We start from the raw sequence: 46,235 nt of genomic DNA on the forward strand, positions 1-46,235 counted from the left end.
TGCATGAAGCTCGGACTCAGCATGAACATCGTGCAGCTGCCAGGCATGGGCGGCGTGTTCCGCATCGCGCCGCCGCTGACCGTGAGCGAGCAGGAGATCGATCTCGGCGTGAAACTGCTGGGGCAGGCAATCGAACGTTCGCTCTGAGGTTCCGGGTCATCGCGGCTAGGTCTTGCCGCGCGACCCGGCCGGGACCGCCTGAGGGCGCGTGAGCGCACGCGCGGCGAGCGGCGTGGACATGACGATGGACGTGCGCGTTTCGCCGTAAAGGTTGATCCGCTGGATCAGGCGCTCCAGATCGGCCACGCTCGTTGCGACGAGGCGAATGACGTAAGAGTCCGCGCCCGTGACGTGATGGCATTCGAGCACCTCGGCAATCGTGCCGAGCAGCTTGAGAAACTTCGCCTTCGCGGACTGGGGCACCGTAATGCCGATCAGGGCGCAGATCGGATAGCCGGCCGCAGCCGGATTCACGCGTGCCGTATAGCCCTCGATCACGCCGGCATCTTCGAGACGTCTCACTCGCTCCGTGACCGCCGGCACCGAGAGATGCACGCGGCGCGCAAGCTCGGTATAGGTCACGCGGCCGCTCTCCTGCAGCAGCGCCAGAATATTCCAGTCCAGATCGTCCATCATGGCGAAATGTTTAAGGTGAAATGGCAATTCTCCCTTAAATCTGCGCTTCTGCGCATCATCTTCGCGGTCTACGATAGTCACTCAGGGAACATTCATCGCGGGGGAGAGGGGACATGCTGTTCGTCAAAGCGGTGACGATAGGATTTTGCATCGCCGCACCCGTCGGGGCCATCGGCATGCTGTGCATCCAGCGCAGCCTGAGCCGCGGCTTCTGCTCCGGGTTCGCAACCGGCATGGGCGCCGCGTGCGCGGATGCGTTTTACGGCTTGCTCGGCGCGCTCGGGGTGGCGGGTATCGTCGCGGCCCTGCCTATGCTGACGGTGGTGTTGAAGGCGGCGGGCGGGGCGTTTCTGGTGTGGATGGCGTGGACCATCGCGCGCGAGTCGCCGCGCGCGCCGGCCGCCGTGCAGGAAAACTTGCGCGCGCCTGTCACGCGTGACTTCCTCACGACCTTTGCACTGACGCTCTCGAACCCCCTGACCATTTTTTCGTTCATCGCCGCTTTTGCGGCGCTCGGGCCCCTGCCTGCCATGCCAGGCGAACAGGGCGCGCCGGGATGGCCTGCGGCGGCGCCGATGGTGACCATGGTGACGGGCGTGTTCGCGGGTTCGGCCGTGTGGTGGTTGTTCCTGAGCGGCGTGACCTCCTCGTTGCGTACCAGGCTGCCGCTCGCGTTCACGCGCGGCATCTCCATTTTTTCCGCAGTAGCGATTGCCGCGTTTGGCGTCGTTCAGATGGTGACGGGTCTCGCGCGACTCGCTTAATACGTCGTTTCGAAACGTTCGAGGGCTTGCGCCACTTCCTCGATGTAGGCGTCGGTCATCGCGCAGTCGGCAAGCGCCTGTCTGAGCTGGAACACATATTCCGCGTTGCTGCCGAGCGGCCCATGAGCCTGGGCAATTGCGCGCGCGACAGTCGCAGGGCTCGAATCGGCCTCGTATTGTCGCGGGCAGGTGCTCGCCACGAACGCGAGCGCGTGCCGCGTCTCTCCCGTGGTGAGCGTGACGGCGGTCCAGGCCGGCGTATAAGCGCCCGTGAGCATCTCGCGGGTCCAGAGAATGTGAAGCTCTTCGTCGAGCGTGGCGGCATCGAGCCGCAGCACCACGCCTTGCGTATGGCCGCCGCGCTCCAGCGCGAGCATGCGCCCGGGGCGCTGCGGCGTGCCGCGCCCGCCGAACAGGCGAATGCAAAAGCTCCGGCGCCAGCCATGCAGCGTGGCGCTCGCGCGCCGGTCGAAGTGTGAGAGCGGATTCCACATGAGCGACCCGTAGCCGAATACCCAGACTTCCTCGCCGGCGGGGCGCTTCGCCATCGTTTCGGCGAGCGACTGGTCGATTTGGGTCTGCGTCCAGAGAATTTCCGGAGGGAGATGGCTGAAACTCTCGAGAAACGCGCCGGAGCGAATGGCGTCTCTGTTTAGCATGGCGTTGACGGGCGGTGGGGCTACGTCACGAAGTATGCGGTCGGCGAGGGCGTGGATAAAGTGGCTGGAACGCGATGCTGCGTTCGACTGGGGACGACAATCGGGTTGCACTTGCCCCGCAGGGATGCCGCAGCCATCAATCGGTCAGTGGTGCGTAGCCGAGTTCGCGCTGGTGTCGAATCGAGAGCACGATCGCGCGCGTTTCGGAGTGGGCATACAGGATCACGTGCGATCGCAGCACATATTCGCGGAAATCGGGAACATCAGCTTCGATTGCCAGACGCTTTAGCCTGTCGAGCCGCGTCTGTCCCTCAATGGTCTGCGCCGCAAGGAACTCGGCGGGGCGGCCGAGTTGCGGATGAATCATCACGAGATCGCGGAAGCGAAAAATTTGCTCCCAAAGGTCATCCATCCGCTGCGGCGCTGACGACGAGTCCTGCTCCAACACGAATTCGCTGATCGTTTCGAGGCGCTTTTCGAACGTTTCTGCAAAATCGACCCGGATCATTTGTGCGACTCAGAACGACGTCGCATCGACTCCCGAATGTCCTCCAGGGACTTTGTACGTCCGGCGAGCGCATCTTTTAGGCCCTTCTCAGCGTCTTCGATCATGATCAGCCGCCCGTACTCGGCTTCGAGGGCGTGATAGAAGTCGAGCTTTCTCGCATCGACGAGTGCAACAAAGGCTGCGCCATTTTTCGTCAGCACCTTTTCGGCACCGGCGACTACGTCGTCCGCCAGTTCGGTGAGTCGCGCGCGTGCTTCGCTAATCGGGACGACGTCTTGGGACCGAATAGACATAAACCTCTTCCCTGTACAAAATTCGTTAACGAAAACATACACATGGGACGGCGCATGGTCAAGTCCTGCTCCGGACTTCTCCCATGGACCCGTCATCGCCGTTGTGAACACTTGGAGCGAGATCAACTCGTGCGAGGCCCGGCGAGGATCACGCCAGCCCAGGCTGCCGCTGCTGCCGCATGAATCCAGCACTCAATGACCCAGACCGCTCGCCGCGATCTGCTGCTCGACATACTGCGCGAACAGCGTATGCGTGTGCGTGGTCGGGTGGAGGTCGTCGGCGAACATATAGGTCTGGTCGGCATTGGCCGAGACGTAGGTGGCTGGCGAGCAGAGCAGCGAGGTGTTATCCGGCGTTTTCGACGGGGCGCACGCCTGGGCTGTGTTGGACACGGTAAATCCGCTCGCCTGGAAGTTTGCGACGAGCTGGGTGATCCAGGTGTAGGAATCGACTTCGATTACCTTGCCCTGCAGGCCGTTCGCCTGCAGGGCGCCGTTCAATGTCGAGTCGAAGAGCTGCGAGAGCTGGGTCAGGTTCGCGCCGCCGTCGGGCGAGGTGATGCCCTTGGGCGAGAGACCGACGTTTGGCACGTTGATCACCACGACATGTGTGGCACCGGCCTGCACGATCTGCCCGACGATTTGTGCGAGCGTCGTGGCGGCAGTCTGCACGACCGTGTTGGCACCAGGCGGGTTGCCGGCGCGCAGCACGTCGTTCGCGCCTGCCCACACCAGGACGAGCTGGCCGGAGTTGAAGCTGCCGTGCGCGGAGAGATAGCTCGAAACCTGCTGATTGACCGGCATTTCGATGTTGCCGATCACGTCCGAGAGGAAGTCGTACTGGTCGGCCGGTGTGGCGACCGTGGCCCCGCCTTCTGCGTAGCCGAAGCCGCCTTGCGCGCTCAGCTTGTGATCGAGACCGACCGTGTACGCGGCGTTCAGGGTGTCCCCATAATACTGCGCGACATCCTGGGACCAGACCTGACCGGGGTTGGTCGTGAACCGGCCGCCGCCCACGGCGCTCGCAAGCGGCGCGTAGGTGCCGACGTCGGAAAGGCTGTCGCCGAACGAGACGACCTGCAGCTTGACGCCGCCCGCCGGCGTCGTGCCGCTGCTCGAGCCACCGCCGCTTCCGCCACCACCACCGCCGCCGCCGCAAGCCGCAAGCAGGAAAATCATTCCAGCGGAAATTGCCGCACGAATCCGGGAATCGATCGTTGCCATTGTGCCCCCTTACCCGCTTGACGCGATTGCACCCGCGACCGGATAGGGCGGGCTCAAGAAGGCAAGCAAAAAGAATGCGCGCAGCCTACAAATAGCTGACACGAGTGCCAGACGTGGCGTGAGGCGCTAGAGAACCAGCATTTCGAGCCGGTTGCCGCCCAGCGCTTTCGCGCTGTAGAGCGCGGCGTCGGCGGCGGCCAGCAGGTCGGAGAGCGTGGACGCTTCGTGACCATGCTGCGCGAGGCCGATGCTCACCGTGGCGCGTATGGCGACGCCATCGACCTTGTTCATGGCAGTTTGAGCGAAATGCCTTGCGATCGCCTCGCCCGCCGCTTTGGCGCGCAGGCGGTCATGGCCCGGCAGCAGGGCGGCAAATTCTTCACCGCCTATGCGCGCGAGGATCGCCTCGGCTCCCATGGCGCTGCGGGCAATCTCCGCGAACGTCTTGAGGACCTCGTCGCCGGTCTTGTGGCCGTAGCGATCGTTGATGGTCTTGAAGTGGTCGAGATCGAAGGCAAGCAGCGAAACCGGCTGCCGCGTGCCGATCTCGCGCATCACGCGCTCGCCTTCTTCGAAGAACCAGCGGCGGTTGCCAAGGCGGGTCAGGTAGTCCGTCTGGGACTCGCGCAACAACTGCCCATACGTTTCCTCGCGTATCAGCCTGATCAGGGCCATGGGCAGAATGACCGAATACAGTACGCCCTCATACATCGTGATCTTGCTGACGAGCGCGACGAAGCCGTCCCCGTAGCGGCTGCCCAGCCACGGAAGGACAAATGTCCTGAAGACGTAGAAGAGTGCGTGGAATCCCGTGACGAACGTCGCGGCGTGGCGCGACTGCATCCCTTTCATGCCGTCGCCGCGCAGCAGCTCGCGCGACGTCATGGCGCTCACCAGCGCAATGGGAAACGCGCTCGCGTAGTACCACATGGCCTGCGGATGCCGTGCGCCCCATGTGGCCCATGTCAGCGCAATCAAGGCGAGCAGGGCGATCGAAGCCGCCCGGTATTGCCGCCCGTTCAGCGTCGCGACGCCATGCAGAACCAGCAGATAGCCGGCCATCATGATGAGGTTGCTCAGGGCTGAGCCCCAAACGCCGGGCAGATCGGTGCGGACGAGCACCGCGGCGCAGCCGGTTGCGAGGGTGGCGTAGCCCCCGGCCAGTATCCGCAATGCCTTGCTGCGCGCGGGATGCGTACGATGCTCCCAGAGCGTTATCAGGGAACTGGCGAGCAGGGTCCCGATCAGGAGGAGGTAGATGGTAAGTAGATCGACGTGCATCGCTGGCGTGGGGCTTCTACGCCGGTACATCGCGGCGAACGCGCATTTTACGCCGAAACTTGATGCCGCGAGGCACGTTCCCTGATTGTCCGCCGCGTGCCTGCGGCGTCATGCGTCGCGCCACGCCTCTACGCATTCTGTATCGAGCCCGAACGGGTCGGGCGCGCGGCTCACGAATGTTCGATGCGCTGGGTCAGATGCGCCGGTGTGGGCGGGAGATCAGTAGTGCGATGGAATTGCCGGAGTTTGGTGTTCGGGACGCTTTCGCTCTTCCCTGATTTCAGGAAAAGGCAAAAACGAAAAGGCAAAAGCGCCGGCCTAAGGATAATCCTGCATGGCAAGCCAGTGCCTTACCATCCGCGCCTGATCTGCATCGAGCGACTTGAGCACCTGCTCAGCGGGCTCCCTGCGCAGCGCCTCGACCACGGCGGCATCACAAAGATGCCAGATGCCAAGCGGCTGGTCCGGGCTCGCGACCACATCCGCTTCGGCAATCATGCCGCCATCGATCACGGGCGCGCGTCCCACGTTCAGCTCGTTGAAATCGGCGCTCACGTGAGCGGGGCGGTCGTCTGGCCATGCACCACGCGTTTGCCAGAATGGCTGCGTCGTCCAGCGCTGTTCGAGCGCATAGACATCGCGTCCGGTGCGCGCGAAGCGCATGAACAACTGCTCGATGCGCTGCTGGTGAAAGCGCAGCGCGAGCGGTGCGCGCTCGGGCCGGGCCAGCAGCGTGTGGATCACCGCGGGCGCCTGCAACGCAGAGGTGAGCGACTGGAACACGCCATTGCCCGCGAGCGGATCGACGGCCATGGCGGCATCGCCCACGCGCAGCCAGTTGTGACCGCCGGTACGGCCGCATAGCGTTGCGGTGCTGCTGCGCGCATAGAGGCGTGCGTCGTTCGCGGCGTCGCCCGCGAAGAAGTCGCTCGCAAGCGGCGCGTGGCGCATGCGCTCGCAAAACGCGAGCAGTTCATCGCGCTGCGGCAGTTCGGGATTCGTGACGTCCAGCGTCAATTGCCAGTAGCAGCGGCCGTCGCCCAGACGCGCCATCCATGCCCACCCGGCAGGCAGGCTTTCCACCGCAGTGGCTGCTGCGCCCGCGCGGCCCTTCCATACGTTCAGCAGGCTCACAGTTTGCGGGCCGCGCGTGGCATCGCGCAACAGCGGCGCGAGGCGCCCGCGCGCTTCGACCAGAAAGTCCGCGCGCAGCGTGAGCGGTCCGTCGGCGGTTTCGATCATGAGATCGTGACCCGCGCAAGACGAATGCAGCGAGCGCAAGTTCGCCTCGATCACGTCCACGTCCGCGCTACACAGATCGTCGCGCAGGGCCGCATCGAATACCCGCCGGTCCACGAGGAATTCCGCGTTGAGCGTTTGCAGCGCGCCGTTCCAGAGTGTGGTGCGCACGCATGGCCCTTCGCCGCAACTGGCTGCGCGATGCAGGCCCGCACGGCGCAGCGCTTCAATCGCGCGTGCCGATAAGGCTTCGGCCGCGTCGAAGCGGCGCCAGTCGCTCACCACCCGCACGCGATATTCGAGTCCCGCCAGCGCGCGCGCAACGGCCGCGCCCGCCGGCCCCGCGCCGAGCACGACGATGCTGGCGGCATTCATGACGCGTACGCTCGCGAATGCGCCCACCCGTGCACGCTTGCGAACATGATGTGCGTGACGGCATGAAGGGGAGGGAAGTAACCGTGCATGCTGTCCCCCGTGGAATCATGGCGCATCGCTTCGCGACCCCGGCGCTGCGCTTGAATGGTGAAACCTAATCTGGCATAGATGCCGCGATAAAGCTATCCGGTCAAAGGAGAATTTCAGTAGCGGAAATCCCGTACTTCGATGCGCAATGCGTATGAACGATCGTGCGCGGTAGTTGCTTTGCGAATTGGCGATGCGTGACGGGTAACGGCGCGCGTCGATCGTCTGTATTCCTCACAAGGATGGTTCGATGCAACGAGGCAAAGCGGCAAAGCGGCAAAGCGGGGACAGGGCTAGCGAGGCGACGCCGCAGAGGCATCTGCAGGAATGCCATGCTGCCATTCGCTCCAATGCGTGACGATGGTCTGCACGAGCGGGTGGCCCGCGCGAAAAAGGTTTTCCAACGCAGGTGCGAAGCCGCCCTGGCTCGCATAGTTCAGCAGATTCGCCGCGTTCGATTCTCCCGCATACGGACGATCGAAGTCCGAGCCCGCGCGCAGGACGGCCACGCGATCGAGGTCCACGCGCTGCGCGCGCGCCGCGCGGCTGAGTGCTTCGAACGTGGCGTTGTCCTCCTGCTGCGTCATGCAGTACACGCCTTGTCCGCCCGTCAGCTGGCGCGTGAACTCGCTCGCCCTCGTGCCGAGCGCCGTGCCCGACCACCAGGTATCGTCGGCGACCGAGTCGCATCGGATCACCTTGGGCGGCCGGTTGGCGGGAGCGTAAGCATATTTCGCGCGCGCGGCCTGGGCCTGCGCGTTATCCGCGAGCGTCACGTCGCGCGAGATTGCCCAGGCGGCCGAGGTGAGCCTCGGATTGAGGCGGAACACTTCGGTGCGGTAGTCGAGCGCGGGCTTGTCGCCAGGCCCTTTCGTATTGATGCCGAGATAGCCGGTGTGCCAGCCGCGCGGGCGGCCATCGCCGTCGATCTCCCACTGCAGGCCGAAATCGACGAGCCAGTCCGACCAGGCCGCCGAGCCGGTCGTGCCCCGCTCGGGGTTCACACCCGCAATGCCCGCGATGAGAAAGTAGGTCTTGCTCAGGTCGAACTGCGGCGCGAAGGCGAGGGCCATCGTCGAAGCGGCGGCATTCGCATGGCCCATGCCGGTCGTCATCACGCAGACGTCGTCGGCATTGCATTGCACATCCGGATAGTCAGGAGAGAGGCCCGCGATTGTCACGGACTCCCAGGGACCGAGGCGATCGAGCCATGTTTTGGCTTCGGGCGCGAACATCGTCACGATCATGACTTTCACCGGACGTCCGTGAGCGGCGGCGCCCGCTTGCGCGAAGGCCGCGGGTCGGGCAGAAAGCGTTGCGATGTCCTGTTGCGCTGAACGGGGCTGCGTCGCGCAGGCAGCGAGCGCCAGCGCGGCGCTGAGAAACGTGAGGCGGGTTCGCATTGTGCAACTCCTTTTCTTTATACGCCTGACACGCGGCCCGATTGATCGGGAGAATATTCAGGAAAATACGCTCGACTATGACAGTTTTGCGAACGCACGGCAGCTGACGCCGCGCTGTTGCTATCGCCGCCGGGTGTCACGCGAAGCGCATTTTCGCGCCAAGTTCCTATACTTCGACTAGTGCGCCCGACGAGGCAGCCTCGCCAATACGAAGCGACAAGGCCGCGCGGCCCCCGGTCCGCATGCGGCAGCACAAGGAGGGAGACATGGGACAATCCGCATCCGCGGCGCCCGCGCACGGACGCCTTGGCGACTCCGGCCCGCATCGCCCGGCGCTTCCCGCGCTCGCGCTGGCCGCCCTCGGCGTGGTCTACGGTGACATCGGCACGAGCCCGCTCTACACGCTCGCCACCGTGTTCGATCCCAGCAACGGCCTTGCGGTCAATGCTTTCAATATCGTCGGCATCGTCTCGCTGATCTTCTGGTCGCTCATGATCGTCGTCTCGCTCAAGTACGTCGCACTCATCCTGCGCGCGAACAATCACGGCGAGGGCGGCATCATGGCGTTGCTCGCGCTCGCGGCTTCTTCGGTTGCGGCGCGGCCGCACCTGCGTACCGCGCTGCTCGTGACCGGGGTGATGGGCGCGGCGCTCTTCTTCGGCGACAGCGTGATCACGCCGGCCATCTCGGTGCTGAGCGCAGTGGAAGGCCTCGAGGTGGCCGAGCCTGCCCTCAAGACCTATGTGATTCCGGTGACGCTCACAGCGCTCATCGTGCTGTTCGTGACGCAAAAGCACGGCACGGGCGGCATCGGCGCCGTGTTCGGTCCGGTGATGGTGCTGTGGTTCGTCGTGATCGCCGTGGCGGGAGTGGCCAACATCGCCTCTGCGCCGGCCGTGCTGTTCGCGCTCGATCCGCGCGAGGGCATCGCGTTTTGCCTGCATCACCGCTGGCTCGCCTTCGTCGCGCTGGGCGCGGTCGTGCTCTCGCTCACGGGCGCCGAAGCGCTCTATGCCGACATGGGCCATTTCGGCAAGCAGCCGATTCGCCTGACGTGGTTCGGCATGGTATTTCCCGCGCTCGCGCTCAATTACCTCGGGCAGGGCGCACTGCTGCTGGCCAACCCCGGCGCCGTGCAAAACCCGTTCTATCGGCTCTTTCCGCAATGGACCATCGTGCCGATGATCGTGCTTGCGACCGTCGCGACCGTCATCGCATCGCAGGCCGTGATTTCGGGCACCTACTCCATGGCGATGCAGGCCATGCAACTCTCCTTCTTGCCGCGCATGAATATCGTGCACACCTCGGAGCGCGAAATCGGGCAGATCTACGTGCCCGGCATCAACTGGATCCTGCTTGTCGCCGTGGTCGCTGCGGTGGTGGGCTTCCGTTCGTCGACGGCGCTCGGCTCCGCTTATGGCATCGCCGTGACCGGCACGATGCTCATCACGACGTTCCTCACGTTCTTTGTCGTGCGTTACGCGTGGCACTACAACTGGCTGCTGTGCGTGTTCGCCACGGCGTTCTTCTTCGTGATCGACGCCATGTTCTTCTCGGCCAACCTGCTCAAGATCGTGGACGGCGGCTGGTTCCCGCTCGTGATCGGCGCACTGATGTTCACGGTCATGGCGACCTGGGGCAAGGGCTGGGAAATGATGGCGGCCGAGGCACGCGTGCGCGCCGGCAAGAAGCCCCTGAAGCCCTATCTCGCGACGCTGCTCGAGAGTTCGCCGGTGCGCGTGGGCGGCACGGCGATTTTCCTCACGCCGAACGCCGACGCCGTACCGCACGCGCTCGTGAACAACTTGCGGCACAACCGGGTGTTGCACGAACGCGTAGTATTCCTGAGCGTGAAGACGAAGGACGTGCCATGGGTGGCCGAGCGCGAGCGCGTGATGGTCGAACTGCTATGCCCGGGCTGCTACTGCGTCGTCGTCAACTACGGATTCAAGGACGAGGTGGACTTGCCGCGCACGCTCGCCGCCTACAAGTCCGCGGACTTGACATTCGATCTCGACGAGACGTCGTGGTTCCTCAGCCGCGCCGTGGTGGTGCCGACGCGCGGCCACGGCATGTCGCTCTGGCGCGAGCGTCTTTTCGCGGTGATGCTGCACAACGTCGGGAATATCGCCGCGTTCTTCAAGCTGCCGGCCAATCGCGTGATCGAGGTCGGAGCGCGCGTCGAGATCTAGCCGGCTCGACGCTCGCGGGCTGTGGCATACGCCCGGGCTGTCGCGCTGTCGGGAACTCAGGCGTAGGATGATCGGAATCGCATCGTCGTCATGTGACAGCGAGCCGGTTGCAGGCGGCTCGCCGCATGACCGAAGGAGGGCCATCATGAGACGCCTCTATTTCCTCGCTCCCGACACCACCACGGCGCAGGCGATCGTCGACGATCTGCTGCGCGCGCGCATCACGTGGCGTCATATTCACGTGCTCGCCAATCACAGCGTGGGGCTAGAACGCTTGCCCGAGGCGTCGCTGCTGCAGCGCAGCGACGTCGTGCACGCGCTGGAGCGCGGCGTGATGTTCGGCGCCGCGACCGGCGCAATCGCCGGTCTCGTGGCGCTGATGTTTCCGCCCGCGAACTTCGATATCACGGGCGGGGTGGTGGTCGCGCTGACCCTCGCGGGCGCGATATTCGGCGCCTGGGTGGCCGGCATGATCGGCGTGGACGAACCGAACACGCGGCTCTCGCGCTTTAACGGGCCGATCGAGCACGGCCAGTTGCTGGTCATGGCCGATGTGCCCGGCTCGCGTGAAGCGGAAATCGAGGCGAACATCGCGCAGCATGTTCCGCGCGCCGACGTGGAAGGCGCGGAAGCGACGACCCCCATCTTTCCCTGAAAGGGCCGGGGCTTCAAAGCGAATCGCGGCGGCGGCGCGGGCCTGAGCGTATGCGCATGCCGCCAGTCGCGCCCCCATTTCATCTACCTCGGCCTCATCGCGTCTTTTCAGGGCCGCAGCGTTGAACCGGGAACAGCCGAAGTTTTGCGCGCTGCCCCACGCGTCTTGCCCGGCGCCCCGCCCGCCGTCAAGGCTCCGCGCCCCCGCCGGGTACGCCATTCCCCCCGCCGGATCCGCATTTTGACCGGCTTGCGCCCGCGACAAGGCAAAATACGGGTTTTGAGCCCGTGCCGGGCTCGAGTTTCCCCTGCCGGCCGCCTCCCTCCAGGCATCGATCGGGCCTCGTTGCGAGCCCGGCAGGTCGGCTCGCCTTGCCTGCGAGCCCTCAAGCGCTATTGGAGTCGTCTACATGCCCGAATCGAATCTGTCTTTCTTCGGCCGCCTTTCGGTCGCACTGGGATCGTTCTTCGCGATCCTCGGCGACGGCGAGCTTGCCGCCAACGTGCGCCGTCTGCGTGAAGGCGGGTTTGCACCCGCCGCCGCTGCGCCGGCGCCCGCCGCGGCTCCGGCCGCGAAGGCGGCACCGGCGCCCACGCCCGCGGTCGTCAAGGAAGCCACGCCCGACGCCGCGCTCCAGCTGCTCGGCCTGCTCCAGCGCAACGCGCGCTTCGTCGATTTCGTCGAGGAAGACATTGCCGGCTATGCCGATGCGGACATCGGCGCCGCCGCCCGCATCGTTCACGAAGGCTGCCGCGCCACGCTGCGCGACCACTTCGCGATCCGCCCGGTGCGCAGCGAGTCCGAAGGTTCGCGCGTGACGCTGCCGGCCGGCTTCGACGCCGCCGCGGTGCGCGTGACCGGCAACGTGGTAGGCGAGGCGCCGTTCAGCGGCAGCCTCACGCATCGCGGCTGGCGCGTCGAGGAGGTGAAGCTGCCGCAACTCGTCAAGACGCACGACGCGCGCATCATCGCGCCGGCGGAGGTGGAGCTGTGAGCGATCCGCGTTATTCGATTGGCGTCGATCTGGGCACGACGCACTGCGCGCTGTCCTACGTCGACCTCGGCGCCAGCGATGGCGAAAAGACCCAGCAGGGCGTGCTGAACGTGACCCAGCTGACGGCGCCGGGCACGCTGGAATCGCCCGATCTGCTGCCTTCGTTCCTGTACTTGCCGCATGCGGGCGAGCTGACGCCGGGCGACCTCACGCTGCCGTGGACCACCACGCGCGAGTACGCCGTGGGCGAGCTTGCGCGCAGCCGCGGCGCGGGCACGCCGATCCGTCTCGTGTCGAGCGCGAAGAGCTGGCTGTGCCACCCCGGCGTGGATCGCCGCGCGGCCATTCTGCCCAACGACGCGCCGCCCGAAGTCGCGCGCGTGTCGCCGCTCGAAAGCTCGGTGCGCTATCTCACGCACCTGCGCGAGGCCTGGGACCACGCGCATCCCGAGGCGCCGTTCGGCGAGCAGGAGATCACCGTCACGATTCCGGCCTCGTTCGACCCTGCCGCGCGCGAGCTGACTGCCGAGGCCGCGCAGGCGGCGGGCTACGCCAACATGACGCTGCTGGAAGAGCCGCAGGCGGCGCTCTACAGCTGGATTCAGAAAAGCGGCGGCGCGTGGCGCAAGGAAGTGAGAGTCGGCGACATCATCCTCGTCGTGGACGTGGGCGGCGGCACGACCGACCTTTCGCTGATCGCCGTGGTCGAGCGCGAAGGCAATCTCGAACTGCATCGCGTGGCCGTGGGCGAGCACATTCTGCTCGGCGGCGACAACATGGACCTCGCGCTGGCGCACGTGGTGGCGCGCAAGCTCGCGGCCCAGGGCACGCAGGCCGATCCGTGGCAGCTGCGCGCGTTGACCTATGCGTGCCGCTCGGCCAAGGAAACGCTGCTGAGCGACGCCGCGGTCGATACGGTGCCGATCGTCGTGCCGAGCCGCGGCTCGAAGCTGATCGGCGGTTCGATCCGCACGGAACTCACGCGCGCCGAACTCACGCAGATCATTCTCGAAGGTTTCTTCCCGCAGGTGGATGCCGCCGCGCGCCCCGCCGTGCGCACGCGCGTGGGTCTCACGCAGCTTGGCCTGCCGTATGCACAGGACGCGGGCGTCACGCGCCATCTCGCTGCCTTCCTCGGCCGCCAGGTGCAGGCGCTCGCGGAGCTCGAAGGCTTTGGCGCGCAGAATCCTGGCGCGGCTGGCGCAAGCTTCCTGCATCCCACCGCGGTCCTCTTCAACGGCGGCGTGTTCAAGTCGGCGCTGCTCTCGCAACGCGTGCTCGACATCCTCAACGGCTGGCTCGCCGCCGAGGGTGCCGCGAGCGCGCGTCTGCTCGGCGGCGCGGATCTCGACCTCGCCGTGGCGCGCGGCGCGGCCTATTACGGCTACGTGAAGCGCGGCAAGGGCGTGCGCATTCGCGGCGGCACGGCGCGCGCGTATTACGTGGCCGTCGAATCGGCCATGCCGGCGGTGCCGGGGCTCGAGCCGCCCGTGTCGGCGCTGTGCGTCGCGCCGTTCGGCATGGAAGAGGGCACTCAGGCGGCGCTGCCGCCGCAGGAGTTCGGCCTCGTCGTGGGCGAGCCGGTGCACTTCCGCTTCTTCGGCTCCTCGGTGCGGCGCCAGGATCAGGTCGGCGCGATGCTCGACTACTGGTCGCCCGAAGAGTTGCAGGAGCTGGAGGCAATCCAGGCCACGCTGCCGACCGAAGGCCGCACGCCCGGCGAAGTGGTGCCCGTGAAGCTGCATGCGCGCGTGACGGAGGCGGGCACGCTGGAGCTTGAAGCCATGCCGAGCGGGACGAACGAGCGCTGGAAGGTCGAGTTCGACGTGCGCGGTGGAGCAGGCGACTGAAGCCAATGAAGCAATACGTCGTCGGCATCGACCTGGGGACGAGCAATACCGTCGTGGCTTACGTGGAGGCAGGCGGCGACGCCATTCGCGTGTTCGACGTCGAGCAGCTCACCGGCCTCGGGGAGGTGGGCGCGGAGAAAATGCTGCCTTCCGCGCGTTATCACCCGGCGGCAGGCGAGCTTGCGGCGGGCGATCTGCGTTTGCCGTGGAGCCGGCCTTCACCGGGCGACGACGCCGTCGTCGGCCGCCTCGCGCGCACGCTCGGCGCGCAGGTGCCCGGCCGCCTCGTGGCAAGCGCGAAAAGCTGGCTCTCGCACGCCGCGGTGGACCGCCTCGCGCCGATCCTGCCGTGGGGCGCGCCCGACGACGTCGCCAAGGTCTCGCCGGTGACCGCGAGCGCGAGTTATCTCGCGCACGTGCGCGCCGCATGGAACCATCGTTTCCCGCATGCGCCGCTCGAAGATCAGGACGTGGTGCTCACCGTGCCCGCCTCGTTCGACGACGGCGCGCGCGCACTCACGCTCGAAGCGGCGCGGCAGGCATTGCTGCCCGCGCTGCGCCTGCTCGAAGAACCGCAGGCCGCGTTCTATGACTGGCTGTATCACCATCGCGCGACGCTCGATGCGCAGCTGGGCGCTTCGCGCCTCGTGCTCGTGTGCGACGTGGGCGGCGGCACGACCGACCTCACGCTCATCAAGGTGCAGTTCGAGGGCGGCGAGCCGCGGCTCACGCGCATTGGCGTGGGCAATCATCTGATGCTCGGCGGCGACAACATGGATCTCGCGCTCGCGCATCTGGCCGAAAGCCGGCTCGCGAACGCGCAAACGCGCTTGAGCGCGGCGAGCCTTTCGCAGCTTGTCGAGCGCTGCCGCGTCGCGAAGGAGCAGTTGCTCGACGCGAGCGCGCCCGAGTCCGTGCCGATCACGCTGCTCGGCGCGGGCGCGCGTCTCGTGGGCGGCGCGCGCACCACGCAGCTCGGCCGCGAGGAAGTCGCGCAGATCGTGGTGGACGGCTTCTTCCCCATGGGCGCTGCCAGCGACCTGCCGCGCCGCTCACGCGCGGCGATCGTCGAGTTCGGCTTGCCCTATGCCGCCGATCCGGCCATCACGCGCCATATCGCGGCGTTCCTGCAGCGCTTCGCCGCGCAGTCTCGCGAGGCGCTGGGTGCTTCCGGCACGGCCGGTGAAGCGCAAACCGCGCTGCCCATGCCCGACGCGCTGCTGCTCAACGGCGGCGTGTTCCGCGCTCGCTCGCTCGCGCAGCGTCTGGCCGACACGCTCGGCACGTGGCGCGGCGAGCCGCTCAACGTGCTGCAGAACGATCAGCCCGACGTGGCCGTCGCGCGCGGCGCGGTCGCCTATGCGCTCGCGCGCTCGGGCCACGCGCCGCGTATCGGCGGCGGCTCGCCGCGCAGCTACTTTCTCGTGCTCGATGAAGGCGCGGGGGCCGATGCCCTACCGCGTGGCGTGTGCGTTCTGCCGCGCGGCACGGAGGAGGGCCGCGAACTGCATCTGGACGACCGCACGTTCGCATTGCAACTGGGCCAGCCGGTGCAGTTCCACCTCGCCTCGACGGTGGCCGACACCGCGTGGCAACCGGGTGAGCTGGCCGACCTCGCGGCGGGCGACTTCGTGCGCCTGCCGCCGCTCGCGACCGTGGTGCCCGCAGGCGGCGATGCAAATGCGGCGCGCGAGCGCCCCGTCAAGCTCACGACTGCGCTCACGGAAGTCGGCACGCTGGAGATGCACTGCATCGCCACCGACGACGCCTCGCAGCGCTGGCTGCTCGAATTCGCGCTGCGCCGCGCGGAGCACGAGGGTGGTGCGGGTGCGGCGAACAGCGGGTCGCGCCATGCGGGCCTCGACGAAGCCATCGAGGCGATCGAGCGCGTGTTCGGCGCGCGCTCCGCCAAGGTCGACGCGAAGGAAGTGAAGCGCTTGCGCGCGCATCTCGAAGAGCGGCTCGGGCCGCGCCAGAACTGGGACGGCCCGCTCCTGCGCGAGTTGTTCGGCGCGCTCTGGGAGCGCGCGGGCAAGCGCCGGCGCTCCGCCGATCACGAACGCCTGTGGCTGAACCTCGCCGGCTTCTGCCTGCGTCCGGGCTTCGGCTATCCGCTCGACGAATGGCGCGTCGAGCAGCTCTGGACGCTCTTCGACGACGGCATCCAGTTCGTGGGCGAAGGCCAGGTGTGGTCGGAGTGGTGGACGCTCTGGCGCCGCGCGGCGGGCGGTCTGAACGAGGCGCAGCAGAACGAGGTGCTCGAGGCGATGACCTACCTCGAAGAGGCGGCGGGCTCGAAGCGCCACAAGCTGCCCTTCGACCCCGCGAAGCTGGGCGTGCCGGACATGATCCGGCTCTATGCGTCGCTCGAACAGATTGCGGCCGAGCGCAAGATCGAGATCGGCGAGCGGCTGTTGCAACGGCTCCGGAAGCCTGCCGAGAATCATCAGACGTGGTGGGCCGTGGGCCGCATCGGCGCGCGCCAGCCGTTCTACGGCAGCGCGCATGGCGTGGTGCCGCGGCAAACTGCCGCGCTTTGGCTCGACGCGATTCTCGCGCTCGACTGGAAGAAGGTCGAGCCGGCGATGTTCGCTGCCGCGCAAATCGCGCGCATGACGGGAGACCGTTCGCGCGACCTGCCCCCCGAGGTGCGCGAGACCGTGGTGCGCCGCATGGAGTCGGCGAACGCGCCGCCCACGTGGGTGACGATGGTGCGCGAAGTCGTCGCGCTCGATACGGCGGACACAGGCCGGGTATTCGGCGAGGCGCTGCCGGCGGGGTTGAAGCTGATCGCGGGCTGATCGCAGTCCGACCGGCACCCGACTTCTGCAGGAGGCCCGGCGCGCGTATGATCGAACGCCTGATTCCAACCGAACCACAGCGGACTGATCTGCCCATGAATTCTCCTGCCGATGCTTCCTCGCCGCGTGCCTTGCGCGCGCTCTCGCCGATCGAGGCGCGTATCGTCGGCGTGCTGGTCGAAAAGCAGCACACGGTGCCCGACACCTATCCGCTCTCGCTCAACGCGCTTACGCTCGGCTGCAACCAGAAGACCGCGCGAACCCCGGTCATGAACGTGAGCGAAGCGGACGTTCTGGCCGCCGTCGAAGATCTCAAGCTGCTGAGTCTCGTGTTCGAAGGCAGCAGCAGCCGCGTGCCGCGCTTCGAGCACAACCTGAACCGCGTGCTCGGCGTGCCGAGCCAGGCCGTGGCGCTGCTGACCGTGCTGCTGCTGCGCGGCGCGCAGACGGCAGCGGAATTGCGCCTGAACTCGTCGCGCCTGCACGGGTTCGCCGATGTCTCGTCGGTCGAAGGCTTCCTCGAAGAGCTGGCCGAACGCGAGCCGCCGCTCGTCGTGAAGCTGCCGCGCGCGCCGGGCGAGCGCGAAAGCCGCTGGATGCATCTGCTGTGCGGCGAGGTCAACACGGCGAGTTTCGTTGCTGCGGGAACCATCGCGCCCGGGGCTCGCGAGGATGCCGGCGAAAGCGTTTCGCTCGCGGACTTCGAGGCGGTGCGCGCCGAGCAGCAACGGCTCGCGGAAGAAGTCGCGCGTCTGCAAACGCTCGTCGCGCGCATGGCCGCCGAACTGGGCATGCCGCTCGACTGAGCGCCGTCACTGCGCTGTCGCGCCATGGACGCCGCGCCCGTCCTGTGTCCAGCGCCTGCGCCAGGTGCGCGGCTTGGCGCTCATCGGCAATCTGCATCAGCTGAACGCGCCCAAGCTGCATCGCGTGCTCCAACAGTGGGCGCAGGAGCCTGGTGCGCCGTATCGTTTCCAGCGCGCGCCTGAATGGCTTAAAGACGAGCTTGCCGAGTGCGGGCTACGAGTCTGCCGCGATCCACACCGACGATTCCTGGATAAGAGCCGGATCTCGCAGATCGAATCGGATCAAATTGGGAGCATCGACCGAAAACGGCCGAGTCCCGAACCAGTCGTCGCGTCTTCTGCTGCATGACCATTGCATGTGATCCGACGTACTCGACAGGTCGCCCCGGAGATCCGCCGGCATGGCCGAATAAGGCTGGAAACAAGGACGGGCCGAGCGGACCCGCGGCACGCACCGTTCGCTTTTCCGTGCTTGACAAGTTAAATTTGGCTTGAGACGGTATACAAAATACTATCGACCAAGACAAACCATGTCCGATTCTTTTGCCGTCGTCCGCCCCACCGGCATGGCTCCACAAGCGCAGCCTGCCGCGCAGCCGTGGCGCTACGAGACGATTGCCGCGGCGGCGGCCGCGTTGCGCCGGCGGGAGGTCAGTTCGAGCGAGCTCGTCGCCGCCTGCGAGGCAGCGTGGCGAGCGGACAACGGGACGATCAACGCTGTCGTGGTGAGCGATTTCGCTCGCGCGTACACCGTGGCCCGCGAGCGCGACGCCGAACTGGCGGCCGGCCGCGAACGCGGCCCGCTGCATGGCGTGCCGTTTACGATCAAGGAGTCGTTCGACGTGGCGGGCTGGCCCACCACGGTGGGCGACCCGGGGTATCGCGGCAATCTCGCCGTGCGCCATGCGGGCGTGGTGCAGCGCCTGTGCGACGCCGGCGCGGTGCTGCTCGGCAAGACCAACGTGCCGTTGTGGCTGCGCGACTGGCAAAGCTATAACGACATCTATGGTACGACGCGCAACCCTCACGATCCGGCGCGCACGCCGGGCGGTTCCTCGGGCGGCAGCGCCGCGGCCGTCTGCACGGGCATGGCCTTCTTCGACGTGGGCTCCGATATCGGGTCATCGATCCGCAATCCTGCGCACTATTGCGGCATCTTTTCGCACAAGAGCACGCACGGTCTCGTTTCGCTCGAAGGACACGGCTTGCCTGGCGGCGTCGCGCTTCCGGACATCAACGTGGCGGGGCCGCTCGCGCGCAGCGCCGCCGATCTCGAGCGGGTGCTGGCGGCGATCATCGGCCCGAATGAGGAGTCCGTCTGCGCCTTGCGCTATGAATTGCCCCGCTGCGAGCTTTCCGGGCTGAGCCATATTCGCTTCGGCATACTTGGCAATCACCCGGTGGCCGAAGTCGATGCCGACGTCGAGCGCTGTATCGTCGACCTGGGGCGCGCACTCGAGCGCCATGGCGCCAAGGTAGTGTGGGACGCGCGCCCGCAACTCGACGCAGCGGAACTCCTGCGCACCTACACGCTGCTGTTGCGCGCCTCCACATGCGGCTATCTCGGCGACGACGCTTTCGCAGCCGCCTTGCGTGCAGCCGACGCCGCGGCCCCCGGCGACGACAGTTATGCGTCGCTCCAGTACGTGGGCGCTGCGTTGCGCCATCGCGACTGGCTCAAACTGCAGCCGCTGCGCGAGCGCTATGCCGCCGCATGGCGCATGCTGTTCGAGCGCGTGGACGTGCTGCTGTGCCCGGTTGCCGCCACGGCGGCGTTCCCGCTCGACGAGGCGGGTGCGCCGTGGCAGCGCACACTGAACGTCAATGGCAAGCCACAGCCGCTCACCACCCAGCTCTTCTGGGCGGGTCATTCGGGCCTGTGCGGATTGCCTTCCACGGTTGCTCCAGCAGGACGCACGGCGCAGGGCCTGCCCGTGGGTGTGCAGATCGTCGCGCCTCGCTACCACGACCTGCGTTCGATTCGCGTGGCGAGCCTGCTGGAAGCGGCCGGTTACGCCTACGCGCCGCCCACGCGCTGACCCAGGGCGTTCTTTCATTCCCCGATAGTTTAAGGAGCACGCGCTCATGTCCTGGTTCACATCGCTGTCGAAGAACGAAAAGCGTGCCTTTGCCGGCGCGTTCGTCGGCCATGCCGTCGACGTCTACGACTTCATGATCTATTCGTTCCTCATTCCCGTGCTGCTACAGACCTGGAACATGAGTAAGGCGACCGCAGGCAGCATCGTCACGTGGACGCTGATCGCCTCGCTCGTCGGCGCGATCGGCGCAGGGCTGCTGGCGGACCGCTACGGCCGCGTGCGGATTCTGCGCTGGACCATCGCGCTGTTTGCGCTCTCGTGCTTCGCCAGCGGCTTCGCGAACTCACCCGCGCAACTCGCGGTACTGCGTGCCGTACAGGGGCTGGGTTTTGGCGGCGAGTCTTCGCTGTGCATGGTGCTCGTGACGGAGATGATTCGTAATCCAGCGCATCGAGGCAAATTCTCCGCCTTCACGGCCAGCAGCTATTCGTTTGGCTGGGCAGCAGCGGCGCTCGCCTATAGCGCGATTTTCAACTGGCTGCCCGCCGAATGGGCGTGGCGGGTCTGCCTGTTCGTGGGCGTGCTGCCGGCGCTGCTGGTGGTCTGGCTGCGCCGCAATCTCCAGGAGCCGGAGTCGTTTGCACGCACGCTTGCCGCGCGCCGCACGGCAAGCGCGGGCGGCGCGTTGCGCGCCGTGTTCAGCGGGCGCCTGGGCGCGCGCACGCTCTGGTGCAGCCTGCTTTCGGGCGGCATGCTCGGTGCGTACTACGCGATCGCTACTTGGATGCCGATGTGGCTCAAGACCGAGCGCGGGCTTTCGGTCACGGGCACGGGCGTCTGGCTGGCAGTGACAATCGGTGGGTCGCTCGTGGGCTACGCGCTGGGCGCGTGGTCCACGGACCGAATCGGCCGCCGCCCGACCTACATCCTGTTCGCCGCGGGCGCTTTCGCCATGAGCAGCACATACATGATGGTGGACGCGTCCGCGCCGGTTATGCTTGTGCTGGGTTTCCTGCTGGGCGTGCTGATGCAGGGCACGTTCTCTGGCGTGGCGGCTACCATTTCGGAAACGTATCCGCACGCCATTCGCGCCACGGGCTATGGCGTGGCTTACAACGTGGGACGCGTGATCGGCTCGATATTCCCGTTCACGGCAGGGTGGCTAGCGAGCGGACACTTCACGCTGACGCTCGCCATACCGCTCGTCGCGGGCGTGGGCTATTGCTTCGTCGTGTTCGCAGCATGCATGCTGCCGGAAACGAATGGCATCGCGCTCGACGACGTCGATGCGGACAATCTCGATTCGCTTGGGCAAGCGGCCTCTGTGTCGGTTGGTCAAGCCGTTCCGGATAGCCCGCGCTAGTTCTTCCGCCGAAGAGCCGCGAAGGGTGCCGTCTGCACGCTCGTGCGCGGCTTCTCCGATCCGGTTTCCCTGGGACTGCGAATCACAAAATCTTTCTGCCGGACTGTGTCTTGTATTTTTGTATACAGCATACTTAAGTAAAAGGAAGCGCTGAGGAGACAGATACGGCGCTCCATCTCGTTACCGCTGGTCTTTCAACAAAAAGAGGAATCCCCGCATGAAAAGGACTTTCTGGAGTAGAGCAGGGCTTGCGTGTCTTTCGGCGAGCTCGCTGAGTTCGGTCGCGGCGCACGCGCAGAGTAGCGTCACGCTTTATGGCCTGATTGACGTGTCGACCATCTATACGACCAATCAGGGCGGCGGCAGCTCGGTCGCCATGGCGAGCGGCACCACGCGGGGCAGCCGCTTCGGCCTGCTGGGCTCGGAGGACCTGGGCGGCGGCTCGCGCGCGATCTTCCGGCTCGAAAACGGCTTCGACGTGACGGATGGCTCGCTCGGCCAGGGCGGCCTGTTGTTCGGACGCCAGGCCTACGTGGGCCTCGAGAACGACCGGCTCGGGCGTCTCACGTTCGGCCGTCAGTACGAGTCGATGGTTGACTACGTGGCACAACTCACCGCTGCCGACTGGTCGGTCTACATGGAGCACCCGGGCGACATGGACCTGACGAACCGCGGCGTGCGCGTGAACAATGCCGTGCGCTATGGCAACAGCTACGGCGGCTTCACGGGCAGCGCGATGTACAGCTTCGGCGGGGTGGCCGGCAGCTTTGGCAGCAACAGCATGTGGAGCCTTGGCGGCAGCTACGCCGACGGGCCCCTCTACGTGGGCTTCGGCATGACCTACGCGCGCCAGCCAGGCAACCTTTCGCCGGGCACGTTCTGGAAGGACACGAACTCCGCCGTGGGCGAGTACGCGCTCGCGGCCCATTCGTTCTTCACGGTGGGCGGCGGCGCGTCGTACCTGTTCGGCAAGGCGAGGCTGAGCGCCGATGTCACGCACGTCGAGTACAAGCAGGGCTTCGAAGGGCAGGACGTGAACTTCATGAATTACGAAGTCAACGGCATGTACTTCTTCACGCCAGCGCTTTCGGCGGGACTCGGCGTGACCTACACCGACGGCTCGGTGGACGCCAGCGACGCCGATCCGCGCTACCTCCAGTACAACGCCGTGCTCAACTACGCGCTCTCCAAGCGCACGCAGCTCTATGCGTTTGCCACCATGCAGCGCGCCCTGGGCGACGCCCAGATCGCGCAGGTCACGCAGTTCATCCCGGCCTCGAGCAGCAACAAGCAGTCGTCAGTGGGCATCGGTCTGCGTCACGCGTTCTAGGGGAAACCAGGCATTTCTTGAATTGGCAATTTCTAGTGTATTGTATACAGTGTACACTAACTAAAGAGATAACCCGATCCGCTGGAGGCTTGCAGCGGATCCCCATCCTGAACGAAGGAGTTACACATGGCAGAGCTGATGGACCGCGAGACATTCCGCGCGGCACTCGAAGAGGCAATCAAGGGCAAGAGCGCGAACAAGGCGCCGTTCAGCATCGCGTGGGCAAGCGGCAAGCTCACGCGTGCGCATCTCGCCCGCTGGGCCGAGAACCACTACCACTACGTCGGGCCGTTTGCCGACTACCTCGGCTACCTGTACGCGCGAACGCCCGACCACATGACCGAGGCGAAAGACTTCCTGCTCGCGAACATGTACGAGGAAGAGATTGGCGGCGACCGTCATACCGACCTGCTGATCCGCTTCGCGGAGGCTTGCGGCACGACGCGCGAGCGCGTGATCGATCCGGACAACATGTCGCCGACCACGCGCGGCCTGCAGGGCTGGTGTTATGCGGTGGCGATGCGCGAAGACCCGGTCGTGGCCGTGGCGGCACTCGTGGTGGGCCTCGAATCGCAGGTGCCTTCCATCTACCGCAAGCAGACGCCGACGCTGCGCGACCTCTACAAGTTCACAGACGAGGAAGTCGAATTCTTCGATCTCCATATCGTTTCCGACGAGATTCACGGTGAACGTGGCTACCAGATCGTGCTCGAGCATGCGAACACGCCGGAGTTGCAGCAGCGCTGCCTGAAGATCTGCGAAGTGGGGGCGCAAATGCGCCTGCTGTACACCACGGCGCTCTATTACGACTACGTCGAAAAGGAAATTCCGCTGCCGGAACTGGGCCTCGCCGCCTGAGCACCACGCGTGCGCCGGGCCTGCGGTGCGCCGCGCCATTGGGGCGTGCGCGCTGGAGGCCCACGCACCGTCAAGCCCCCTCTTTTCAGGACCGTTGCACATTCATGACTAACGTTCCCACGTATCTGAACTACATCGACGGCGAATGGTGTGCGAGCCTCGCGGGCACCACCTTCGACAACGTCAATCCGGCCGACACGCGCGACGTCGTGGGGCGCTTCCAGGCCAGCACCGAAGCCGATGCACGCGCCGCCGTGCGCGCGGCATCGTCGTCTTTCACCGCCTGGAAGCGCCTCGCCCCGGCCGCGCGCGCCAGCATCCTGCTCGCCGCCGCTGCGTACCTCGAACGTCATGCCGAGCGCTTCGGCGACGAACTTACGCGGGAGGAGGGCAAGCAAAAGGCGCTCGCCAGGGACGAATTCATGCGCGCGGCGCAGACGCTGCGCTTCTATGCGGTGGAGGCGCAGTCGTACGGGGGCGAAACCTTCCCGAGCGACGACGCCGGCATGATGGTCTACACCGTGCGCGAGCCGCTCGGCGTCGTGACTGTGATTTCGCCGTGGAATTTTCCAGTGTCGATTCCTGCGCGCAAGATCGCCCCCGCGCTCGTCTGCGGCAATACGGTGGTATTCAAGCCCGCATCCGACGCGCCCTTGAGCGGACTGCGCCTGACCGAGGCGTTCGTCGAAGCCGGCATCCCGAAGGGCGTACTGAATTTCGTCACGGGCAGTGCGGGCGCAGTCGGCCCGGCGCTCGTGAGCGCACGCGAAGTCCGGGCGATATCGTTCACCGGCTCGACCGCGGCCGGCGAACAGATTCACCGCGCCGCGTCGCTCTCCACACGCACGCAAATGGAATTGGGCGGCAAGAATCCGCTCATCGTGCTCGATGCGGCCGAAATCGACCGTGCCGTCGATCTCACGATCAAAGGCGGCTTCTCGCTTTCGGGGCAAGCCTGCACGGGGACGAGCCGCGTGCTCGTGGCACGCGCCATCCGTGCGCAATTCGTCGAGCGTCTTGCCGCAAGAACGGCCGCCCTCGTGGTGGGCAACGGCATGACGCCGGGCGTGGACGTCGGCCCGCTCGCCACGGCTGGCCAATTGCGCACGGTGCTCGACTACATCGCGGTGGGCAAGCAGGAAGCCACCCTCGTGTGCGGCGGCGATCAGCTTACGGAAGGCGAGTTCGCGCACGGCTATTTCGTCATGCCGACGATCTTCGCAGACGTGCCCCGCGACGCCCGCATTGCGCGCGAGGAGATTTTCGGGCCGGTGATCGCCGTGATCGATGTGGACGATTACGAAGATGCCATCGCCGTGGCGAACGACAGCGAGTACGGCCTTGCCGCGGCGCTCGTCACGCGCGACGCGCAACTCATGCATCGCTTCGCGAACGACATCGAGGCGGGCACCGTGAAGATCAACCGCACCACCACGGGCAATCTCGTCAACGCGCCGTTTGGCGGCCTCAAGCGTTCCAGCACGGCCACGTTCCGCGAGTCGGGGCGTGACGGGCTCGAGTTCTATCTGCAGACCAAGACCGTCTATCGCGGCGCGTAACGGTATTTCTCATCGACATCTCCAATCAGCCATGAAAGCATTTTTCAAACTCGAGTTGGCCGAAGCGCGCCACATGATTGCCGCGGCCGTCGCGCGCTCGCAGCAGATCGGTGTGCTCGAATCGATCTGCGTGGTCGACGAAGGCGGTTTCCCGCTCGCGCTCGAACGCATGGACGGCGGCCGCATTACCGGCCCGCAGATCGCATGGAACAAGGCCTTCACGGCCGCGGGTCACAAGCGCTCCACGCACCTGTTCACCACGCCGCCCAACGGTCCGGCGCTGCCTGGTAACGAGGCGTTCGGCATTCAGTGGAGCTTCGAGGGGCGCTTCGCGGCGTTCGTGGGTGGCTTCCCCATCGTCGTCGATCAGCAGGTGGTGGGCGGCGTGGGACTGTCGGGCGGCAACGGCGAACAGGACACGCAGGCCGGGCTGGCGGCACTCGGCGCATTGCGCGATCTGTTGCGCGAAAGCGGCCGCGAAGTGCTCGTGCAAGCCGACATCAAGCTCTGACAAGCGAGGCACGGCATGAACTCCACGAGCTTTCGCATCACCTGGATCGAGGCGCAGCGCAGCTTCGTTGCAGACGCAGCGGAAACGGTGCTCGAAGCCGCGCGGCGAGCGGGCGTCACGCTGCCCGCCGAATGCGAATTCGGCGGCTGCGGCACGTGCCGGGTGAAGCTGGTCGAAGGGCGCGTGCACTACGACGAGCCGCCGCTCGCGCTCGCTCCCGAAGAGGAGGCGTTGGGCTACGCGCTCATGTGCCAGGCGCACGCGCAAGCCGATCTCGCGATCAGCACCGGGCGCTTGCTCGATGCCCCCGCGCCCGCACAGCGCCGCCGCGCCAAGGTGGTCCGCAGCGAGCGCCTGTGCGGCGGCGTCACGCGGCTCGTGCTCGCCTTCGAAGACGGTGCGCCGTTCGTGTTCCGGCCCGGCCAGTACCTCGACGTGCTGCTCGGCGAGGCTGGCTCGCGCAGCTTTTCGATGGCCTCGCGGCCCGGTGAGGCCGAGGTCGAGCTGCAGATCCGCGAGATCGAGGGCGGCTACTTCACGCAGACGCAACTCGCAGCGCTGCGTGCCGGCGATCCGCTCGATGTCGAAGCGCCGCTAGGCGCCTTCGGCTATCACGAGGAGGACTATCGGCCAATCGTGATGGTGGCCACGGGAACGGGCGTGGCGCCTCTTGCCAGCATGCTCGCCACGATGCTCGAGACCGGCGATGCGCCGCCCGTCGAGTTGTATTGGGGCGCGCGCACCCAGGAGGACCTCTACCTGCACGAGCATTTCGTGCAACTGGCCGCGCGCCACGACGATTTCCGGTACGTGCCCGTGCTTTCGCGCGCGGACGATGCCTGGGCAGGCGCGCGCGGCTACGTGCAGGACGCCGTACTCGCCGGGCATGACGATCTTTCGGAGTACGCGCTTTACCTGTGCGGCTCGCCGGCCATGATCGCCGACGCGCGCCGTGCCTTCCTCGCACGCGGCGCGAGCGTGCGTTACCTGTACGCGGACAGCTTCACGTTCCAGCACGCGCAGCCCGCCGCTGCAGGAGTTTGAAGAACGCTGCAAAGCCTCAAACGGACGGTGTACCGCACGCCGATGCGCCGTCCGTGCAATGAAGTCCGCATGACTTTTTCCGGCTGCTTTTTCGGCCACAACGCGATGCACCTGGTATGAAACCACGCTCCATCGTCCCCGATACCATTACGAGCTGAGGCCTCCCATGCACTCCATCGCAGTTCTGACGCCAGCCCACTTCTGTTATCTGGCCGGCGTCGTCGCGATCATCGCGACGATGATCTTTCGTGCCAACGTCGTCGTGCCCGCGATACTCGCGACCTTCGCGGTGGCGTTCGCGTGGTCCGGCAAGCTGCTGACCGGGTTTCAGGCGATCTTCATGGGCAGCCTCACCGCGGCCCACGAGCTGTTCAACATCTTTCTCGTGATCGCGCTGATGACGGCCCTGCTCAACGGCCTGCACGAACTGGGCGCCGATGTGCGCATGGTGCGCCCGTTCAAGCGCATCATGGCCAACGGCCACGTGGCGTTTTTCATTCTCGCGCTCATCACGTACCTCATCTCGCTGTTCTTCTGGCCCACGCCGGCCGTGCCGCTCGTTGGCGCGATCCTGATTCCTGCCGCCGTGTATGCGGGCCTTCCGCCGCTGGGCGCCGCGGCCGCCATTGCGATTGCGGGGCAGGGCATGGCGCTTTCGTCCGACTATGTGATCAAGGTTGCGCCGGGCATCAGCGCGAAGGCGGCGGGCACCGACATGCTCGCGGTGGCCAACACGGCGTTCGGCCTCTCGCTCGTGGTGGGCGCGGTGGCGCTCGCGCTCACGTGGTTCTTCGTGGTGCGCGGCAAGGTGAAGGCGCCTTCGGCCGCCAATCTCGCTGCGTGGGAAGCGGCAGAGGGCGGGCTCGACCAGGCGGCGCAGGAGCATCAGGGCAGCTTCGCGAAGGCGGAACTGGCGCGCGGTACGAGCGGCGGTTTCGGCGACGATCACGGGACGCACAACAAGCGTGGCGAGCACGACGAGCGTGACGGCAGCCTTGCGCAACGCGGTGAGGCAGAACCGGCGCTGGCCTCCATGTCGCTCCCGCCGCATGCGCTCGGCGGCGCGGCGCTGCATATGACGCCCGTAGCCGCCGGGGTGCTGATCGATCGTCGCGAGCTGTGGTCGAAGGTATTCGCGCTCGTCACGCCGCTCGCGTTTCTCGCGGTGGTGGTCGTGATGATGCGTCCGGGCATGATCGGCTCGGGCGCGATTCGCGGCGGCGACGCTGCGGCGCTGATCGGCGGCATGGCCGCGGTGCTGATGATGCTCGCCACGCTCTCGCACGGACGCAAGGGCTTTCTCGATCGCACGGCCGAGCACATCATCGACGGCTTCGTGTTCGCCTTCAAGGCCATGGGCGCGGTACTGCCGATCGCGGGGTTCTTCTTCGTGGGCGACGCGAGTACGGCGGGCCCGATTCTCGGCGTGGCGGCGGGTGCGCATGTGCCCTCGTTCCTGTTCGAACTGGTGCAGGCGTGCAGCCAGATGATTCCGCAGAACCCGCTGTTCGTATCGTTCGGTATCCTGCTGATGGGCATGATCACCGGTATCGACGGCTCCGGTTTTGCGGGGCTGCCGCTTACGGGTTCGCTCTCGGGCGCCCTGGCGCCAATGGTGCACCTGCCCTCCGCGACGCTCGCCGCCATCGGCCAGATGGGCGCCGTGTGGACGGGCGGCGGCACGCTCGTGGCCTGGTCGTCGCTGATCGCGGTCACCGGCTTCGCGCGCGTGCCCGTGCTCGACGCCGTGCGTGCGCTGTTCCTGCCCGTCGTTTGCGGGCTCGTGGTCGCAACGCTCGCGGCTGTGGCGTTCGCGTGAAGGCAGGTGCCGAGGCTATGGCTGCACTCTGGCAGAACCTTCCAGCGGACTTCTGGCATCATGCGCTCGCCGTGCTGCAAATCGTCTTCATCAACCTGCTGCTCGGCGGCGACAACGCCATCGCCATTGCGATGACGTGCCGCTCGCTGCCGCCGCAGCAGCGGCGCGCGGGCGTGTGGCTCGGCACGGGGCTTGGCGTTGTGTTGCGTTTCGCGATGGTCTATGCAATCGGCTTTCTGCTCGCGATTCCGTATATGCACATCGCGGCAGGCTTGTTGCTCGCGTGGATCGGCATGCAACTGCTGCGCGAGACGCACGAGGCCGGTGCGCAGGACGACGGCGCGCCGGGCGCGAAGGCGCTCTGGCGCGCCGTCATGCTGATCCTGTTCGCCGATTTCGCCATGAGCCTGGATAACGGCCTCGCGACCGCGGCCGTGGCGCAGACGCTGCCGGAAGGCTCACGCACGGCGATCGTGTTTGCGGGCCTCGCCGTGGGCGCCCCCGTCATCGTTCTGGGCAGCACAATCATGCTGCGCGTGCTGGAGCGCTTTGCGCTGGCGGTCTGGCTGGGCGCGGCATTGCTCGGCTGGATCGCGGCCGGGATGCTGCTCGCCGATCCCCACGTGGCCGGCGTATTGCGTGCGGCGCTCGAGGTGCTCGGCGAAGGCGCGGCGAACGAGCGTCTCGCGCGCGTGCTGCTGTGCGCCGCGGTGATGGCGCTCGTGCTCGTTGTGCCGTTCGCGGAGCGTGTGGGACTGCGTCGCTCGCGGGCCGGATGAAAACGCGTCCGCACGTGGGCTGGATGCGTTGAGCCGCGTCGAGTACGCAGCGACTGCGGAGGGCCGGTGCAGCGCGCCGGCCCTCCGCTATTTCCCTTTTACTGCGCATGCGCGATGTACGCGCGCCACGCGAGTGCCGCGAGCGCGGCGTCCTGAAGCCCGATCCCGACCGCCTTGTAGACGATGATCTCGTCGTCGCGTTTGCGGCTCAGCGCATCGTCTTCCAGCGCATCGCCGAGTTCGACCAGCTTCGCTTCGTCCACCACGCCGGGCGCGGCGAGCACGAGATCGCCGGCTTCCTCCAGCGCCTGATCGCGCAACTCCACCACGATGCGGCTGGCGCGCGCGAGCGTCGCGTCGTCGATCTCGCGCGCGTGCGGCAGACTCGATCCAATGGCGGCGACGAGTGCGCCCGGCTTCAGCGCGCGGCCGTCAAAAAGCGGCGTGGTGGCGCGCGTGGCGGTGACGATGACGTCGGCGCCGTCTATCGCCTCGAGCGCGCCGGATGCGCCCAGTGCCGTGGCTTGCACACCGCGCGCGCCGTAGGCCTCGTTGAGCGTGCAAGCCAGTTCGGCGTCGCCTTCCATGCCGACTATGCGCAGGGTCTTCAAGTTTGTGAAGCGCGCGAGTGCGTGCGCGTGGGCGCGTCCCTGCACGCCGGTGCCGAAGATCGCAGCGGTTTGCGCGCCGGCGCGGGCGAGTCGCTGCACCGCGAGCGTCGTGGTGGCAGCGGTGCGCAGGCGCGTGATGGCATTGGCGTCGAGCGTGGCGAGGCATTGGCCGTCGGAGGCGCGGAACAGCACGATCACGAAGTTGAACTGGCCGCGGATCGTCGTGTAGACCTTCGCGGCGGCCACGTCGGCCTCGGTCAGCACGGCACCGAGTGTCGAGAGTTTGGTGCCGCCCGCTTCGGTACGCACGCGTCGTTGCACGGCCGCCTTGCCGCGCGCCAATTGGCGAAATGCGCTCGAGAGGGCGGGGATGGCCTGCTCAATGTCGATGAGTTCGTCGATCTGCTGATCGGTGAGATGAATCATGGGCAAATCCTTGAGATGAATGAGTAGGAAACAAAAATAAGTATACGGTATACCCAAACTAGGATGATGAACAGGGCGCCGCGCTCGAAATGCTACTGTTAGCGCTTGATGACGCCTGTGATCGGTGAAAGCAAGGGCAGCTTTTTGAAAACGGTATACAATGTTCAAAATGAGTTACACTGCACCCGTGCCTGTTCGCGAGCGTGCGAGCAGGCACGGGGCTCAGGTCACAGGAGGATGCATGCCAGTCGTCGTGTTTCGCAGGAACGGGGAAAGCTACCGGGGGGAAGTGAAAGAGAACACAAATCTGGTCGTTCGCGCGGGCATCAGGCAGTTTCCGTTTCCGCATTTGCGCTACGAGTGCGGCATGGGCAAATGTGCGAGCTGCGCGTGCCGCGTCGTAGCGGGAGGCGAGCAGTTGCCGCCGCCCAACTGGAAGGAGAAGAAGCAGCTCGGCGAGCGGCTGGACGCCGGCTTCCGGCTTGCGTGCCAGCTCTGGATCGAGCACGACATCGAACTCGAACAGGACGAACTGCCCGCAGCCGGGTCCTGAACGCGGGCGGGCACGGTCGGGCGCGCAGAACGTAGCGGTGAGCGTGCCCGAGTAGGGCGAGAAATGAGCAGGAGAACGTATGTATATCGTACTCACGAGCCGGCCCGGGCAGTATCGCAGCGAGCCGACCGAGGGCATCACGCCGGTCGAGACGCACGACTACTTCTACGGCGTGAGCCATGTGGCGGCGTTCGTGGTCGCGCGGCTCGAAGGCGAGGCGCGCGTGCGTATTGTCGAGGACGCAGTGGCCGGCGGCAAGCAAGCCGTCAACCTCGTCCCGACCAAATTCTTCGAGAAGTTCGCGACCTTGCGCGAGGCGCTGGCTTCTATCGAGGACCTGACCGGGCGTGGCCATGACGAGGCCAGGCTGGTTCGACGCGAAAACTAAGGATTGCGCAATTAGAAATGGTTCAGATCACTTTCTTGAGCAATGGTGGCAAGACGGTCGAAGCGCCGTCGAACAGCAACCTGCTGCGCGTCTCGCTGCGCGTGCAGGGCGGCATTCCCTTCAAATGCGGCGGCGGCCTGTGTGGCACCTGCAAGTGCAAGGTTGAGGCGGGCCGCGAGCATACGGACGAGGTCAAGCAGAAAGAGCGGCGTCACCTGAGCGAGGACGAACTGGCGAGCGGCTACCGCATGGCTTGCCAGACTTTCATCAACGGCAACGTGAGCGTGTCATGGTGAGCATGGTGAGAGAAGACGAGATCGCACAGGAGCCGTTCGGCGCGCTGGAACCGGAGCAGCGCCGGCGGATGCTCGAACTGGGGCCGCGCTGGAACGACGACATCGTCGGGCATCGCAAGGCGGTGATCGACTGCTATACGCCGGTGGTGGCCGCCGCGCCGAAGCACGGCATCCGCGTGGAGCGCGAGATTGCCTATGGGCCGCACGCGCGCCAGGTTCTGGACGTGTTCGATCCCGCGCCGGTGTGCGGCGAGGGCGCGCCGCGCGAGGCCGTGCTGTTCGTGCATGGGGGCGCGTTCGTGCGCGGCAGCAAGAGTGTGAACGGCGAGATTTACGACAATGTCTGCCACTGGTTCGCGCGCCAGGGCTTCATCGCCGTGAACGTGGAATATCGACTCGCCGACGAGGCGCCCTGGCCCGGCGGTGCCGAAGACGTTGCGCTCGCGCTTGCCTGGGTGCGCGAGCATGCCGCGCGCTGGCGCATCGACGCCTCGCGGGTTTTCCTGATCGGCCATTCGGCAGGCGGCGCGCATGCGGCCAGTTGCCTGTTCGATCCCGCGCTCGCGGGCGCCGTGGCGCCGGGCAGCGTGGCAGGCCTCGTGCTCATCAGCGCGCGTCTGTTCGCCGACGTCGATCCGCGCAATCCAAACGCGGGCCCCGTGCGCCAGTATTTCGGCGATGACGAATCGCGGTACGCCGAGCGCTCGCCGCTCACGCACGCGGCGTGCGCCGAGGTGCCGGTCATGATCGCTGTGGCGGAATACGAAAACCGCTTTCTCGACGGCTACGGCGCGGCATTCTTCCTGGCCGTGCTGCGCCATCGTGGCGTGCCGCCACGCTTCGTGCAGATGCGCGGCCACAACCATACATCGATCGTGGCGCACTTCAATTCCGGGGAGGAGGTCCTTGGGCGGGAAATACTCGCGTTCATGGCCACGGTGCCGCGCGGGACGTAGAGAGCGGAAGGGCGCAAATTTGACGTCGCGCACGGCGCGCGCGTTTCGTATCATGTGTACAGTCTACGAAAACCCGGGCACTGCTAGAATTGTGCCAGCCGCTTTGGGCGCTTGGGTGCAACAGTCAGATCGTGGGGACATGAACATGGTACGGGGAGCCGTCGGGGCAAACGGTGCAGGTGGGGCGGGCGGCCGCGAGCCGATCATGCACAAACAGCTTTCGGAACTGGTGATCGCCCGGCTGCGCGAGTTGATCACGGCGGGCGAATACAAGCCGGGCGACCGGCTCGTGGAAGGCCGCATTGCCGATGAGCTGGACGTTTCGCGCGTGCCGGTGCGCGAGGCGCTGCGCGCGCTTGCGGCCGAAGGGCTCGTCGAAGTGCGGCCGCGCCATGGTGCCGTGGTCGCGTCGCTCGACCCTTCCGCGGCGCGTGAAATGGTGCAGATCCGCGCTACGCTCGAAGGGCTCAATGCGCGCCTCGCGGCCGAGCATTGCACGCCGGAACTGGTCCGCCAGATCGAGGAAGTGTTGCAGGCCGGCAACGCCAAGGTGGCGGCTGGCGAAACGGCGGGCCTGCTGGAACTGAACGCCCGCTTTCACGACCTGCTCTATGCGGCGGGTGCCAATTCCATGCTGTCCGACCTCATGCGCTCGCTGCGCGACCGCACACGCATGCTGTTCGTGAACGCTACCGACGAAGAAGTGCGCCTCACCTGGGGCGAGCACGCGGCCATCCTGCGCGCCGTGCAGTCCGGCGATTCTGCGCTCGCGGCCATGCTCGCCGAGCGACACGTCACACGCGCGGCTCAGTATTACCTCGACCACCTGGCGCGCTGAAGCAGCGCGCCAGGCAATCAGCCGTAATCTGCTCAATGAGATTGCGCGTTGCTTTGCGATTCGAAGCCGCTACCCGGTTCGCAAGGACGGCGAGAACCGTTCCAGGTACTTTGCGAACGATTTGCCGCGGGCCTTTACTGCTCGCCGGCCGGACCATTCATCGACCTTCGGCCCTGCCACTACCCTCCCCGCATCGATGGCGTAAAGGTGATGCCGACCAGCAGTCCTTCCGGTCCGATGAAGCGACTGACGGTCTGGCCCCACGGCTCATGCCGGTTCCTGACCAGCATCCGGTACCCGCGTGATTCAAGTTCTGCCGTAGCGGCTTTGACGTCGTCGACATCAAACTCGATCCAGGCTTGCGGGACGGGTATGTCACTGCGCCACGAATCCGTGCCAAAGCACGACTGAGCGGCCTGAGAGAGCGGCCACAAGGCGAACGTGTTTGCCCCTTTCAGACTCTCCGTATGGAGGTAGCCGTCCTTTTCTTCCGAGAAGGGGATGCCGAAAGCTCGGCTGTAGAGTTCACGGCTTGCCTGGGCTTCAATCGCAATCGGGCCGAAGCCAGCGATGAACAAGGCTGTGGATTGTAAGCGCTTTTCCATGGCTTCTCCTTTGCCGCGAATGGGCGGCACTGAGGAACGAACATGTCCGCCCGCGGCCCGTCGCGCTGATGTGACGGCCACATGATGCAGGTAGCGCGGGCACGGACGAGTGTAGGCCTGTTTCAGGTGGCTGGCAGGCATGTTCTCCCCGCAGCAAACGGTAGAGGGAACCCGGCGGTTTCACGATTATCCTTTTTCCCCGATTCCGTGCGCTGTAATGCCAGTACCGGAATTCTGATCTATTCTCGAATATCCGGTTGCCCGCATGTGTCGTGCGCGATTCGCGTTTCATGGTGTTCATCAGGTGTCCAGATGATGAATCGAGATGGCGAACCGCTGGTCATCGCATGCCCAACATTTGCGGGTCGAAGAAGGAGGAAATCGTTAGCAAACGGGCTGTATCAATCGGCGGTTTCGGCATGAAGAATGCTGACGCGATGAGCCATGCTCTGTGGAGGGGCGCGCCGTGTATGGAGCGGCTGCAACGAGCCATGCCGACCAGTCAGTCTCAGAACACGATCAACGTTGCCGGGTGTAGTCTTCGGAAGGCTGCGGGACAACTTTCATGGAGGGTGTGATGGCATTCAAATCGCATTGGAGAATGCTGTTTTCTCTGAGTCTCCTGCTACTGCCAATGATGGGCAATGTTGTGCACGCCCAGAGCATTCCCATTGTCACGGGGCAGCAGTGGGCCGCGTCTTCGGAAGCGGAAAAGAAAGCGTATCTCGTCGGTATCGCCAATCTGGTCGAGATCGAGCGCGCCTATGCCGGCAATAACGCGAGCAGTAATGATATCTCGCTGCGTTTTGGCAAAGGCATGCAAGGGCAGACGCTCGACAGCGTGCGCCAGGGGCTGGACAACTATTACGCCTCGAATCCTGCAATGATCCAGCACCCGGTAATTGAAACCCTGTGGTTTCAAATGGTTTTGCCCGGTCTGCAGAAGAATCAGTGAGGAGACCGATCATGAAACGATATGGATGGTTCGTCAGTGTGGGTACCCTCGTCGCCGTCATGGGCTGCACGGATATGACCCCTCGTCAGCAGGGGACGGTGAGCGGCGCGGCAATCGGGGCGGCCGGGGGCGCGGGCATTGCCGCGATCGCAGGTGGCGACGCGTGGACCGGTGCGATTATCGGCGGTGTCGCGGGAGGCGTGGCCGGTAATATACACGGTGGCCATCAGTAGACGTGCCGACCGGGCCTGTTCGACTCAAGTGGGGAGATATGGCTGAGAGCAGCTGATTCGCGAGCACGAGATCGAAGGCCGCGGATCGAAGCTGTCGCCACCCCGCTCGAGGCAGCGGCCGTGCCTCCTCGTGCGTTGGATCGGTGATCGCTTCGAGGAGGTCGGCATATCCTGGCACGCCACCGACGTCCTCCGGTGGACACGCATTCTGCCCGTCCAGCAGCTTCGCCGGCGTGGCCCGTGCTTCATTGAGCATGGGCGGATCGCTATGGAGTCCGAAGTCATCCGGCTAACCATAGTTGGTTTCGCCGAAGACGAACTCGTGCAGGCGCCCGGCAAACAGGCGTCTTCGGCAACGAGTTCGAACGAGACAGGCTGGCCGTCGATCTTGACGCCCTGGGCCCTGGCGTCGTCGGGAGTCGTCTTGACGCCGTTCTCCAGGTCCTTGCCGTAACTGGGTTAGGTCCGCTGGGCAGCGCGGCAAAGCCGATCTTGACGTCGGTATCCGCGCGGGCGAGCCTTGCGTCCGGCGACCACGCCCGCTGGGTCGATTCCGCCCGGATCTGGAAAAGTGCATTACGAAAATGGCACTTAGTCGCAAATTTTCGATGTTTGAAACTCCCCTCCTGCAATGCAACACGCTTATCGGCTTCCGGTTCGACCGGCTGGGCGCATAAGCGGAACGGGGGCGGCGAATGCCGCGATTTTGCATCGACGGGAGAACAGAATTGAACGCAAAGCTGGGGGGATGCCTGCTCGTGACACTGATCGGCAGCAGTGCGGCCTACGCGCAGAGCAGCGTCACGCTCTATGGGAAGATCGAAGACGGGCTCAACTTCACGAGCAACGCGCGGGGTAACTCGGCGTGGCAACTGGAGAGCGGCTACGACTACGGGAGCCGTTGGGGCTTGAAGGGTACGGAAGATCTCGGCGGCGGCGTGCGCGCGCAGTTTCAGCTGGAAAACGGCTTCGACGTGAACACGGGCCATAACGGGCAGGGTGGCCGCCAGTTCGGCCGCCAGGCCTGGGTCGGCCTTTCGTCCGATCGATTCGGCGCGCTGACGCTTGGCCGCCAGTACGATCCGAGCGTGGACATGTTCTCGCCGATGACGGCCAACGGCAACTGGACCGGCTACATCTTTGCGCACCCGTACGACAACGACAACACCGACTACTCGTTCCGGGTCAACAACTCGGTCAAGTACGTGTCGCCCACGTATCGCGGCTTCACGGGCGAAGCGATGTATGGTTTCAGCAACGAGGCTGGCGGATTTTCGAATAACCGCCTTTATGGCTTCGGCGCGCAATACGTCAACGGCGGTCTTACGCTCGCCGCTTCGTACCTGAAGATGAACAATGCGACCAGCGCGACGACCGCGGACGCGAATTCGTCGGGCGCCGTCACGAGCGACAACACGTTCAACGCGAGATCGCAGCAGAATATCGGCGTGGGCGTGAACTACACGTTCTCCAACTGGCTGCTCGGCTTTGCGTATTCGCACGTGGATGTCTACGATCCCACCGCCAACGCGTACTTCACCTCCGATGGCGGCAACACGCAGCCGGCCGGCGGCGTATGGCACGCGTGGAAGTTCGACAACTTCGAAGTGAGCGCGCTGTATCACTTCACGCACGCGCTCTACCTCGGTGGCGCTTACACGTACACGCAGGCTCATTTGACAGCGAGCACCGGCAGCTACAATCCGAAGTGGCATCAACTGAGCCTGAAGCTCAATTACGACCTGTCGGCGCGTACGTCCGTGTATCTCGAAGGCGCGTACCAGCGGGCCGTGTCCGCGAACACGGGCACGCAGTTCGACTATGCGAACATTCCCGGCTCGGCCGACGTCTCTTCGGGGCAGAACCAGATGGTGTATCGCATCGCGCTGATTCACGGCTTCTAAAGCGCGGCGCTCTCCTTCTCGCACGGTTCTCGACGCGGGGCCGTGCGAGTCAAATCGCCTCCATTGCTTTCGATCTGAAAAAAGCCTGGTTCCCGCTTGCCTGTCGTTCCGATTGGTTGCGTGTTTCGCCAGCGCCCGCCGTGGACCCTTCCCGCATTTCCTTGCCTGATTCACGGGGGAATACACCGTCACCATCGCGATAGCCCGCGCGATTTTTGTCGATCGCGGTATCGACATAATTTTGATCGGCTATTATCCGGGAAAACCCGCATCGTGTGCCGGGCGTCACACCCTCGACGCCGCTTGCGCGCGGCCGGGAAGCACGCCTCGCCGCGCGCACGCCAGGCCGGAGATCCCGGCACGAGTGCGCCTGGGGCGTTCACTCAACGCCGGGCTGTCGCGCCCGGACATCGGCACGCGGCCACAAGCCGGCTTGCCGACATGCACGGATATCGTCGACCATGATCGCCGCCGCCTGCTCACGCGCGTTCAATCGCGCCCTGGTCCAGGACCCCGAATTTGCGCGCCTGCGCGCCGCCGCGCGCTCCACGCTCGCTTGCCTGCTGACGGCGGGTCTTGGCGTGGCGTGGGCGCTCCAGCATCACGACACGCCGACGCTTGCCGTCCCCGGCGCGTTGTTCGCGATGATCGCGCCGCTGTTTCTGCGCGAAGCGCGTGTGTCGGGCTGGCTCGTTTCGCTGCTCATTCTCTACTTCTGCGCCTTCGCATCGTTTGCGGGCGCCGCCGAAGTGGCCTCGCAACCCGTGCTGCGCGTAACCGGTTCGCTGCTGGTCGTGTTCGTGGGCATGCTGTGCCAGACGCTCGGTGCGCGGGCCGTGGGCGCGGCGCTGATCACGCTGGTTTGCTTTTACCTCGGCCTCTATCTGCATCCTTCCCACGCGCGGATCATGGAAATGCTGGTCGGGATGACGATTGCGCCGCTCATCGTCGTGTTCGTCGGGCGCGTCGTCATTGCCGTGGAGCGCAGCGGCGCGCCGTCGCCGTCGTTCATGCAGGCCTTGCCCCACAGCGTTGCGGCGGCGAAGGCATGGACCGGCGCGGCCACACGTTATCTCGCCGACCTGATCGTGAGCGGTCGGCCGACCGGGCGGCCACTCGCGACCACGCTCGCGCACCGGCTTCACCGGCTCGCGTGGCGGCCCGCGCTGGTGGCCACGCTCGCCGCGCTGCTCGCCATGCTGGCGGGCGGCGAGTTGTCGGAAGACCGGTCGATGTGGGCCGTCATCACCACATTCGTCGTTTTTCTCGGGACTACTTCGCATCAGGGCACGCGCACGCGCGTCCTGAAGCGGATTGCCGGCACGTTGACCGGCGCGGCGGCCAGCGTGCTGGTCGTGACCGTATGCGGGCAGGAGCCCTGGGTGCTCGTGGCCGCGATGGCCTTGTCGGTTTTCGGCTGGGCCTATTACATTCTTCACGCGTATGCGCGCGGCGTGTTCTTTATCACGATGCTCGTGGGCCTCGTTTATGGGCAGCTCGGTTTCGCCATCCTGCCGCTCGCGAAACTGCGTATCGAGGAGGTCTTTGCCGGATGCCTGATTTCGCTCGCCGTGGCCGTGTTGCTGATGCCGTCCGCGACCGCCCGCGCAGTGGCCGTGCTGGAACGCGAGTGACATGCGGCGCTTCCTGAATACATCCGGCATGGATGCAAGGCCGGCCGCACGTCCGTTCGCCGGAATGCGCAGGGAAGGGCGAGGCGCTGGTCTCGCTGATCGGCGAATCCGCCAATACCGTGTTCGATCTGGCGCGGCGGCACCGCATGGAATGCGGCGCGGTACAGGCCGGCTGGATGCAGCCCGCCCACCCACCGGGCAAGCCGTCCTGGCCTTGCGCACTCGCGTGTCGAGCAATGGCGGCGCGGCGTCTAGGTGGAACCGCTCGACCATGACCGCACCGCCGAACTGACCGGCTCGTCGTTCTGGTACGGCGGCTGGCAGAACATGACCGGCGGCCACCTGAACCCGCTTGCATTCGTACGGGGGCTCGCGCGCGCAGCACAGGATGCGGGTGCCTGCGTCGTGCGCCAGGGGCGCGTCAAGCTGTGCGGGGACGAACGGCACGGCTGCGAAAAAGGCCCAGACCGTCGCGGTCTGGGCAAGACCGGAGCACGGGGCGCGCGCTCCGGCCGGAGGTTCCGCCAGGAACCGGCGCTTCACGCGCGCTCGACCTGGGCTCGCGGCTCGCCCGAGACTCGCAGGCCGCGCGGCAATTACTGGCCGAAGTAAACCGGCTTCATGCCGTCGTCCGAGGGGCGCACGACGGCGGGCGCACCCGACGCCGACGAACCCGCCGGGGCGCCGCCCACGGCGCTGTTCTGCGCCGCGACCTTGGCTTCGGCGGCCTGGATCGCTTCCGGATAGTGTGCGTTGTCGCCGTCGCCGGGGTGATAGCCGGCGTTTTCGAGCTGGATGAGTTCGGCGCGCACCTGGGCGCGGGTCAGCGGCGCGTTCGACTGGGCGAACGAAGCAACCGGGACGATAAGGGCAGTGGCTACGGCAACAGCCTGAATAAGCGACTTCATGATTACGACCTCCAGTTTGGTTGGTATTGGGCGCGGTATTTGCTGCAACCCATGACCAGAAGTGTAGAAGTCGTATGACCCGGGGTTAACCCCTGATTTCCAAAGGCACTGTTCCGGCTGGCGGAAGGATCGGCGCGGCCCATTTTTCGCACGTTCGCGCGAAAACATCCCGATGCCGTGTGGGTCACCACGGAACGGTTCGCCCGAGATAGTCGACGTAATGCAAGCCCGCGCGGCCCTCATGAGCGTCGATCGTGTTCACCAGGTTCGGAATGCTGTCCTCGATGCCGAGCCTCGCGTGCGGACCGCCCATGTCGGTTCGCACCCAGCCGGGCGCCATGAGCAGCAGGGTTCGCGGGTCGCTTGCGCGGCGAGCCGCGAAGCTGCGCATGAACATGTTGAGCGCCGCCTTGCTGCCTCTGTACACCTCGTAATTCCCGTTTATGTTGTTCGTTATGCTGCCTTGCCCCGAGGACATCACGCCAATCGTTCCGCCGGGTCGAACGAGATCCTCGAATGCCTCGACCACGCGCATCGGGCTCAGCGAGTTCGTCACCATTACGCGCACGAATTCTTCCGTCGAGACATCCGCGATCGTTTCGCCGTCATCGTTCTTGACGCCGGCATTGACGAAAAGGAGATCCAGTCGCCGGGTTGCGAGACGTTCGTGCAAGGCGGCGACCTGGTCCGCCACCGTGATGTCGACCGTTTCGACTTCCAGCGCGCCCGCCGCGCTTTGCGCGCGCTGGCGCAGCTTCGCCGTGGCGTTTTCTCTGCCCGTGGCGATCACTCGCCAGCTGCGTTTGAGATATTCCTCGACCATGGCGAATCCCAGACCGCGAGACGCACCGATGATCAGCGCGGTTTTCTGAATGGTGGCGTCCGGCATGGGCAGGGTTCCTGTGAACGAGAATGGAGGGAGCGCATCAAGCGTGCATCAAGCGCGTATCGAGCGAGTATCGAGCCGCACAGGCAATATATCGACGGGCGCAGCGCGGCGGAATACGCGCGCGCTGCATTGATACCGTGCACCGGACGCCATGACCCGATACCCCATGCCAGGACGCAACATGCCGGAACCCGATCTGAATCTGCTCGTCGCGCTCGATGCCTTGCTTGTTGATGGCAGCGTGATAGGCGCGGCGCGGCGGCTGGGGTTGAGCGCCTCGGCAATGAGCCGCACCTTGACCCGGCTTCGCGAGGCGACGGGCGATCCGCTGCTGGTTCGCGCGGGCCGGCGCATGGTGTTGACGCCTTACGCCGAGGCAATTGGCGGGCGTACGCGCGCGGCGCTCGACGAGGCTCGCGCCGTTCTTCTTCCCGCCAGGACCGAACTCGATCTTCAAACGTTGCGGCGGACCTTTTCCATTCGCGCCAACGAAGGCTTTGTCGAGGCCTTCGGGCCGGCGCTGCTCGCGGCGGCAATGTCGGCCGCGCCGCACGTGCGTTTGCGTTTCGCGCCGAAGCCGGAAAAGACCGCGACGCACCTGCGCGACGGCTCGGCCGATCTGGAGATCGGCGTGCTGGGCGAAATGGGTCCCGAGGTGCGCTTGCAGGCGCTGTTTCGCGATCGTTTCGTGGGCGTCGTCAGAAAAGGCCATCCGCTGGAGGCCGACGCCCAGGTGAGCGCCGAACGGTACGTGGCGTTCGACCACGTCGTCGCGTCGCGTCGAGGCGTTGCGAACGGACCCGTGGATGACGCGTTGGCAGCGTTCGGACTGAAGCGAACGATCGTCGCCGTGGTCGCGGGCTTTCCTGCCGCGCTGGCCGTGGCGCGTCATTCGAATCTCATTGCGCTCCTGCCCGCCTCGTTCCTGAGCTGCCGGACGGATGGCGGGCAGGGCCTCGCTTGCGATGACGTCTACGCGTTCGAGCTTCCGGTCGCCACGGAAACGATCACCGTGTCGCAGATGTGGCATCCGCGTTCGGAAGCAGACCCCGCGCATCGATGGCTCAGGCAACAGGTGCTTTCGGTTTGTCGCCGGAAGTTCCCGCACTGACCGGTTCGCATGACGTTCGCACGACGAATTGAACGGCTGCCGGCTAGATCGGCGACGCCACGGTCTCCGCACCGGCGAGTTGTTGCTGCGTGAGTTCTTCGAGCAAGGTCATGTCGCGGGCGATCACTTGGGAAAGATGCACGCGCAGGAACTCCACCCACGTTTTCGTTTTCGCATCCACGAACTTGCGCGACGGATAGAGCGCATGAATGCTGTTCTTCTGGAGGACGTGCCGCGGCAACACGCGCACGAGCGTGCCGTCGCGCAAGCCCTCTATTGCCGTATACACCGGCAGCATGCCGATGCCCAGGCCTTCGCGTATCGCCACCGCGAGCGATTCAGCAATATTCACCTGAACCGGACCGCTCACGTGCATCTTGACGCTGCCTTCGGGGCCTTCGAGCGTCCATTCGTGAGCGGGCACGCCTGGCGTCCTGAGTATCAGGCAGTCGTGACGCGTGAGATCCGCCGGCGTGCGCGGCGCGTCGTGCTTGCGTACGTACTCCGGCGACGCGCACAGGATGCTGCACGAGTTGCCCAGTTGATGGGAGATGAGATCGGAGTTCGGCAGCGACGCCGCGATGATCACCGACACGTCACTGCTGCCCTCGAACAGATCGGGCAGCGACTGCGAAAGGGTGAGTTCGACCGTCACTTCGGGATGCATCATGCGATAGCGCGAGATCGCGGGCAGGATGTACTGCTGCCCGATGCTCGCGAAGCTGTGCATGCGCAGCGCGCCTGCGGGGCGTTCGTGCGCGCCGCCAGCTTCGTCTTCCGCGCGCGCGACGTCGGCGAGTATCTGCTTGCAGCGTTTCAGATAAACCTCGCCGGCCGGCGTGAGTGCGAGCCGGCGCGTCGAGCGGTTGAGCAGACGGGTGCGAATACGGGCTTCCAGATCCGAGACCGCGCGTGACACGGCGCTTGTGGGTGAGTTGAGCGACTGGGCTGCCGCCGTGAAACTGCCGGCTTCGACGACGCGGACCAGCACTCGCATGTTTTGTAGTGTATCCATCAGACCTGCCAGACTTCCTTGTGAATATATTTGTCCGCTGTAAAAGCGATATTGTCGCTGGTTGCGATTCGCCATTGTTGAGCGATCTGGAATGGAGGTTCTTTTTGAGTCCCATTAATTCGCCCGTTTGAGCCTCATACAATCGGCGCCCGAGCCCGCCCTGCGCAGCGGCTTTTTTCACAACAAAACGGGTGTCGTGCTTTTTCCATGAATCGCGTGCGAGCAGTCAATCGAGCGAGAAACCTGCCTCATCGTGCCCGCGTCATATGGCGTGCGGTGCGGCTCGGTTTGCGTGACTGGCAGGCCAGCCACGGCACGATCTGGCTTCACCTGCTCAAGACGGTCACGGCTGCGTTGCTCGCGATGGGCATTGCAATGCTGCTCGATTTACCGCAGCCGCGTATCGCGATGACGACGGTGTTCGTGCTGATGCAGCCTTTGTCCGGCATGGTCTTCGCAAAGAGCGTGTATCGCATCGTGGGCACCGCGGTGGGCATGATCGCGGCGGTGGTGCTGGGCGCGGTGTTTATCCAGCAGCCCGAGCTATACATCATGGGCATCACGGCCTGGGTCGCCGCCTGCACGGCGGCGGCCATGCGCAACCGGCATTTTCGCTGGTATGCCTTCGTGCTGGCCGGCTATACCGCCGCGCTGATCGGCATTCCGCTCGTGATGCAGCCCAACGGTCTCTTTCTCGCCGCGCTCGGGCGCGGTGCCGAAGTGGCCGTGGGCATTCTGTGCTCCGGCGTGGTCAGCGCCGTCATTTTGCCCCGCCAGACAGTCTCGCTGATGGAAAGCACGCTGCGCAAACGGTATCTGGACTTCACCTCGTTTGCGGCGCTCGTTCTGTCGAGCGGGATCGAAAGAGGCGCGTTCGAAGGGCGATTCGCGAAACTCGTCGATGAGATCGTGGGCTTCGAGGCCACGCGCGCGTTCTCGTTTTTCGAAGACCCGATCATGCGCGCGCGCAGCCAGTTGCTGGCGCGGCTGAACGGCGAGTTCATGGACGTGTGCGCGCGCCTGCACGCCTTGCGGCAACTGAAAAAGCGCCTGCGCTGGAGCGAGGAGGCCATCGCGCCGCTCGCGCCGTATTTCAGCGAGCTTGCCGCGCTGCTCGCGCAGCGCCCGTGCCAGGGCGAAGCGGATCGCGCGTACGCGCTGCGCATCGCGCGAGGGCTGGAGGCGTTCATGCGCACGCTGCCGCGCCACGTGCGCGAGACGCGCCGGCCGCTGGAAACCGCCGCGCCCGATGCGTTGCAGGAATTCGATACGTCGGCCGAACTGATCTATCGCTTCACGGCGGAGATCGTCCGCTATAGCCGCACGTGGGCGTCGCTCAAGCAGGCGGGTCTGCCCACGGAGCGCCGCATCACGCGTTATGTGCCGCGCACGAGCTGGTACGTGGTGGCGTTCACCTTCATGCGCACGGCCGTGGTGGTCGCCACGCTCGGCTGGTTCTGGGTGGAGACCGACTGGCCGAGCGGCGGCCTGGCGATGATCGCCGGCGCGCTGGCCTGCGCGCTCACCTCGTCCGCGCCGCGCGCCACGCGCATGGCCTTCCAGATGGCCGCGGGCGCGGGTTGCGCGGCCGTGGTGGGCTATCTGCTCATGTGCTACGCGTATCCGAACATCGACGGTTTTCCGCTGCTTTGCGCCGTGCTCGCGCCGTTTTTCGCGCTCGGTGCGTTCCTCGCGACGCGCGCGCGCATCGCGGGCTTCGGGGTGGGCTTTTCCGTGTTCCTGTGCCTGCTCGCGGGTCCGGACAACGTCATCGTCTATACGCCGGATCTGCTGATCAACAACGGCATCGCGGTCGTCGCGGCGATGATCGTGGCCGCGCTCGCGTTCGCGGTGGTGTTTCCGCCTCACATGACCTGGCTCGTCGAGCGCATGCGCGTGGCGTTGCGCGCGCAGGTCGTGCTTGCGTGCCACGGCGAGCTGGATGGCCTCAATCAACAGTTTCAGTCGGGCGCGCACGATCTGATGCATCAGTTGCGGCTTCTCCTCAATGGACGCACGCAGGCGCACCGCCGCGCGCTGCGCTGGATGCTGATCACGCTGGAAGTGGGGCACGCCGTCATCGACCTGCGCCACGAGGCGCAAACCGCCGCGTGGTTAGGCGCAGCCGACAGCCGGTGGACCGCATGCCTCGAAAAGGTGAAAAGCGATATCGCGCGGCTTTTCGAGCACCCGGGCGCGGAGCAGCTAGAACGCGCGCTGATGGCGGTGAGTGCGGCCACCTGGATCGCCCAGCAGGCGCTGCCCGCAGTTCGCCACGAACGCGAGCGCCGCCACGACGTGCAGCGGCTCCTGAGCCACCTGCATTTCATCCGCAGTGCGCTCGTCGACCGCGACACGCCGCTCGGCGCGATTGCGCGTCAGGCCTCGTTTCACCGCCCGCTGCGCACGCGACCCGCTTGAAGCAGAGGGCCGTCGCGATCTTGCTGCGGTCTGCAAAGATGCCATCCACGCCGCGTCCTTAATCATTTCGACTCCGCGCCATATAGTCACATCATCGCTTACGCAATACTCGTTAGCACTGGAGATGAAAATGAAGTCCGTGAAGGTCGCTGCTATTGCCTGTTCGTTGTTTGCCGCCGCCGCTGCGTATGCGCAGAGCGAGGCACCGGCAGCAGGCGTTCCCCAACAAGTCGTGCAATCCGCCGCCCCGCAGGCAGCGCAATCCCCTTCCCGTAGCGAGAGCGCGAAGCCCGCAAAGAAGGATGAATGCGTCGGTCCGGTCAGCTTCTGCAATATCTTTTTCGGTAGCTGAGATCGAGCGTCGCGCGCGTTAAAAAAGCTTCGCCCTGGCCACGGCGTCGGCCGCTTCGCGAGGCACGCAAGAGGTTTTGTTGTAAGCGGGATGGCGCACCGCGGGGCTGAACCAGGATTCGTTGTCCCCCAACGCGCTGGGATTACTGCGTGAGTGCCCGTGTTGCCTACCCAACCCGCAGAGCCTGCAGCTCACATGGAGGAGCGTGGCAGGCACTCATTCCCTTTCCGCCTTGCCGGCCCGGTCCGGTGTTTTTTTCCCGTCGAAGCAGACGTCATCCACGTCACTCCCCGAATGTCCCGTTGCGCTATAGCGGCCTGGCCAACTCTACCGGGACATCGCACCCTACGCCGCGAGCAATTCGCTCCGGCCGTTCAGTGAGCCATCAGGATACGTATTCATGGGCCGCCCCAAATTCCGAAAAACGGGTTACAAACACGTGACCCGAAACAAGCTCTTGCCGCTCGCCGCCTCTATGGTTCGCGCGACCTCGTTGCAAAACCATCTGGCGCTCGAGGCGCTGCGCAGCCGCTACGGCGCGAGCCTTCATGTCACGCTGCTCTTTCGAACCGTCTATCTGACCTACCTCTTGCGCGACACCATTGAGCAGGGCTGTGATCTGGACGTGTTCCAGGACGCGGAATCCGCGTTGTACCAATGCAGCCTGCGCGCCGACGAGGACGGTTCATGGCAGCTTGCCGAAGCCGATATCGACGCGCTAAAGATCGTGCTGACCGTGCACGACTGGCAGCTTCAGTTGGTCCCGGCGCATATATACGAGTCTGCATGCGCGCACCTGCTCGATTACTTGATTAGCGGCGAGAAGACTGTCATTCCCGCGTCGTCGGGTGATGCAATGGCCTGGAAGGTCTGATTCGCCTGGTTGAGCACATCAGCATGCCGAAATATTATTTCGGCATGCTGATGTTTTGAGCGTGAAGGCGGTGTTGCGACGGGAGTCGCGGTGAAGTATGCGTCAATGCCTCGCGCACCGGGGAGGGCGCGAGGCCAGGGGATCAGACTGGCGTGACCCCCGCTACCGGCCTGCCGCGTCAAACCGCGCGGCGGACC

The 46,235-nt window shown here is 65.6% G+C and carries 45 protein-coding genes and 1 pseudogene (1 of these 46 cut by a window edge); 32 read left to right on the plus strand and 14 right to left on the minus strand.

From position 1 onward, the window contains the following. Positions 1–147 carry the end of an aspartate aminotransferase family protein gene (locus BHE01S_RS21335; protein WP_042267411.1) on the plus strand. The gene continues 1,155 nt to the left of window position 1, outside the view, so only the last 147 of its 1,302 coding nucleotides appear in the window; its start codon lies beyond the left edge, outside the window; its stop codon occupies positions 145–147. 18 nt (positions 148–165) lie between these two features. Here the strand turns inward: BHE01S_RS21335 and BHE01S_RS21340 are convergent, their stop codons facing one another. Further along, a complete protein-coding gene (locus BHE01S_RS21340) occupies positions 166–633 on the minus strand; it encodes an Lrp/AsnC family transcriptional regulator (RefSeq protein WP_042267502.1) in 468 nt (155 codons plus the stop codon). A 116-nt stretch (positions 634–749) separates the two neighbouring features. On the opposite strand from BHE01S_RS21340, the gene BHE01S_RS21345 reads away from it, so the two are divergent. Continuing rightward, on the plus strand, positions 750–1,400 hold the full coding sequence (locus BHE01S_RS21345; protein WP_042267414.1) for a LysE family translocator: 651 nt from the start codon (positions 750–752) through the stop codon (positions 1,398–1,400). On the opposite strand, the gene BHE01S_RS21350 is transcribed toward BHE01S_RS21345, so the two are convergent. The 7 genes from BHE01S_RS21350 to BHE01S_RS21380 form a co-directional block, all read right to left on the minus strand. Further along, positions 1,397–2,059: a gamma-glutamylcyclotransferase gene (locus tag BHE01S_RS21350; protein ID WP_042267415.1), complete on the minus strand. Its 663-nt coding sequence runs from the start codon at positions 2,057–2,059 to the stop codon at positions 1,397–1,399. The two genes, BHE01S_RS21345 and BHE01S_RS21350, sit on opposite strands and share 4 nt — an antisense overlap. A 136-nt stretch (positions 2,060–2,195) precedes the next feature. Next, positions 2,196–2,567 (minus strand): type II toxin-antitoxin system RelE/ParE family toxin, encoded by a 372-nt coding sequence (locus BHE01S_RS21355; RefSeq protein WP_042267417.1) that lies wholly within the window; start codon positions 2,565–2,567, stop codon positions 2,196–2,198. Further along, positions 2,564–2,860: a type II toxin-antitoxin system prevent-host-death family antitoxin gene (locus BHE01S_RS21360; protein ID WP_042267419.1), complete on the minus strand. Its 297-nt coding sequence runs from the start codon at positions 2,858–2,860 to the stop codon at positions 2,564–2,566. The genes BHE01S_RS21355 and BHE01S_RS21360 overlap by 4 nt, the downstream gene beginning before the upstream one ends. Positions 2,861–3,052: 192 nt before the next feature. Then, positions 3,053–4,084, minus strand: coding sequence for an SGNH/GDSL hydrolase family protein (locus BHE01S_RS21365; RefSeq protein WP_042267421.1), 1,032 nt, complete (start codon positions 4,082–4,084; stop codon positions 3,053–3,055). 126 nt (positions 4,085–4,210) lie between these two features. Next, positions 4,211–5,365, minus strand: coding sequence for a GGDEF domain-containing protein (locus BHE01S_RS21370; protein WP_042267422.1), 1,155 nt, complete (start codon positions 5,363–5,365; stop codon positions 4,211–4,213). Positions 5,366–5,683: 318 nt separating this feature from the next. Next, entirely contained in the window at positions 5,684–6,979 is a 1,296-nt protein-coding gene (gene qhpG, locus BHE01S_RS21375) for a flavin-dependent monooxygenase QhpG (RefSeq protein WP_042267424.1), read from the minus strand. A 380-nt stretch (positions 6,980–7,359) separates the two neighbouring features. Next, positions 7,360–8,469, minus strand: a complete 1,110-nt coding sequence (locus BHE01S_RS21380) for a purine-nucleoside phosphorylase (protein WP_042267425.1) — start codon at positions 8,467–8,469, stop codon at positions 7,360–7,362. 266 nt (positions 8,470–8,735) lie between these two features. Here BHE01S_RS21380 and BHE01S_RS21390 point away from each other — a divergent pair, with 266 nt between their 5' ends. The 16 genes from BHE01S_RS21390 to BHE01S_RS21460 all read left to right on the plus strand — a co-directional run bounded on the left by BHE01S_RS21390 (position 8,736) and on the right by BHE01S_RS21460 (position 29,069). Beyond that, a complete protein-coding gene (locus BHE01S_RS21390; RefSeq protein WP_042267503.1) occupies positions 8,736–10,661 on the plus strand; it encodes a potassium transporter Kup in 1,926 nt (641 codons plus the stop codon). Positions 10,662–10,806: 145 nt separating this feature from the next. After that, positions 10,807–11,316 carry a hypothetical protein gene (locus BHE01S_RS21395; RefSeq protein WP_042267427.1) on the plus strand — a complete coding sequence of 170 codons (510 nt, stop codon included), beginning with the start codon at positions 10,807–10,809 and terminating at the stop codon, positions 11,314–11,316. A gap of 409 nt (positions 11,317–11,725) precedes the next feature. Further along, positions 11,726–12,310: a DUF2760 domain-containing protein gene (locus BHE01S_RS21400; protein WP_042267429.1), complete on the plus strand. Its 585-nt coding sequence runs from the start codon at positions 11,726–11,728 to the stop codon at positions 12,308–12,310. Next, the gene (locus BHE01S_RS21405) at positions 12,307–14,160 is read left to right on the plus strand and encodes an Hsp70 family protein (protein WP_042267431.1); all 1,854 of its coding nucleotides are present in this window, start codon (positions 12,307–12,309) and stop codon (positions 14,158–14,160) included. Before BHE01S_RS21400 ends, BHE01S_RS21405 begins: the two co-directional genes overlap by 4 nt. Positions 14,161–14,165: 5 nt before the next feature. Beyond that, a complete protein-coding gene (locus tag BHE01S_RS21410; RefSeq protein ID WP_042267433.1) occupies positions 14,166–16,961 on the plus strand; it encodes an Hsp70 family protein in 2,796 nt (931 codons plus the stop codon). A gap of 95 nt (positions 16,962–17,056) precedes the next feature. Then, positions 17,057–17,767: a YceH family protein gene (locus BHE01S_RS21415; RefSeq protein WP_042267435.1), complete on the plus strand. Its 711-nt coding sequence runs from the start codon at positions 17,057–17,059 to the stop codon at positions 17,765–17,767. Positions 17,768–17,840: 73 nt separating this feature from the next. Beyond that, a complete protein-coding gene (locus BHE01S_RS37950) occupies positions 17,841–18,116 on the plus strand; it encodes a hypothetical protein (protein WP_157025542.1) in 276 nt (91 codons plus the stop codon). A 181-nt stretch (positions 18,117–18,297) separates the two neighbouring features. Beyond that, positions 18,298–19,806 carry an amidase gene (locus tag BHE01S_RS21420; RefSeq protein ID WP_052406029.1) on the plus strand — a complete coding sequence of 503 codons (1,509 nt, stop codon included), beginning with the start codon at positions 18,298–18,300 and terminating at the stop codon, positions 19,804–19,806. 46 nt (positions 19,807–19,852) lie between these two features. After that, the gene (locus BHE01S_RS21425; RefSeq protein ID WP_042267437.1) at positions 19,853–21,169 is read left to right on the plus strand and encodes an MFS transporter; all 1,317 of its coding nucleotides are present in this window, start codon (positions 19,853–19,855) and stop codon (positions 21,167–21,169) included. Positions 21,170–21,386: 217 nt separating this feature from the next. Continuing rightward, complete coding sequence (locus tag BHE01S_RS21430) at positions 21,387–22,499, plus strand: porin (protein WP_042267438.1); 1,113 nt, start codon at positions 21,387–21,389, stop codon at positions 22,497–22,499. A gap of 126 nt (positions 22,500–22,625) precedes the next feature. After that, complete coding sequence (locus BHE01S_RS21435; RefSeq protein ID WP_042267439.1) at positions 22,626–23,357, plus strand: TenA family transcriptional regulator; 732 nt, start codon at positions 22,626–22,628, stop codon at positions 23,355–23,357. A gap of 104 nt (positions 23,358–23,461) precedes the next feature. Continuing rightward, a complete protein-coding gene (locus tag BHE01S_RS21440) occupies positions 23,462–24,916 on the plus strand; it encodes an aldehyde dehydrogenase family protein (protein ID WP_042267441.1) in 1,455 nt (484 codons plus the stop codon). Between the two features lie 31 nt (positions 24,917–24,947). Beyond that, positions 24,948–25,427: a GlcG/HbpS family heme-binding protein gene (locus tag BHE01S_RS21445; protein ID WP_042267442.1), complete on the plus strand. Its 480-nt coding sequence runs from the start codon at positions 24,948–24,950 to the stop codon at positions 25,425–25,427. 15 nt (positions 25,428–25,442) lie between these two features. Next, positions 25,443–26,471 carry a 2Fe-2S iron-sulfur cluster-binding protein gene (locus BHE01S_RS21450; protein WP_042267443.1) on the plus strand — a complete coding sequence of 343 codons (1,029 nt, stop codon included), beginning with the start codon at positions 25,443–25,445 and terminating at the stop codon, positions 26,469–26,471. Between the two features lie 166 nt (positions 26,472–26,637). Beyond that, positions 26,638–28,290, plus strand: a complete 1,653-nt coding sequence (locus tag BHE01S_RS21455; protein WP_042267445.1) for a hypothetical protein — start codon at positions 26,638–26,640, stop codon at positions 28,288–28,290. Between the two features lie 17 nt (positions 28,291–28,307). After that, complete coding sequence (locus BHE01S_RS21460; protein ID WP_042267446.1) at positions 28,308–29,069, plus strand: YjbE family putative metal transport protein; 762 nt, start codon at positions 28,308–28,310, stop codon at positions 29,067–29,069. Positions 29,070–29,167: 98 nt separating this feature from the next. On the opposite strand, the gene BHE01S_RS21465 is transcribed toward BHE01S_RS21460, so the two are convergent. Further along, entirely contained in the window at positions 29,168–30,106 is a 939-nt protein-coding gene (locus BHE01S_RS21465) for an ornithine cyclodeaminase family protein (RefSeq protein WP_042267447.1), read from the minus strand. A gap of 241 nt (positions 30,107–30,347) precedes the next feature. Here BHE01S_RS21465 and BHE01S_RS21470 point away from each other — a divergent pair, with 241 nt between their 5' ends. The 5 genes from BHE01S_RS21470 to BHE01S_RS21490 all read left to right on the plus strand — a co-directional run bounded on the left by BHE01S_RS21470 (position 30,348) and on the right by BHE01S_RS21490 (position 33,137). Then, entirely contained in the window at positions 30,348–30,659 is a 312-nt protein-coding gene (locus BHE01S_RS21470) for a 2Fe-2S iron-sulfur cluster-binding protein (RefSeq protein WP_042267449.1), read from the plus strand. A 79-nt stretch (positions 30,660–30,738) separates the two neighbouring features. After that, positions 30,739–31,047: a hypothetical protein gene (locus BHE01S_RS21475; RefSeq protein WP_042267450.1), complete on the plus strand. Its 309-nt coding sequence runs from the start codon at positions 30,739–30,741 to the stop codon at positions 31,045–31,047. A 17-nt stretch (positions 31,048–31,064) separates the two neighbouring features. Next, positions 31,065–31,343: a 2Fe-2S iron-sulfur cluster-binding protein gene (locus tag BHE01S_RS21480; RefSeq protein ID WP_042267451.1), complete on the plus strand. Its 279-nt coding sequence runs from the start codon at positions 31,065–31,067 to the stop codon at positions 31,341–31,343. After that, positions 31,337–32,299, plus strand: coding sequence for an alpha/beta hydrolase (locus BHE01S_RS21485; protein ID WP_245639814.1), 963 nt, complete (start codon positions 31,337–31,339; stop codon positions 32,297–32,299). The genes BHE01S_RS21480 and BHE01S_RS21485 overlap by 7 nt, the downstream gene beginning before the upstream one ends. A 205-nt stretch (positions 32,300–32,504) precedes the next feature. Further along, the gene (locus BHE01S_RS21490; protein WP_042267510.1) at positions 32,505–33,137 is read left to right on the plus strand and encodes a GntR family transcriptional regulator; all 633 of its coding nucleotides are present in this window, start codon (positions 32,505–32,507) and stop codon (positions 33,135–33,137) included. A gap of 179 nt (positions 33,138–33,316) precedes the next feature. Here the strand turns inward: BHE01S_RS21490 and BHE01S_RS21495 are convergent, their stop codons facing one another. Then, entirely contained in the window at positions 33,317–33,742 is a 426-nt protein-coding gene (locus tag BHE01S_RS21495) for a VOC family protein (protein WP_042267453.1), read from the minus strand. A gap of 577 nt (positions 33,743–34,319) precedes the next feature. Here BHE01S_RS21495 and BHE01S_RS21505 point away from each other — a divergent pair. Both BHE01S_RS21505 and BHE01S_RS21510 read left to right on the plus strand, forming a co-directional pair. Then, positions 34,320–34,697, plus strand: a complete 378-nt coding sequence (locus tag BHE01S_RS21505; protein ID WP_245639815.1) for a hypothetical protein — start codon at positions 34,320–34,322, stop codon at positions 34,695–34,697. 11 nt (positions 34,698–34,708) lie between these two features. Continuing rightward, positions 34,709–34,930, plus strand: a complete 222-nt coding sequence (locus BHE01S_RS21510) for a hypothetical protein (RefSeq protein ID WP_042267512.1) — start codon at positions 34,709–34,711, stop codon at positions 34,928–34,930. Between the two features lie 37 nt (positions 34,931–34,967). Here BHE01S_RS21510 and BHE01S_RS39210 read toward each other — a convergent pair. Further along, positions 34,968–35,264: pseudogene (locus tag BHE01S_RS39210) on the minus strand (plasmid pRiA4b ORF-3 family protein); the annotation flags it as partial. A gap of 394 nt (positions 35,265–35,658) precedes the next feature. On the opposite strand from BHE01S_RS39210, the gene BHE01S_RS21520 reads away from it, so the two are divergent. The 3 genes from BHE01S_RS21520 to BHE01S_RS39215 all read left to right on the plus strand — a co-directional run bounded on the left by BHE01S_RS21520 (position 35,659) and on the right by BHE01S_RS39215 (position 39,080). Beyond that, positions 35,659–36,834 (plus strand): porin, encoded by a 1,176-nt coding sequence (locus tag BHE01S_RS21520; RefSeq protein ID WP_042267459.1) that lies wholly within the window; start codon positions 35,659–35,661, stop codon positions 36,832–36,834. Between the two features lie 461 nt (positions 36,835–37,295). Continuing rightward, a complete protein-coding gene (locus BHE01S_RS21525) occupies positions 37,296–38,468 on the plus strand; it encodes an FUSC family protein (protein WP_052406034.1) in 1,173 nt (390 codons plus the stop codon). A 255-nt stretch (positions 38,469–38,723) separates the two neighbouring features. Next, positions 38,724–39,080: an FAD-dependent oxidoreductase gene (locus tag BHE01S_RS39215; protein WP_042267461.1), complete on the plus strand. Its 357-nt coding sequence runs from the start codon at positions 38,724–38,726 to the stop codon at positions 39,078–39,080. Here BHE01S_RS39215 and BHE01S_RS21535 read toward each other — a convergent pair. Then, entirely contained in the window at positions 39,065–39,376 is a 312-nt protein-coding gene (locus BHE01S_RS21535; RefSeq protein WP_042267462.1) for a DUF4148 domain-containing protein, read from the minus strand. The genes BHE01S_RS39215 and BHE01S_RS21535 overlap by 16 nt on opposite strands. Before the next feature lie 184 nt (positions 39,377–39,560). After that, complete coding sequence (locus tag BHE01S_RS21540) at positions 39,561–40,265, minus strand: SDR family NAD(P)-dependent oxidoreductase (RefSeq protein WP_042267463.1); 705 nt, start codon at positions 40,263–40,265, stop codon at positions 39,561–39,563. Positions 40,266–40,446: 181 nt separating this feature from the next. Here BHE01S_RS21540 and BHE01S_RS21545 point away from each other — a divergent pair, with 181 nt between their 5' ends. Then, on the plus strand, positions 40,447–41,376 hold the full coding sequence (locus BHE01S_RS21545; RefSeq protein ID WP_042267515.1) for a LysR family transcriptional regulator: 930 nt from the start codon (positions 40,447–40,449) through the stop codon (positions 41,374–41,376). Between the two features lie 43 nt (positions 41,377–41,419). Here the strand turns inward: BHE01S_RS21545 and BHE01S_RS21550 are convergent, their stop codons facing one another. After that, positions 41,420–42,391 (minus strand): LysR family transcriptional regulator, encoded by a 972-nt coding sequence (locus tag BHE01S_RS21550; protein ID WP_042267465.1) that lies wholly within the window; start codon positions 42,389–42,391, stop codon positions 41,420–41,422. 207 nt (positions 42,392–42,598) lie between these two features. Here BHE01S_RS21550 and BHE01S_RS21555 point away from each other — a divergent pair, with 207 nt between their 5' ends. The 3 genes from BHE01S_RS21555 to BHE01S_RS21560 all read left to right on the plus strand — a co-directional run bounded on the left by BHE01S_RS21555 (position 42,599) and on the right by BHE01S_RS21560 (position 46,038). Further along, positions 42,599–44,812: an FUSC family protein gene (locus BHE01S_RS21555; RefSeq protein ID WP_042267467.1), complete on the plus strand. Its 2,214-nt coding sequence runs from the start codon at positions 42,599–42,601 to the stop codon at positions 44,810–44,812. 130 nt (positions 44,813–44,942) lie between these two features. Beyond that, complete coding sequence (locus tag BHE01S_RS37020) at positions 44,943–45,164, plus strand: hypothetical protein (protein WP_084069089.1); 222 nt, start codon at positions 44,943–44,945, stop codon at positions 45,162–45,164. A 400-nt stretch (positions 45,165–45,564) separates the two neighbouring features. Continuing rightward, positions 45,565–46,038 (plus strand): hypothetical protein, encoded by a 474-nt coding sequence (locus tag BHE01S_RS21560; RefSeq protein WP_157025545.1) that lies wholly within the window; start codon positions 45,565–45,567, stop codon positions 46,036–46,038. The last annotated feature ends 197 nt before the right edge of the window (positions 46,039–46,235 follow it).

The organism is Paraburkholderia heleia NBRC 101817, from assembly GCF_000739775.1.
GTDB classification, from domain to species: Bacteria; Pseudomonadota; Gammaproteobacteria; order Burkholderiales; family Burkholderiaceae; genus Paraburkholderia; species Paraburkholderia heleia.

Bases quoted from the DNA above. Each gene is read 5' to 3' on its own strand.
- BHE01S_RS21340 (WP_042267502.1), bottom strand. From the start codon at position 633: ATGGACGATCTGGACTGGAATATTCTGGCGCTGCTGCAGGAGAGCGGC.
- BHE01S_RS21345 (WP_042267414.1), top strand. From the start codon at position 750: ATGCTGTTCGTCAAAGCGGTGACGATAGGATTTTGCATCGCCGCACCC.
- BHE01S_RS21350 (WP_042267415.1), bottom strand. From the start codon at position 2,059: ATGCTAAACAGAGACGCCATTCGCTCCGGCGCGTTTCTCGAGAGTTTC.
- BHE01S_RS21355 (WP_042267417.1), bottom strand. From the start codon at position 2,567: ATGATCCGGGTCGATTTTGCAGAAACGTTCGAAAAGCGCCTCGAAACG.
- BHE01S_RS21360 (WP_042267419.1), bottom strand. From the start codon at position 2,860: ATGTCTATTCGGTCCCAAGACGTCGTCCCGATTAGCGAAGCACGCGCG.
- BHE01S_RS21365 (WP_042267421.1), bottom strand. From the start codon at position 4,084: ATGGCAACGATCGATTCCCGGATTCGTGCGGCAATTTCCGCTGGAATG.
- BHE01S_RS21370 (WP_042267422.1), bottom strand. From the start codon at position 5,365: ATGCACGTCGATCTACTTACCATCTACCTCCTCCTGATCGGGACCCTG.
- qhpG (WP_042267424.1), bottom strand. From the start codon at position 6,979: ATGAATGCCGCCAGCATCGTCGTGCTCGGCGCGGGGCCGGCGGGCGCG.
- BHE01S_RS21380 (WP_042267425.1), bottom strand. From the start codon at position 8,469: ATGCGAACCCGCCTCACGTTTCTCAGCGCCGCGCTGGCGCTCGCTGCC.
- BHE01S_RS21390 (WP_042267503.1), top strand. From the start codon at position 8,736: ATGGGACAATCCGCATCCGCGGCGCCCGCGCACGGACGCCTTGGCGAC.
- BHE01S_RS21395 (WP_042267427.1), top strand. From the start codon at position 10,807: ATGAGACGCCTCTATTTCCTCGCTCCCGACACCACCACGGCGCAGGCG.
- BHE01S_RS21400 (WP_042267429.1), top strand. From the start codon at position 11,726: ATGCCCGAATCGAATCTGTCTTTCTTCGGCCGCCTTTCGGTCGCACTG.
- BHE01S_RS21410 (WP_042267433.1), top strand. From the start codon at position 14,166: ATGAAGCAATACGTCGTCGGCATCGACCTGGGGACGAGCAATACCGTC.
- BHE01S_RS21415 (WP_042267435.1), top strand. From the start codon at position 17,057: ATGAATTCTCCTGCCGATGCTTCCTCGCCGCGTGCCTTGCGCGCGCTC.
- BHE01S_RS21420 (WP_052406029.1), top strand. From the start codon at position 18,298: ATGTCCGATTCTTTTGCCGTCGTCCGCCCCACCGGCATGGCTCCACAA.
- BHE01S_RS21425 (WP_042267437.1), top strand. From the start codon at position 19,853: ATGTCCTGGTTCACATCGCTGTCGAAGAACGAAAAGCGTGCCTTTGCC.
- BHE01S_RS21430 (WP_042267438.1), top strand. From the start codon at position 21,387: ATGAAAAGGACTTTCTGGAGTAGAGCAGGGCTTGCGTGTCTTTCGGCG.
- BHE01S_RS21435 (WP_042267439.1), top strand. From the start codon at position 22,626: ATGGCAGAGCTGATGGACCGCGAGACATTCCGCGCGGCACTCGAAGAG.
- BHE01S_RS21440 (WP_042267441.1), top strand. From the start codon at position 23,462: ATGACTAACGTTCCCACGTATCTGAACTACATCGACGGCGAATGGTGT.
- BHE01S_RS21445 (WP_042267442.1), top strand. From the start codon at position 24,948: ATGAAAGCATTTTTCAAACTCGAGTTGGCCGAAGCGCGCCACATGATT.
- BHE01S_RS21450 (WP_042267443.1), top strand. From the start codon at position 25,443: ATGAACTCCACGAGCTTTCGCATCACCTGGATCGAGGCGCAGCGCAGC.
- BHE01S_RS21455 (WP_042267445.1), top strand. From the start codon at position 26,638: ATGCACTCCATCGCAGTTCTGACGCCAGCCCACTTCTGTTATCTGGCC.
- BHE01S_RS21460 (WP_042267446.1), top strand. From the start codon at position 28,308: ATGGCTGCACTCTGGCAGAACCTTCCAGCGGACTTCTGGCATCATGCG.
- BHE01S_RS21465 (WP_042267447.1), bottom strand. From the start codon at position 30,106: ATGATTCATCTCACCGATCAGCAGATCGACGAACTCATCGACATTGAG.
- BHE01S_RS21470 (WP_042267449.1), top strand. From the start codon at position 30,348: ATGCCAGTCGTCGTGTTTCGCAGGAACGGGGAAAGCTACCGGGGGGAA.
- BHE01S_RS21475 (WP_042267450.1), top strand. From the start codon at position 30,739: ATGTATATCGTACTCACGAGCCGGCCCGGGCAGTATCGCAGCGAGCCG.
- BHE01S_RS21480 (WP_042267451.1), top strand. From the start codon at position 31,065: ATGGTTCAGATCACTTTCTTGAGCAATGGTGGCAAGACGGTCGAAGCG.
- BHE01S_RS21485 (WP_245639814.1), top strand. From the start codon at position 31,337: ATGGTGAGCATGGTGAGAGAAGACGAGATCGCACAGGAGCCGTTCGGC.
- BHE01S_RS21490 (WP_042267510.1), top strand. From the start codon at position 32,505: ATGCACAAACAGCTTTCGGAACTGGTGATCGCCCGGCTGCGCGAGTTG.
- BHE01S_RS21495 (WP_042267453.1), bottom strand. From the start codon at position 33,742: ATGGAAAAGCGCTTACAATCCACAGCCTTGTTCATCGCTGGCTTCGGC.
- BHE01S_RS21505 (WP_245639815.1), top strand. From the start codon at position 34,320: ATGGCATTCAAATCGCATTGGAGAATGCTGTTTTCTCTGAGTCTCCTG.
- BHE01S_RS21510 (WP_042267512.1), top strand. From the start codon at position 34,709: ATGAAACGATATGGATGGTTCGTCAGTGTGGGTACCCTCGTCGCCGTC.
- BHE01S_RS21525 (WP_052406034.1), top strand. From the start codon at position 37,296: ATGATCGCCGCCGCCTGCTCACGCGCGTTCAATCGCGCCCTGGTCCAG.
- BHE01S_RS21535 (WP_042267462.1), bottom strand. From the start codon at position 39,376: ATGAAGTCGCTTATTCAGGCTGTTGCCGTAGCCACTGCCCTTATCGTC.
- BHE01S_RS21540 (WP_042267463.1), bottom strand. From the start codon at position 40,265: ATGCCGGACGCCACCATTCAGAAAACCGCGCTGATCATCGGTGCGTCT.
- BHE01S_RS21545 (WP_042267515.1), top strand. From the start codon at position 40,447: ATGCCGGAACCCGATCTGAATCTGCTCGTCGCGCTCGATGCCTTGCTT.
- BHE01S_RS21550 (WP_042267465.1), bottom strand. From the start codon at position 42,391: ATGGATACACTACAAAACATGCGAGTGCTGGTCCGCGTCGTCGAAGCC.
- BHE01S_RS21555 (WP_042267467.1), top strand. From the start codon at position 42,599: ATGAATCGCGTGCGAGCAGTCAATCGAGCGAGAAACCTGCCTCATCGT.
- BHE01S_RS37020 (WP_084069089.1), top strand. From the start codon at position 44,943: ATGAAGTCCGTGAAGGTCGCTGCTATTGCCTGTTCGTTGTTTGCCGCC.
- BHE01S_RS21560 (WP_157025545.1), top strand. From the start codon at position 45,565: ATGGGCCGCCCCAAATTCCGAAAAACGGGTTACAAACACGTGACCCGA.